This window comes from Burkholderia sp. BCC1644 (assembly GCF_902833225.1).
Taxonomy (GTDB): domain Bacteria; phylum Pseudomonadota; class Gammaproteobacteria; order Burkholderiales; family Burkholderiaceae; genus Burkholderia.
The window spans coordinates 1-56,126 of the sequence record NZ_CADFEI010000021.1 but is presented as its reverse complement, the minus strand read 5'-3'; the positions used below and the strand labels follow the sequence as shown (position 1 = coordinate 56,126).

Genomic DNA, 56,126 nt, shown 5'->3' with positions numbered 1-56,126 from the left:
GCCGAATGCGTTCGGCTGGGTGAGGAAGCGCGAGGCGAAGCGCTACGTGCGCGAGCGGCTCGCGGCGATGGGCGTCGATCTCGATCCCGATGCGAAGCTCGGGCGGCTGTCGATCGCGCAACGGCAGATGGTCGAGATCTGCAAGGCGCTGATGCGCAATGCGCGCGTGATCGCGCTCGACGAACCGACGAGCTCGCTGTCGCATCGCGAGACCGAGGTGCTGTTCAAGCTCGTCGACGACCTGCGCGCGCAGGGCCGTGCGCTGATCTACATCTCGCACCGGATGGACGAGATCTACCGGCTCTGCAATGCGTGCACGATCTTCCGCGACGGGCGCAAGATCGCGTCGCACGAATCGCTTGGCGACGTGCCGCGCGAACGGCTCGTCGCCGAGATGGTCGGGCGCGAGATTTCGGACATCTACCATTACGCGCCGCGCGCGCTCGGCGACGTGCGGTTCTCCGCCGAAGGCGTCGACGGCCATGCCCTGCGCGAACCGGCGAGCTTCTCGGTGCGCGCGGGCGAGATCGTCGGCTTCTTCGGGCTGGTCGGCGCGGGCCGCAGCGAGCTGATGCGGCTCGTGTACGGCGCGGACCGCCGGCGCGCGGGCGTGCTGACGCTCGACGGCGCGCGCATCGACGTGAAGCGCACCGGCGACGCGATCCGCCACGGCATCGTGCTGTGCCCCGAGGATCGCAAGGAAGAAGGGATCATCGCGATCGCGTCGGTCGCGGAGAACATCAACATCAGTTGCCGCCGCCATTCGCTGCGCGCGGGGCTGTTCATCAACCGCAAGGCCGAGAGCGAAACGGCCGACCGCTTCATCCAGCGGCTGAAGATCAAGACGCCGAACCGGCGCCAGAAGATCCGCTTCCTGTCGGGCGGCAACCAGCAGAAGGCGATCCTGTCGCGCTGGCTGGCGGAGCCCGACCTGAAGGTCGTGATTCTCGACGAACCGACGCGCGGGATCGACGTCGGCGCGAAGCACGAGATCTACGACGTGATCTACCGGCTCGCGGAGCGCGGCTGCGCGATCGTGATGGTGTCGTCGGAATTGCCGGAAGTGCTCGGCGTGTCCGACCGCATCGTCGTGATGCGCGAAGGCCGGATCGCCGGCGAGCTGCCGCGCGAGCAGGCGAACGAACACGCGGTGCTGAGCCTCGCGCTGCCGCAGACGAGCGCGGTCGAGGCGGCCTGACGCGATATACGACATTCGAATCGAACACGCGCGGCGCGGGTCGCGCGATGCAGGAGCAGGAGACACCATCATGCAAGTCAACGAAAACCTTGCCAGCGCCGCCGTGAAGCCCACGGCCGACGCGCTGGTTCCGCAGCAGGGCGACCGCCAGAAGTGGTGGCAGCATCTGACCGAATACAGCCTGATCGCGATCTTCGCGGTGATGTTCATCACGATGTCGCTGACCGTCGATCACTTCTTCTCGATCGACAACATGCTCGGCCTCGCGCTGTCGATCTCGCAGATCGGCATGGTCGCGTGCACGATGATGTTCTGTCTCGCGTCGCGCGACTTCGATCTGTCGATCGGCTCGACCGTCGCGTTCTCCGGCGTGTTGTGCGCGATGGTGCTGAACGCGACCGACAACACGTTCGTCGCGATCATCGCGGCGGTCGCGGCCGGCGCCGCGATCGGCTTCGTGAACGGCGCGGTGATCGCGTACCTGCGCATCAACGCGCTGATCACGACGCTCGCGACGATGGAAATCGTGCGCGGGCTCGGCTTCATCGTGTCGAAAGGGCAGGCGGTCGGCGTGTCGTCGGACACCTTCATCGCGCTCGGCGGGTTGTCGATGTTCGGCGTGTCGCTGCCGATCTGGGTCACGCTGCTGTGCTTCATCGCGTTCGGCGTGCTGTTGAACCAGACCGTGTACGGCCGCAACACGCTCGCGATCGGCGGCAATCCCGAGGCATCGCGGCTCGCGGGGATCAACGTCGAACGTACGCGCGTGTACATCTTCCTGATCCAGGGTGCGGTGACGGCGCTCGCGGGCGTGATCCTCGCATCGCGCATCACGTCGGGCCAGCCGAACGCCGCGCAGGGCTTCGAGCTGAACGTGATCTCCGCGTGCGTGCTCGGCGGCGTGTCGCTGATGGGCGGCCGCGCGACGATCTCGGGCGTCGTGATCGGCGTGCTGATCATGGGCACCGTCGAGAACGTGATGAACCTGCTGAACATCGACGCGTTCTACCAGTACCTGGTGCGCGGCGCGATCCTGCTCGCGGCCGTGCTGCTCGACCAGCTGAAGAACCGCGGCGTACGCGACTGACCCGACCTGTTTCCACGGAGACGAACCGCATGACCATCGATACTTCCGCGTCCGGCCCGCACGCAGCGAGCCTCGCGCGCTACGCACGCTACCCGAGCCTCGAGGATCGCGCGGTGCTGATCACGGGCGGCGCGACCGGCATCGGCGCGGCGTTCGTCGAACACTTCGCCGCGCAGGGCGCACGCGTCGCGTTCGTCGACCTCGACGCGGCCGCCGGCGCCGCGCTGGCGGACAGCCTCGCGCACGTGCGCCATGCGCCGCTGTTCATCCAGTGCGACCTGACCGACATCGACGCGCTGCGCCATGCGATCGACGCGATCCGTGCGCGTATCGGCGCGATCGCGGTGCTCGTGAACAATGCGGCGAACGACACGCGCCATGCGATCGGCGACGTGACGCCCGATTCGTTCGACGCGGGCATCGCGGTGAACCTGCGCCACCAGTTTTTCGCCGCGCAGGCGGTGATCGACGACATGAAGCAGCAGGGCGGCGGCGCGATCATCAATCTCGGCTCGATCAGCTGGATGCTGAAAAACGGCGGCTATCCCGTCTACGTGATGGCGAAGGCGGCCGTGCAGGGCCTGACGCGCGGCCTCGCGCGCGACCTCGGCCCGTTCGGCATCCGCGTGAATTCGCTGGTGCCGGGCTGGGTGATGACCGACAAGCAGCGCCGGTTGTGGCTCGACGACGCGGGCCGCGCGGCGATCAAGGCCGGCCAGTGCCTCGACGCCGAGCTGCTGCCGGCCGACCTCGCGCGCATGGCGCTGTTTCTCGCGGCCGACGACAGCCGGATGATCACCGCGCAGGACGTGATCGTCGACGGCGGCTGGGCCTGACCGTTCGCACTGAACTGCATCGTTTCTTCGACGAAGGAAAGGAGTTCATCATGACCGCCACCTCCTCGCGCGCATCGTCGTCCACCAGCCAGTCGCGCCGCGCGCGCCTGGCCGCCGCCGCGCAGCCGGTCAGCCCCGGCCCGCAGACGGCCGCGTTCGCGCAGGGCGTCGGTGCCGCCCATGCGGCCGCCGTCACGCTGTCGAACGCGTCGCTGCGGCTCGACGTGCTGCCGCACCTCGGCGGCGGCATCGCGCGCTTCGACTGGCGCGGCGACAACGGCGCGCTGATGCCGGTGTTCCGCCGCTGCGAGCGCCCGGAGGCGGCGACGGACCCGAACGAGCTCGCGTGCTATCCGCTGCTGCCTTACTCGAACCGGATCGGCGACGGGCGTTTCGAATGCGACGGACGCAAGGTCGCGGTGCCGCGCAATCGCCGTGACGAGCCGCTGCCGATCCACGGCGACGGCTGGCTCGCGCCGTGGCAGGTGGACGATGCGACCGACACGACGCTGCAGTTGTCGCTCGATCGCACCGGCGGTGCGCCGTATGCGTTCCGCGCGATCCAGTCGTTCGAACTCGACGAAGCGACGCTGTCGATCGCGCTGACGATCGAGAACGCGGGGCGCGCGCGGCTGCCGTTCGGGCTCGGCGTGCATCCGTTCCTCGTGCGCGACGCCGTGACCGAACTGGCCGCGGCGGCTGGCGGTCTGTGGCTGTCGGGCGCCGATTTCCTGCCGGTGCGGCACGTGAGCGTGCCGCCGGCCTGGCAATTCGGCGTCGCGTATCCGCTGCCGGCCGCGCTCGTCAATCACGCCTTCACCGGCTGGGGCGGCCATGCGACGGTGAGCTGGCCGCGCCGCGGGCTGTCGCTGACCGTCGCGGCCGACGCCGACGCGTACGTGCTCTATACGCCGCCGGGCGAGGATTTCTTCTGCTTCGAGCCGGTCGATCATCCGATCAATGCGGTGAACCTGCCGGGCGGCGCGACCGCGCACGGGATGACGCTGCTCGCGCCCGGCGAGCGGCTGACGCGGCGGTTCGCGTTCACCGTCGAGCGTGCCGATGCGCGCAGCAATGCCGCGACACGCGAGGGACGCCGGCGACGCGGGTAAAATACGCGGTCTACCAACGGTTTGCCGCGAGTACCCGCCATGTCTTCCCCGCTTACTTTCATTGAATCGCTGCGCGCCGCGTGGCAGCGCACCAACTCGCTGCTGTGCGTCGGCCTCGATCCCGAGCCGTCGCGTTTCCCCGTGCAGTTCGACGGCCAGCCCGACGCGATCTTCGAATTCTGCCGGCAGATCGTCGACGCGACCGCGCAATACGCGAGCGCGTTCAAGCCGCAGATCGCCTACTTCGCCGCGCATCGCGCGGAAGACCAGCTCGAGCGCCTGATCGCGCACATCCACCTCCAGCATCCGGGCCTGCCCGTGATCCTCGACGCGAAGCGCGGCGACATCGGCAGCACGGCCGAGCAGTACGCGCGCGAAGCGTTCGAGCGCTATCGCGCGGACGCCGTCACGGTGAACCCGTACATGGGCTACGACTCGGTCGAGCCGTACTTCGAGCACGAAGGCAAGGGCGTGATCGTACTGTGCCGCACGTCGAACCCGGGCGGCTCCGACCTGCAGTTCCTCGACACGAACGGCCGCCCGCTGTACCAAGTCGTGGCCGACCTCGCGGCGAACAAGTGGAACGCGAAGAACGGCCAGCTCGGCCTCGTGGTCGGCGCGACGTTCCCGAAGGAAATCGAGATCGTGCGCGGGATCGTCGGCGACATGCCGCTGCTGATCCCCGGCATCGGCGCGCAGGGCGGCGACGTGCAGGCGACCGTCAACGCGGGCCGCACGGCCGACGGCACCGGCATGATGGTCAACTCGTCGCGCGCGATCCTGTACGCGAGCAAGGGCGAGGATTTCGCCGAAGCCGCGGCGCTCGCCGCGCAGAAGACGCGCGACACGATCAACGCGCATCGCTGATCGCGGTTGGTGACGGCTGCCCGCGCGAGCAGCCGGTTCCGGCAGGCCCGCGTTCGCGGGCCGGTGCCGCTTTCTCCGTTTTGCTCCCGTCCGTTTCCCCGCATTCCCGGCCGCCGCACTGACGCGCACGGGCAACTTCCCGTCGTTTCCGCACTGCATGTCCGCGCACCAATCGCGCGATGCTCCCGCTTGTCATCGATCTGTAACGAAACTGTCAAGAAAGGGAGTGACGCCATGCCCAAGCTTTCCCGACGTTTTCTGAGCGCGCTTGCCGCATCGCTGTGCATGAGCTTCGCCCATGCGGCGGACCTGTCGCACTGGCCGGCCGACAGCGCGAAGGCGCTGAACGCGATGATCGCCGCGCACGCGCACCGCGGCGACTACGCGGTATTCGACGCCGACAACACGACCTACCGCTACGACCTCGAGGAGTCGCTGCTGCCGTATCTCGAGCACCGCGGCGTGCTGACGCGCGACACGCTCGACCCGTCGCTGAAGCTGATCCCGTTCAAGGATTCCGCCGACTACAAGGAATCGCTGACGAGCTATTACTACCGGCTGTGCGAGATCGACGATCTGGTCTGCTACCCGTGGATCGCGCAGGCGTTCGCCGGGCAGTCGCTCGCCGACCTGAAGCGCCACGTCGACGCGATGCTCGCCGACGGCAAGCCGATCCCGATCCGCTACTGGCAGGGCGACAAGGTGGCCGACGGCACGGTGAACCCGCCGCGGTTCTTCCGCGGGATGCAGGAGCTGTATAACGCGCTGCGCGAGAACGGCATCGACGTCTACGTGATGACGGCCGCGCACGAGGAGCTCGCGCGGCTCGTGCTGTCCGACCCGAAGTACGGCTACAACGTGAAGCCGCAGAACGTGATCGGCGTGACGACGCTGCTGCGCAACCCGGCGACCGGCGCGCTGACGACGTCGCGCCTGCAGATCAAGGCCGGCAAGTACGACGAGGCGGCGAACCGCAGCCTGGTGATCACGCCGTTCCTGATGAACCCGATGACGTGGTACGAAGGCAAGCTCGGTTCGATCGTCGGCTGGATCGACCAGTGGAAGAAGCCGGTGCTCGTCGCGGGCGACACGCCGGCGTCCGACGGCTACATGCTGCTGAATGCGACCGACGTCGCGCGCGGCGGCGTGCGCGTGTGGGTCGACAAGAAGGACAGGCAGATGGCGCAGATCCGTGCGTGGTCGGACGAATCGGCCGCGAAGCAGAAGTCGCTCGGCCTGCCGGTGACGGCGGACAAGAACTGGATCGTCGTGAAGCCCGACGCGATTCAGTAAGCGGGCAAGCGGGGCGCGCCCCGGCCCGCTCAGCCTTCGCGTTCGTCGAGCAGCTTCAGCAGCCCGCGCAGCGCATGCGCGGCTGCCTGCGTGCGGATCTGCTCGCGGTCGCCCTTGAACACGAGCGTCTCGACGTCGGTATGCAGCCGGTTGCTCCAGCCGAACGACACGGTGCCGACCGGCTTCTTCTCGCTGCCGCCGGCCGGGCCCGCGATGCCCGTGACGGACAGCGCGACCTGCGCGCGGCTGTTGCGCAACGCACCTTCGGCCATCGCGCGCGCGACGGGCTCGCTGACGGCGCCGTGCTTGTCGATCAGGTCGGGCGGCACGCCGATCATCTCGATCTTGGCCTGGTTCGAGTACGTGACGAAGCCGCGCTCGAACCACTGGCTGCTGCCGGAGATGTCGGTGATCGCCGCGGCGATGATGCCGCCGGTGCAGGATTCGGCGGTGGCGAGCGTGAGGTGCTCGTCACGCAGCTTGTTGCCTGCGCGGATCGCAAGCTGATGGACGACGGAATCGGTTGGCATGCGCGTCGGGAAACGGGAGTCGGGAAATCGGTCAGCCGACGACGGAGCGCCACAGGGCGATCACGAGCAGCGTCATGAACGCGGCGACCAGGTCGTCGACCATGATGCCGGGCCCGCCTTTCAGGCGGCGGTCGAAATAGCGGATCGGCGGCGGCTTGAGCATGTCGAAGCAGCGGAACGCGACGAACGCCCACAGCTGGCCGATGAAGGTCGCGGGCGTGACGAACAGCATCACGAGCCAGATCGCGACGATCTCGTCCCAGACCACGGCGCCCGGATCGGACGTGCCCATCTTCTTCGCGGTGAAACCGGTGATCCACGTGCCCGCCACGAAGCCGACGGCGATCAGCGCCCACCATTCGGGCACCGTCAGGTAGCGGTTGAGCACGACGAAACCGAGCCAGCCGAACAGCGAGCCGAACGTGCCGGGCATGATCGGCGCGAGCCCGCTGCCGAAGCCGAGCGACACGATGTGCGCCGGGTGCGACAGCATGAAGCGCGCGGTCGCGCGCTGCGGTGCATCGGGTGCGGCGCCGGTCTCGGCCGCGGCGTGCGCGGGCGTCGGGTCAGTCTGCATGGAAGTGGTCGAAGCCGTGCAACGTGAGAGCGAGGGGCGCGCCGGCGGCGTCGTGCCACGTGATCGCGGGTTGCGCCGACGGCGCGGACAACGCGCGTATTGTACCGATTCGCGTGACCGGCACGCCGGCCGTCGCGCCGGCCGCTTCGACCGCCGCACGGGCCGCGGCCGGCGCGGTGAAGCACAGTTCGTAGTCGTCGCCGCCCGCCAGCGTGCAGCGGCGCTGCACGTCGGGCGGCAGCGTCGCGAGCGCGGCCGAGCGCGGCACCGCGTCGGCGTCGATCTCGGCGCGCACGTTCGAGCGCGTCAGGATGTGCTGCAGGTCGCCGGCGAGACCGTCGGAAAGGTCGAGCGCCGCGTGCGCGACGCCGGCAAGCGCCAGGCCGAGTGCGATGCGCGGTTCGGGCCGCTCGAGCGCGCGCCGGAACGCGGCCGCCTCGTCCGCGCCGGCCGCCCATTCGCCGCGCGCGACGCCGAGGCCCGCGCGTGCATCGCCGAGCGTGCCGGACACCCAGACGTCGTCGCCGTCGCGCGCGGCGTCGCGCCGCAGCGCCGCGTCGGGCGCGACTTCGCCGAATACGGTCACGCACAGGTTCAGCGGGCCGCTCGTCGTGTCGCCGCCGATCAGCTCGCAACCGTAGCGCTCGGCGAGCGCGAACAGCCCGTTGCTGAAGGCCTCGAGCCACGCCGCGTCGGCGCGCGGCAGCGCGCACGCGAGCGTGAATGCGCGCGGCTCGGCGCCCATCGCCGCGAGGTCGGACAGGTTGACCGCGAGCGTCTTGTGGCCGAGCGCGTCGGGCGCGACATCGGGGAAGAAGTGGCGGCCTTCCACCAGCATGTCCGTCGAAATTGCCAGCAATTTCCCGGATCGGGGCGTGATCAGCGCGCAATCGTCGCCGATGCCGAGCGTCGACGCGCGGGCGCCCTGCGCGGCGCGGCGCGTGAAGAAGCGTTCGATCAGCGAAAACTCGGAAAGGGCGGCTGGCACGGCGGGTAATCCGAAACGATTGAAGGAACGGCATTGTACGAGGCAAGCGGCTGCGTTCCTGCGCCGTTCTGCCCATTTTTGTCGCGGCTGTTGCACCCGAATCGCCGGTCTGGCGGCAGATGATTGGCGCTACAATGCCGTCGAACAGTTATTCTAATCCGCCCGCCACGAGACACATGTCTACTCAAGCCTCCTCCAAAGCCAAGCTCCGCGAAGCCGCGCTCGACTATCACGAATTCCCGACCCCCGGGAAAATCGCGATCGCCCCGACCAAGCAGATGATCAACCAGCGCGACCTCGCGCTCGCGTATTCGCCCGGTGTGGCGTACGCGTGCGAGGAGATCGTCGAGAATCCGCTCAACGCGGCGCGCTTCACCGCGCGCAGCAACCTGGTCGGCGTCGTCACGAACGGCACGGCGGTGCTCGGTCTCGGCAACATCGGCCCGCTCGCGTCGAAGCCGGTGATGGAAGGCAAGGCCGTGCTGTTCAAGAAGTTCGCGGGCATCGACGTGTTCGACATCGAACTGAACGAGTCGGACCCGCACAAGCTCGTCGACGTGATCGCCGCGCTGGAGCCGACCTTCGGCGGGATCAACCTGGAAGACATCAAGGCGCCCGACTGCTTCATCGTCGAGCGCGAGTGCCGCAAGCGGATGAAGATCCCGGTGTTCCACGACGACCAGCACGGCACCGCGATCGTCGTGGCCGCGGCCGTCACGAACGGCCTGAAGGTCGTCAACAAGGACATCAAGAAGGTCAAGCTCGTCGCCTCCGGCGCGGGTGCTGCCGCGCTCGCGTGTCTCGACCTGCTGGTCGACATCGGCCTGCCGCTCGAGAACATCACGGTGACCGACCTGGCCGGCGTGGTCTACAAGGGCCGCACCGAGCTGATGGATCCGGACAAGGAGCGTTTCGCACGCGAAACCGACGCCCGGACGCTGGCCGAAGTAATCGACGGCGCGGACATTTTCCTCGGCCTGTCGGCTGCCGGCGTGCTGAAGCCGGAGATGGTGAAGGGCATGGCCGAGCGCCCGCTGATCCTCGCGCTCGCGAACCCGACGCCGGAAATCCTGCCGGAAGCGGCACTCGAAGTGCGCCCCGACGCGATTCTCGCGACCGGCCGCACCGATTACCCGAACCAGGTCAACAACGTCCTGTGCTTCCCGTTCATCTTCCGCGGCGCGCTCGACGTCGGCGCGACGACGATCACGCGTGAAATGGAGATCGCGGCCGTCAACGCGATCGCCGAGCTCGCGCAGCACGAGCAGAGCGACATCGTCGCGACCGCATACGGTATCCAGGACCTGTCGTTCGGGCCCGAATACCTGATCCCGAAGCCGTTCGATCCGCGCCTGATCGTGAAGATCGCGCCGGCCGTCGCGCAGGCCGCGATGGACGGCGGCGTCGCGACACGCCCGATCGAGGACATGGAGGCGTACCGCGTCCACCTGCAGCAGTTCGTGTATCACAGCGGCACGACGATGAAGCCGATCTTCCAGATCGCGCGCGCCGCGCAGGAAGAGAAGAAGCGTGTCGTGTTCGCGGAAGGCGAAGAAGAGCGCGTGTTGCGTGCCGTTCAGATCATCGTCGACGAGAAACTGGCCAAGCCGATCCTGATCGGCCGCCCGTCGGTGATCGAGCACCGTATCCAGCGCTACGGCCTGCGCCTGAATCCGGGCGTCGACTTCACGGTCGTCAACACCGAGCACGACGAGCGCTATCGCGATTTCTGGCAGACGTATTACAAGCTGATGGCGCGCAAGGGCATCAGCGAGCAGCTCGCGCGCGTCGAAATGCGCCGCCGCACGACGCTGATCGGCGCGATGCTGGTGAAGAAGGGCGAAGCGGACGGGATGATCTGCGGCACGATCAGCACCACGCACCGCCACCTGCACTTCATCGACCAGGTGATCGGCAAGCGCCCGGGCTGCAGCGTGTACGCGGCGATGAACGGCCTCGTGCTGCCGGGCCGCCAGATTTTCCTCGTCGACACGCACGTGAACGTCGATCCGACCCCGGAGCAACTGGCCGAGATCACGATCATGGCGGCGGAAGAAGTGCGCCGCTTCGGCATCGAGCCGAAGGTCGCGCTGCTGTCGCACTCGAATTTCGGCACGAGCAATGCACCTTCGGCGAAGAAGATGCGCGATACGCTCGCGATCCTGCAGGAACGCGCGCCGGAGCTGAAGGTCGACGGCGAGATGCACGGCGACGTCGCGCTCGACGCGGCGCTGCGCAAGGAAATCCTGCCGGAATCGACGCTGGAAGGCGAAGCGAACCTGCTGATCCTGCCGAACATCGACGCCGCGAACATCGCGTACAACCTGCTGAAGACGGCCGCCGGCAACAACATCGCGATCGGGCCGATCCTGCTGGGCGCCGCGCAGCCGGTGCACGTGCTGACCGAATCGGCGACCGTTCGCCGCATCGTCAACATGGCGGCGCTGCTGGTCGCCGACGTGAACGCCACGCGCTGAGCCAAAACGAACGCGCCACGCCGGTCGAACCGGCGTGGCGCGTCGGGAAAATTGTAAACAAAAGAAAAAAGAGGCGTGCCCGCAATGGGCACGCCGCGGGCAGGGCGCAAACGCGCTTCCCTCAAGGCAACAGCAGCATCTCTCCACTCCTGGTAACGAGCGCGGCAAGGAGGCAGGTCTTGCCATACGAGAGATGCCGGCTTTATTTTATCCTATGTAAGATAAATGTAGTGTGATTTCGGTAAAAAATGCGCAATTCCGGGTATCACGACGCTTTCGATTCCCAAACGGACATTGATTCGCGCGGCCAATAACGCTACGCTAACGCCTTTGTTGGTCGTCAACTACTTGATTTAACAGCGGGAACCCTGGTTCATGGCACGCAAGTGGCTCCGCAACGGCGCGCTCGCGTCCGTCTTCGCGATGTTCGCGATGGGTATCGTCGGCACGCCGACGGGCAGTCTGGTTTCCGCCGCTTACGCACGGGAGGCCGTTCCGGCCGACGTGGCCGCCAGCGGGCTCGATACGATTCCGACTGCCAGTCTTCCGCGCGAGGCCGTGACTACGCTGGGCCTGATCGGCGCGGGCGGCCCCTATCCGTACGAGAAAGACGGCGTCGTATTCGGCAACCGCGAGCGGATCCTGCCGAAGGCGAAGCGCGGCTACTACCATGAGTACACGGTGCCGACGCCGCGTGCCCGCAATCGTGGGGCGCGCCGGATCGTCTGTGGCGGGCCCTTGCGCCGGATCGACAACTGTTATTACACGGGCGACCACTACAACAGTTTTAAACGTATTGTTGAATGACTTCGGGACGAATGGCATGAGCGACTCCATCTACGCGCACGATACGGCGGCGGCGGAACTGTTCGCGGCCGGCGACGGCAATCTGTTTCAGCGCGTGATTCAACTGCACGCGGCGGCGCAGGCTGGCGGCACGCCGGAGCAACAGGAAGCCGAGTCCGGGCTTTCATCGAACGAGGAGCCTATGAGCCTTTTCACGACCGTGCGACCCAATCTCGTGCAGTCGATCCGCGCGTTCCGCGTGCAGGATCTCGCCGACGAAGCCACCCGGCTCGGCCAGCACTTCCTGTTCGCGTATTGCGGCGCCGCGCAGTCGAAGCAGGAAGTGATGGAAACGATCGCGACGTCGTTCCTGTTTCCGAAGCATTTCGGGAAGAACTACGACGCGCTGTACGACTGCCTGACCGACCTCGTCGCGAAGGCCGGCGCGCAGCCCGGTTTCGTGATCGTCCTCGAAGGGCTGCCGATCGCGCAGAAATTCGACAAGGAAGGGCGCGAGACGCTGCTCGACGTGTTCCGCGAGGCGGCCGAGTTCTGGGCCGAGCGCAAGGTCGCGTTCCGCGTGTTCTACTCGTTCGCGTAAGCACGCATCGGCCCGCGGCCGATCCGGCAAGAAGCCCGCCTCGAGCGGGCTTTTTTGCGCCTGCGCGACGCGTCCGGGCCGGTGCGCCCGTCGCTTGCCGACATCGGCCTTTCATCTGGCGCCATTTTTCGAGACAATCCCGGTCGGCCCGGCTGCGGCAGCCGCCGCATCGGGTGCGTACAACAAACATCGAGAGAGGGCTGTCTTCCCATGAATATTTCCCGTTCCGCACGCGCCGTCGTGCTGCCCCTGCTGGTCGCGGCCGGCGCCGTGCATGCCGCGCCGCTGACGCCCGAGCAGACCGTCGACCTTTACATCGGCGCGCTCGTCAACGGAGACGTGTCGAAAGCCCGCGAATTCAACGACGCGGTTCGTGCGAGCTACAGCGGCAAGGACGCGCTCGACATCGGCGTGCTGTCGACGATGGGCGAGTCGATGCGCAAGGACATGGCCGACGGGATACTGGCGCCGATGCCGCCGAAGGCGAGTGCCGCGTTGCGTCCGTCGGTCGAGAGCATGGCCGCCGCTTATCAGCGCGCGCTCAATCGGTCGGCATGCAGGACGACCGGGTCGTCGCAGCGACCGAACCCGTACGTCGACGGCGCGACGATCGCGACGGTCGAATTCGCGTGTCGCGTGGCCGATGCGGGGCCAGGCGCGAAGGCGCTGGAGGCGAAGCTGGGGCCGAATCGGCGCCTGAAGAGCGAGGCGGCACGCATTGCGTCGCTCAAGACGATCTTCTCGGGCATCGCGCAGGTGCTGGACGATGCAGCGGTGACGCACCCGGTGACGGGCAAGATCGACATTTACAGCCTCGAGGAAGGCGGCTGGACGACCGGTAGCCCGGGAGACGTGCTGACGCCGGTGGTCGACGCGTTGTCCGATTCGATGCCGCACGGCTCGTCGAGCGACAAGTAACGTGCGATAAACCGCGGCGTCAGCGTCGCGTGCGAGCGGGGAAGGGCCGCGCCGCTTCGCGGCGGCCCACCCTGCTCGTCACCACCCGCCCCAACGCGCGGCCAACGCCGCGAGCACCGCCGCACCGGCCGTCTCGGTGCGCAGTACGCGCGGCCCGAGCGACAGTGCGGTGAATCCGCGGGCGCGCGCCGCGTTTTCCTCGTCGGGCGACAGCCCGCCTTCGGGGCCGATCAGCAGCGTCACGGTGGCCGCGGGCGGCGCGTCGGGCAGCGACGCAAACGGGATGCTCGCACGCGGCGACAGCAGCAGCCGCAGCTCGCCGTCGGCCGGTGCGGCAGGCAGCGTATCGAGCCACGCGTGGAAGCCGGCGACCGGCGCAACGTCGGGTACACGGTTGCGTCCGCACTGTTCGCACGACGCACGCACGACGCCGCGCCAGTGTGCGACGCGCTTGTCCGCGCGTTCGCCGGACAGCTTCACGACGCCGCGCGCGGTCGACAGCGGCACGACCGCCGCGACGCCGAGCTCGACGGCTTTCTCGATCACCCAGTCCATCTTGTCGCCGCCGGCGATGCCTTGCGCGAGCGTCACGCGGTAGGGCGGTTCGGCTTCGGCCGGTTCGAACGTGTCGATCTGCGCGATCGCGCTGCGCTTGTCGATCTCGACGAGCCGCGCGCGGTACTGGCCGCCGGTGCCGTCGAACAGCGCGAGCACGTCGCCGGGCTGCAGGCGCAGCACCTGTGCGTGGCGTGCGACGTCGGCCGGCAATGCGAGTGTTGCGTCGGCGCGCAATGCGGCTTCGACGAAAAAGCGCGGCACGGCCGCGGTGGTGGTGGCTTCGTTCATGCGTGTTGCGGTGTCGGTCATGCGTGGAGACGGTGTCCGAGCGCCCATCGGTAGCCGTCGAGATCCTCGATCTGCGCGAAGCGGTCGCCCCAGAACTGGTCCTGCGGCGCGCTCAGCGATTTCGCGCCCGCGTCGAGCGCGCGCTGCCAGGTGGCGTCGACGTCGTCGACATACAGATAGAACGATTGCGGCGCGGTCGTGTTCGCGCTTTTCGGCGTGAGCGCGGTCGAGCCGAACGCGCCTTCGGGCGCGAACATCACGATCAGCTGGCCGCGGTAGGTCATCTCGACGTGCATGATCGCGCCGTCCTCGTCGTGCACGTCGCGCAGTTCGAAGCCGAAGGCGGTCTTGAAGAAGTCGATGGCCGCGCGCGCGTTGCGCACGGCCAGGTAGGGCGTCAACCAAGGCACGTTGGCCGGACGTGGATCGGTCATGAAAATCTCCTGTGGGACCAGGTGGGCGCGGCATCCGGGTCGCTCCGGTTCCGTGCTTCGCACGGCGAACCATGCAGGACCTCAACGGAAAAACGGAACGATGCGGCCGACCGGACGTTCAGCGGCGAACGCCCAGTGTATCGCGCAGCGCGCACGGCAGGGCAAAGAGGGACGCATGCAGCCGCGCATCGTAGTAGCGCAGGCCGTGGACGCGGCGGGCCGCGAGTCGTTCGTCGATGTCGTGTGCGAACAGCGCGGCCGCGTCGAGCGTGTCGCTCGCGATCGCCATCAGCCACTGCGAGCCGTACAGCGGCACGTGCGCGGACAACGGATCGACGACCGTGAAGCTCGCGCGCAGGTCGTCGAGCAGCGCGGCGATGCGCGACGCGTGGAACACCGGCGAACCGAGATGCATCGAGATCGCGCCGCACGGCGTGAGAATGCGCTTGAGCCGCGCGTAGAACGCACGCGTATAAAGGCCGGCCGCCGGCGAATCGGGCGGTGTGAGGTCGAACACGACGAGGTCGAAATGCTCGACGGTCGACTCGACGAAGTGCGCGGCGTCGCCGATCACGACCTCGACACGCGGGTCGTCGAGTGCGCCCTGGTGCACGTCGTCGAGATAACGCCGCGCCATCCCGACCACTTCGTCGTCGAGCTCGGCGATCACGATCCGCTCGATGCACGCGTGCTTGAGCAACTGGCGTGCCGCGCCGCCGTCGCCGCCGCCGAGCACGAGCGCCTTCTTCGGCGACGGGTGCGCGAGCGCGGCCGGGTGCGTCATGCACTCGTGATAGACGTACTCGTCGCCGACCGACGTCATCGGCCGGCCGTCCAGCGTGAACAGGCGGCCGAGCTGCGGCGTTTCCCAGACTTCGATCTGCTGGTGCGGGGACGCGACGCGCGCGAGCCGCCGGGCGTTCGGGAAGCCGTAGGCTGCGTCGGGCGTAGGGTGAAAGAGAAGTGTGGTGCTCACGGGCGGGCCGCTCAGGGCTGGCAGTTCCGACGTCTGAATTATAGGAGGCGGGCGGTTTGACGGAAAACCGTGCCGGAACACTACTCGCCGACAAGGGAAATGTCAGCCCATCTGTTAAAATGACGAGCTTTGCAGCCCCGTCCGTAGGCTCCGTCCGCTTCGCGTCCGTCAGGCGCCGCACCGCGCGCCGGGAACGATTGACGCTCGAGCTTCCGGATGCCGCCGTGCCCCCGTTTCCTCGACTCGTTCTCCGGACTCGACATGACGACTTCGTCTCCCGCCTCCACCACCCTGATGGCCAACGCGATCCGTGCGCTCGCGATGGACGCCGTCCAGCAAGCGAACTCCGGCCACCCCGGCATGCCGATGGGCATGGCCGAAATCGGCGTCGCGCTCTGGTCGCGCCATCTGAAGCACAACCCGACGAACCCGCACTGGGCCGACCGTGACCGCTTCGTGCTGTCGAACGGCCATGGCTCGATGCTGCTGTACTCGCTGCTGCACCTGACCGGCTACGACCTGCCGATCGAAGAGCTGAAGAACTTCCGCCAGCTGCACTCGAAGACGCCGGGCCACCCGGAATACGGCATCACGCCGGGTGTCGAGACGACCACCGGCCCGCTCGGCCAGGGCCTCGCGAACGCGGTCGGCATGGCGCTCGGCGAAGCGCTGATGGCCGACGAGTTCAACCGTGACGGCGCGAAGATCGTCGATCACCACACGTACGTGTTCCTCGGCGACGGCTGCCTGATGGAAGGCATCTCGCACGAAGCCTGCTCGCTCGCGGGCACGCTGAAGCTGAACAAGCTGATCGCGCTGTACGACGACAACGGCATCTCGATCGACGGCGACGTCGTGAACTGGTTCCACGACGATACCCCGAAGCGTTTTGAAGCCTACGGCTGGAACGTGATCCCGAACGTGAACGGCCATGACGTCGACGCGGTCGACGCGGCCATCGCGAAGGCGAAGCTGTCGGACAAGCCGACGATGATCTGCTGCAAGACGGTGATCGGCCAGGGCGCGGCCACGAAGGCGGGCGGCCACGACGTGCACGGCGCGGCGCTCGGCGCGGAAGAAATCGCGAAGACGCGCGAAGCGCTCGGCTGGAAGTGGGAGCCGTTCGTGATTCCGCAGGAAGTCTACGCGGCATGGGACGCGAAGGAAGCCGGCAAGCGCGCTGAAACCGAATGGGACGCGACGTTCGCTGCCTATCGCGCCAAGTTCCCGGCAGAAGCCGCCGAATTCGAGCGCCGGATGGCCAACCAGCTGCCGGCCGACTGGGCCGAGAAGGCGGCGGCGATCATCGCCGGCGCGAACGAGCGCGGCGAGACGGTGGCGACCCGCAAGGCGTCGCAGCAGGCGATCGAGGGCTTGGCTGCCGCGCTGCCCGAACTGCTCGGCGGCTCGGCCGACCTGACCGGCTCGAACCTGACCAACTGGAAGGCGTCGAAGGCCGTCCGCGCGAATCCGGAAGGCCCGGGCGTCGTGCTGGGCAACCACATCAACTACGGCGTGCGCGAATTCGGCATGAGCGCCGCGATCAACGGCCTCGCGCTGCACGGCGGCCACAAGCCGTTCGGCGGCACGTTCCTGACGTTCTCCGACTACAGCCGCAACGCGCTGCGCGTGGCCGCGCTGATGAAGGTGCCGTCGATCTTCGTGTTCACCCACGATTCGATCGGCCTCGGCGAAGACGGCCCGACGCACCAGTCGATCGAGCACGTGTCGAGCCTGCGCCTGATCCCGAACCACGACGTGTGGCGTCCGGCCGACACGGTCGAGACGGCCGTCGCGTGGACCCACGCGATCGCAGCCGACCGTCCGTCGAGCCTGATCTTCAGCCGCCAGAACCTCGCGTTCAACCCGCGTTCCGATGCGCAGATCGCGAACATCGCGAAGGGCGGCTACGTGCTGAAGGACTGGGACGAAGAGATCGTCGCGCGCAAGATCATCCTGATCGCGACGGGCTCGGAAGTCGAACTCGCGATGAAGGCCGTCGAGCCGCTCGCGCAGCAAGGCATCGCGGCACGCGTCGTGTCGATGCCGTCGACCAACGTGTTCGACCGCCAGGACGCCGAATACCGCGAACGCGTGCTGCCGCACGGCGTGCGCCGCGTCGCGATCGAAGCGGGCGTGACGGCCTTCTGGCACAAGTACGTCGGCCTCGAAGGCGGCGTCGTCGGGATCGACACGTTCGGTGAATCGGCGCCGGCCGGCGTGCTGTTCAAGTACTTCGGCTTCACCGTCGAGCACGTCGTCGAGACCGCCAAGGCCGTGCTGGCCTAAAGACATACGCGACGCGCGCCACCCCTCGCGCGCGTCGCACCGTGAAGCTGCACGAAACGAATTTTTTCAGCCATCAGGAGATAGACCATGACGATTCGCGTCGCAATCAACGGCTACGGCCGTATCGGCCGCAACACGCTGCGCGCGTTCTATGAAAACGGCAAGAAGCACGATCTCGAGATCGTCGCGATCAACGACCTGGGCGATGCGAAGACCAACGCGCACCTGACCCAGTACGACACCGCACACGGCAAGTTCCCGGGCGAAGTGTCGGTCGACGGCGACTACCTCGTCGTGAACGGCGACAAGATCCGCGTGCTGGCGAACCGCAACCCGGCAGAACTGCCGTGGGGCGAGCTGGGCGTCGACGTCGTGATGGAATGCACGGGCTTCTTCACGACGAAGGAAAAGGCGAGCGCGCACCTGAAGGGCGGCGCGAAGAAGGTGATCATCTCGGCGCCGGGCGGCAAGGACGTCGACGCGACGATCGTCTACGGCGTGAACCACAACGTGCTGAAGGCCGAGCACACGGTCATCTCGAACGCATCGTGCACGACGAACTGCCTCGCGCCGCTCGTCAAGCCGCTGAACGACAAGATCGGCCTCGAAACCGGCCTGATGACGACGATCCACGCGTACACGAACGACCAGGTGCTGACGGACGTCTATCACGAAGACCTGCGCCGCGCGCGTTCGGCCACGCACAGCCAGATCCCGACGAAGACGGGCGCCGCTTCGGCCGTCGGCCTCGTGCTGCCGGAATTGAACGGCAAGCTCGACGGTTACGCGATCCGCGTCCCGACGATCAACGTGTCGATCGTCGACCTGTCGTTCATCGCCAAGCGCGACACGACGGTCGAGGAAGTCAACGCGATCATGAAGGAAGCATCGGAAGGCGCGCTGAAGGGCATCCTCGGCTACAACGAAGCACCGCTGGTGTCGATCGACTTCAACCACAACCCGGCTTCGTCGACGTTCGACGCAACGCTGACCAAGGTGTCGGGCCGTCTCGTGAAGGTGTCGAGCTGGTACGACAACGAGTGGGGTTTCTCGAACCGCATGCTGGATACGGCTGTCGCGTTCGCGAACGCGAAGTAATCCCGCACGTTGCGCGGCCGCCGCGAGGCGGCTTGCGCAGCGAACGAGCCCGGCCGGGTTTTCCGGCCGGGCTTTTTTGTTGCCCGCCGTTATTGCATCGACGCTGCCGTCACCTGTTCGAGCGCGGCGACGAACGCCCGCTTCAGCGGGCTGTCGAGGTCGGTCCACGCGAGGCCGATGCCGGTGCGATGCCCGGCCAGATCGAGCGGGCGCGCGAGCACGTTCGGCGGCAGCGCGCTCGCGGCTTCCGCCGGGATCAGCCCGATCCCCATTCCCGCCGCGACGAGCGCGAGCATCGTCGTGAATTCCCCGAACTCCTGCGCAATCTCGAGCGTCGTGCCCGCGCGGCTCAGCGCAAGCAGCATGTCGTCGTGAAAGCCGGGCGCATAGCGGCGCGCGAGCACGAACGCCGGCTGGCCGCGCAGCGCGGCCGGTGAAATCGCGTCCTGCGTGGCCAGCGGATGGTCGAGCGGCAGCGCGACGACGAAGCCTTCCTCGAGCACCACGCGCGTGTCGATGCCCGGATAGGCGGCCGGCAGCCGGATCATCCCGAAATCGATCCGCCGGTCGCGCAGCGCGGCGATCTGGTCGGGCGTCGGCATGTCCTTCAGTTCGAGCGTGATCAGCGGATAGCGCTCGCGCATCGTGCGCAGCACGGCCGGCAGCAGCGCGGGCAGCACCGACGATACGAACGCGATCCGCAGCGTGCCGATTTCGCCGAGGCTCGACAGCCGCGCCATCTGCTCAGCGCGCGCAGCCTGCTGCAGCGTGGCGCGTGCCTCGGGCAGGAACACGCGCCCCGTGTCGCTCAGTTCGACCTTGTGCCGGTCGCGCTCGAACAGGCGCGCCCCCAATTCTTCCTCGAGCGCCTTGATCTGCATGCTCAGCGCGGGCTGCACGATGAACAGACGCTGCGCGGCGCGCCCGAAATGCAGCTCTTCCGCGAGCGTGACGAAGGCGCGCAATTGCTTGAGTTCCATGGTCGGCGGGCACCCGTGAACGGTAATCAGATTTCATGATAACCGGATCAAAAACAACCATTGGCGCGGGGCCCGGCCGCCAGCCGAAGATAGCGTCAACGCGAGACCGGCCGCGACGGGCCGCCGGCTCGACTGGCACGAGGAGACATCCATGACCAACGCGCTTGAACGGTTCCGCCTCGACGGGCGCCGCGCACTGATTACCGGTTCCGGACGCGGGATCGGGCTGACGCTCGCCCGCGGCCTCGCGGAAGCCGGCGCCGCGATCGTCATCAACGATCGTAATGAGGAGAAGGCCGCGACGCTCGCGCGCCACTTCCGCGAGGAAGGTTTTGCTGCCGACCATGCGGTGTTCGACGTCACCGAACACGCGCAGGTGCGCGCGGCGATCGACGATTTCGAGACGCGCGTCGGCGCGATCGACATCCTCGTGAACAACGCGGGCATCCAGCGCCGCGCGCCGCTCGACACATTCGAACCGGACGACTGGCAGGCATTGATGCGCGTGAATCTCGACGGCGTGTTCAACGTCGCGCAGGCGGTGGCGCGGCACATGATCGCGCGCGGCCGCGGGAAGATCATCAACATCTGCTCGGTGCAGAGTGAACTCGCGCGCCCGACGATCGCCCCGTATGCGGCGACCAAGGGCGCGGTGCGGATGCTGACGAAAGGGATGTGCGCCGACTGGGCGCGCCACGGCATCCAGGCGAACGGCCTCGCGCCCGGCTATTTCGAAACCGAACTCAACCGCGCGCTGGTCGACGACGCGGCGTTCTCGGACTGGCTGTGCAAGCGCACGCCGGCCGGCCGCTGGGGGCGCGTCGACGAGCTGTGCGGCGCGGCGATCTTCCTCGCGTCGGCCGCGTCCGATTTCGTGAACGGCCAGACGCTGTTCGTCGACGGCGGCCTGACCAGCGCCGTCTGAGCGGCGGCGCGAGCGCGCCGTTGCGCCGGCTGCGGCCGGCATCCGAATTCCCAGAAGAGCCCGCCGCACGAGCGGGCCGATGTCCCGGTCGCGCGAGTCGCGGCCGGGTTCCGGAACGGAAGGCAGGAGACAGGAGACAACGATGGATCGCATTTCCCCGCCGCCCGCGCGGCACGATGCAGGGCCCGGTACGCCCGGCGAAGCCGTCGAGCGCCGCGGCGTCGACGCGAAGCAGCTCAACCGCGCGGCATGGACCTGCTCGCTCGGCAGCGCGCTCGAATACTACGATTTCGCGTTGTACACGCTCGCGTCGGCGCTGGTGTTCGGGCCGCTGTTCTTCCCCGCGCAGACCGCCGAGATGCGGCTGATCGCGAGCTTCGGCACCTACTTCGTCGGCTTCGCGGTGCGCCCGCTCGGCGGCGTCGTGTTCGGCGTGCTCGGCGACCGGATCGGCCGCAAGTTCGTGCTGACCGCGACGGTGCTGCTGATGGGCGTCGCGAGCACGCTGATCGGCGTGCTGCCGACCTTCGCGACGGCCGGCTACTGGGCGCCCGCGCTGCTGATCCTGCTGCGCATCCTGCAGGGCCTCGGCGCCGGCGCGGAGCAGGCCGGCGCCGCGGTGCTGATGACCGAATACGCGCCGCCGGGCAAGCGCGGCTTCTATGCATCGCTGCCGTTTCTCGGCATCCAGCTCGGCACGGTGCTCGCGGCCGCCGTCTATTTCCTGCTGCTCGCGAACCTCGATCGCGTCACCGACGGCTGGGGCTGGCGCGTACCGTTCCTGTTCAGCGCGGTGATCGTCGCGGTCGGGATCTACATGCGCGTGCGGCTGCACGAGTCGCCGACTTTCGTGCGGCTCGAGAAGCGCGCGCAAGTCTCCGCGAACCCGTTGAAGAGCGCCGTGCAGCATTCGAAACGTTCGCTCCTGATCGGCATCGGCCTGCGGATGGCCGAGAACGGCGGCTCGTCGATCTACCAGGCGCTCGCGGTCAGCTATCTCGCCGGCGTGATCGGGATGAAAGGGCCGATCGGCGCGCTCGCGCTGGTGTGCGCGGCGACCGTCGGCGCGTGCACGGTGCCGCTGGCCGGCCGGCTCAGCGACCGCTTCGGCCGCGTGCGCGTGTATCGCACGTTCGCGTGGCTGCAGCTCGCGCTCGCGTTCCCGGTGTGGTGGATCTTCAGCCAGGGGAACGTGGTCGCGAGCGTGATCGCGATCTCGGTCGCGCAGGGCTTCGCGAACTGGGGGATGCTCGGCGCGCAGGCCGCGCTGCTGCCCGAACTGTTCGGCGCGCGCCATCGCTACATGGGCGTGTCGTTCTCGCGCGAAGTGTCGGCCGTGCTCGCGGGCGGGATCGCGCCGCTCGTCGGCGCAACGATCATCGCGACCGTGATCGCGCTGCACGGCGGCGACCACACGGCCGGCGTGCGCGCCTGGGTGCCGATCGCCGCGTATCTGGTGCTGCTGACGCTGATCACGCTGTTCACGACGTCGCGGATGCCCGAAACGCTGAATCGCGATCTCGACGATCCGCTCGACGCCGCACAGGCCGCACCGGCGCCGGACGCCGATGCGCTCGCGCGGCACGCATGAACGAGCCGGGCGGCCGATGCGGCCCGGCATGCTTTCGCATTCCACTTATCTCGACAGGAGCAAGCGCAGATGGCGCACGAATCGACCCAGCGGCCCGACCTGCTGATGACGGGCCCTTACCAGCCGTGGGACGACGCATGGCTGGCCGGCTATGACGTCCACCGGCTGTGGGAAGCCGCCGACCGCGCGGCGTTCCTCGCCAAACACGGCGCCGGCGTGCGCGCGATCGCGACCCGCGGCGATCTCGGTGCGAATGCCGAACTGATCGCCGCGCTGCCGAAGCTCGAGATCGTCGCGTGTTACGGCGTCGGCACCGACGCGATCGCTCTCGCCGCCGCGCGTGAGCGCGGCATCCGCGTGACGAACACGCCCGACGTGCTGACCGGCGACGTGGCCGATCTCGGCGTCGGGCTCGCGCTCGCGATGATGCGCCGGATTGGCGCCGGCGATGCGTACGTGCGCTCCGGCGCCTGGCGCGACGGCGACATGCCGCTCGTCACGCGGCTCTACGGCAAGCGCGTCGGCGTGGTCGGCTTCGGCCGGATCGGCTCGACCATCGCGCGCCGGCTGTCCGGCTTCGACGTCGAGCTCGGCTACTTCGACGTCGCGCCGCGCGCGGACAGCCCGCACCGCTTCTTCGCCGATCTCGCCGAACTGGCCGGCTGGTGCGACCTGCTGATCGTCACGCTCGCGGGCGGGCCGGCGACGCGTCATCTCGTCGACGCGGCCGTGCTCGACGCGCTCGGGCCGCAGGGCTATCTCGTGAACGTGTCGCGCGGCACGACCGTCGACGAACCGGCGCTGCTCGATGCGCTGGAGCGCAACGCGATCGCCGGCGCGGCGCTCGACGTGTTCTGGAACGAACCGCGCATCGACCCGCGTTTCCTCGCGTTGCCGAACGTGCTGTTGCAGCCGCACCATGCGAGCGGGACGATCGAGACGCGCCAGGCGATGGGCTGGCTCGTGCGCGACAACCTCGCCGCGCACTTTGCCGGCGAGCCGCTGCTCACGCCGGTCGTCTGAGGAGGCTGTCATGCGTATGCGTTGCATGTGTGTCGTGATCCACGGGCCGAACGACCTGCGGGTGGAGGAGCAGGACGCGGGCGAGATCGGCCCGGGCCAGGTGCGCGTCGATGTCGCGATGGGCGGCATCTGCGGCTCCGATCTCCATTACTTCCGGCACGGCGGCTTTGGTGCGATCCGGCTGCAGCAGCCGATGGTGCTCGGCCACGAGGTCGCCGGCACGGTTGCGGAAGTCGCGCCGGACGTGACGTCGGTGAAGGTCGGCGATCGTGTCGCGGTCAATCCGAGCCGCCCGTGCGGTGCGTGCCGCTACTGCCTCGAAGGGCTGCCGAACCAGTGTCTCGACATGCGCTTCTACGGCAGCGCGATGCGGATGCCGCACGTGCAGGGCGCGTTCCGCAACGCGCTCGTGTGCGACGCGGTGCAGTGCGTGAAGGTGGCCGATCACGTGCCGCTGTCGCTCGCGGCGCTCGCCGAGCCGTTCGCGGTCGGGTTGCATGCGGTGTCGCGCGCGGGCCCGCTGATCGGCAAGCGCGTGCTCGTGTCGGGTTGCGGGCCGATCGGTGTGCTGGCCGTCGCGGCGGCACGCGTGCACGGCGCCGCGGAGATCGTCGCGACCGACGTCGTCGAGGCGCCGCTGGAAGTGGCGAGCGCGCTCGGCGCCGACCGTACGATCAACGCGGCGGCCGATGCCGGATGGGTCGAGCGTTACAGTGCCGACAAGGGCACGTTCGACGTGATGATCGAGTGTTCGGGCAATGCACGCGCACTGCGCGACGGGCTGGACGTGATGCGGCCGCGCGGCGTTGTCGTGCAGCTCGGGCTCGGCGGCGATGTCAGCCTGCCGCAGAACGTCGTGGTCGCGAAGGAGCTGTCGATCTGCGGCTCGTTCCGCTTCCACGCGGAATTCGCGCTCGCGGTGCAATTGATCAACGCCGGGCGGGTCGACCTGCGGCCGGCCGTCACGCGCGTGTTCCCGATGCGCGACGCGAACCTCGCGTTCGAACTGGCCGGCGACCGGCAGCGTGCGATGAAGGTGCTGATCGATTTCGCGGACGCGGCTGCATGATGGTCCGGCGCTAGAGCACGACGGAATCGACGTCGTCAAAAAAGGCACGCCCGCGAATTCGCGGCGTGCCTTTTTTCGTCGCGGCGCGCAGACGGATTACCGCATTACTGCGTGACCTGCCGCGTGCCGACGCGTTGCGACGCGAGCCACAGCGCGATCAGCACGCCCGACAGCGCTGCACCGGCGATGCATACGCCGCGCCAGCCGTCGATGCCGTACGCGAAGCTCGCCGCGAACGACCCGAACGCGCCGCCGATGAAGTAGCTCGTCAGGTAGATGGTCGTTACGCGGCTGCGCGCGTTGCCGGCCAGCGCGTAGATCACGCTCTGGTTCGAGATGTGCATGCCCTGCACGCCGACGTCGAGCAGCAGGATGCCCGCGATCAGCGCCGCGAGCGAGTGCGCGCCGGTCGCGATCAGCGCGAACGACGCGAGCACGGCGGCCGCGAACAGCCCTGTCGCCGCATTGCCGTGGCCGCGATCGACGAGCCGGCCGGCCGACGTGGCCGCGAGCGCGCCCACCGCGCCGACGATGCCGAACAGGCCGATCTGGCCTTCGGAATAGTTGTACGGCGGCTGGCTCAGCAGGAACGTGAGGCCCGTCCACAGCAGGCTGAAGCACGCGAACACGAGTGCGCCATAGGTCGAGCGCAGCGCGATCAGCGGTTGTGCGCGCACCAGCGCGACGAGCGACTTCATCAATGCCGCATAGTCGAGGCGCGTGTCGCGGCGATCCTTCGGCAGCTTCACGGCGAGCACGCCGGTCAGCGCGAGCACCATCACCGCGGCGACGCCGTACACCGCGCGCCAGCCGAACCCGTCGGCGATCGCGCCGGCCGCGACGCGCGCGAGCAGGATGCCGAGCAGCAGGCCGCTCATCACGGTGCCGACCGCGCGGCCGCGCGAGCGCGCGTCGGCGAGCGATGCCGCGAACGGCACGAGCAGCTGCGTCGAGCAGGTGACGAAGCCGACCGCGACGTTCGCGACGACGAACATCGTGAAATTCGTGCTGAACGTGACCGCGACCAGCGCGACGACGTTGAGCATCAGCAGCCGCACGATCAGCGTATGGCGGTTGACCGCGTCGCCGAGCGGGACGATCAGCAGCAGGCTCGCCGCATAGCCGAGCTGCGTCAGCGTGACGAGATAGCCGAGTTCGGTCGGCGCGCGGCCGAAGCTGTGCGCGATCGCGGCGAGCAGCGGCTGCGCGTAGTAGATGTTGCCGATGACGATGCCGCACGCGCAGGCGAACAGCAGCGTCATGCCGCGGGTCAGGGGAGGGTGGTTGTCTTGATGCGGTTCCATGGTCGCGAAAAACAGCGGCGCCGGCCGGCGGCACGGGGCCGTCGGCTGCGCGGGGTGACGGAAATCGGGGCCGGCGTCAACGGATCGGCGGTGAACCGATGCGCGCCGGGCGGATCGCGGCCGGGCCCCGGTCGGGCGGGCGGCGGATCGTCGTGCGGCGGGCGGAGGCAGGGCGGGCCCGGGCGTGCCGCTCCGGTGCGGTGACCGGCGATGCGCAGGAGCGGATGTGCGTATGATGCGGGAATCGTCCCATAGCGTCCAAGACTGGATCGTTATGGTGTTCATTGGTTTAGCCAATACATCGGCCGCGATGCTACTCCGCCATATCCGCTATTTCCTGGCCGTCGCCGAGCAGCGCAGCTTCACGCGCGCGGCCGACGCGCTGCACGTGTCGCAGCCGACGCTGTCGCAGCAGGTGCGCCAGCTCGAGGAAACGCTCGGCGTGCAGCTGTTCGACCGCTCGGGCCGCACGGTGCAGCTCACCGAATTCGGCGAAGTCTATGCGCGTCACGCGCGCGCCGCGCTGCACGAGCTCGATACGGGGCAGCGCGCGCTGCACGACGTCGCCGATCTTGGCAGCGGGTCGCTGCGGCTCGCGATGATGCCGACCTTCGCGGCCTACCTGAGCGGCTCGCTGATCGACGGCTTCCATACCGATTATCCGAACGTCGCGCTGACGATCGACGCGATGCCGCAGGAGCGCATCGAGGCGCTGCTCGCCGACGACCGGCTCGACGCGGGTTTCGCGTTCATGCCGCCGCGTGCGCCGGACATCGACGCACTGCCGCTGTGGGACGAGCCGCTCGCGCTCGTGACGGGCCGCACGCACCGTCTCGCGCGGCGCCGCCGCGCGCTGACGCCGGTCGAGCTCGGCGGCGAGCCGCTGGTGCTGCTGAGCCGTGCGTTCGCGACGCGCGAGAGCATCGACCGGTACTTCATCGAGCATGGCGCGCGGCCGAAGATCGCGATCGAGACGAATACGATCAGCGCGGTGCTGGAGCTCGTGCGGTGCGGCCGGCTTGCGACGGTGCTGCCCGACGCGATCGCGCGCGAGAGCGGCGACCTGTGCGCGCTGGAGCTCGATCCGCCGCTGCCGGCCCGTACGGCCGCGCTGCTCACGCGCAAGGGCGCATACCGCAGCGTCGCGGCGCGCGCGTTCATCGAGCGCGCGCTCGCGTATCGCGATCCGTCGGGCGGGTGACCGGGACGACCGGGACGACCGGGCGGCTTGGGCGCCGGCGGCGCGTTACGCGCCCGGCGTCGGGAAGAAGATGCCCGCGCGCTGCGCGGCGTTCGCGATGTGCGTTTCGATCGCGGTGCCCGCGGCGGCCGCATCGCGGGCGATCAGCGCGTCGAGGATCGCGCGGTGCTCGTGCCACGTCGACAACAGCAGCTCGCGCCGGTAGAACGGCATGCGCTGGCTTTCCTTCATGATGTCGGCGCTGCTGCGCAGCACCGATTCGATCGCCGCGTTGCCGGCGAGATGGATGATCCGCATGTGGAAGTCGAAGTCGAGCTGCGACGCTGCGTCGATCGCGTTGTCGGTCAGCGCGACGTGCAGGTCGGCGAGATTGTCCTCGAACCACGCGATGTCGGCGTCGCTGACGACGTGCGCGGCCATCCGCGCGGCGAACCCTTCGAGCGCATAGCGCATCTGGTACGTATCGGGCGGCGACGACTGCTCGGCGAACTGCCACGGATGCGCGGCCGATGCCTGCGCGCTTTCGACGTAGACACCCTTGCCCGCACGGATGCGCAGCATCCCGAGCGCTTCGAGCGTCGACAGCGCCTCGCGCAGCGACGCGCGGCTGATCTCCAGCTCCTCGGAGAGCTGGCGCTGGGCCGGCAGCAGGCTGCCGACCGGATAAACGCCTGCCTCGATCCGGTCGCGGATCGTCGCGATGGCGGCGTCGGTCACGGTATGCGGAACGTTTTTCATGATGTGAACTTTGGCCGGTCTGACCGGCATTGTAATCCGCACGCGGGCGGTGCATGACCGCCCTACGGGAAAGCCACGATCCGCCCCTGTCCGGTGCGCCTCGAGCGGGCGGGGAGGGGCGGGAAATCCCTATTTCGTCCGTCCTTGACGCCACTATATCGGCTTCCTACTATCCACCATAACATCACTGGTCTTACCAGTATGAACAGACGAAACTGCAACCGTTGGATCGGGAGAGCGCCGTGTCGAAATTCCTTAATTCGCTGTTTGGCCGGGTAGTCGTCGCATTGATCCTGGGGGTCGCGCTGGGCGCGTTCTTCCCGCACTTCGCCGAGTCGCTGCGGCCACTCGGCGACGGCTTCCTGAAGCTCATCAAGATGGTCATCGGCCCGATCGTGTTCTGCGTCGTGGTCAGCGGGATGGCCAATGCGGGCGACCTGAAGAAGGTCGGCCGGGTCGGCCTGAAGGCCGTCGTCTATTTCGAGGTGATGACGACGCTCGCGCTCGGCATCGGGCTCGTGCTCGCGTGGCTCACGCGCCCGGGCGTCGGGATGAACATCGACCTGCGCTCGCTCGACGCGGCATCGCTCGCGACGTACGCGAAGAACGCCGAAAGCCTGAAGGACACGGCCGGCTACCTGATGAAGATCATCCCCGAGACCGCGATCGACGCGTTCGCGAAGGGCGACATCCTGCAGATCCTCGTGTTCGCGGTGCTGTTCGGGTCCGCGCTGTCGCTGCTCGGCGACAAGGCGCAGCGCGTCAACTCGCTGATCGAGGAACTGTCGCACGTGTTCTTCCGGATCATCGGCTTCATCATCAAGCTCGCGCCGCTCGGCGTGCTCGGCGCGATCGCGTTCACGACCGGCAAGTACGGCGTCGCGTCGCTCAAGCAGCTCGGCTATCTCGTCGCGGTGTTCTACCTGAGCTGCTTCGTGTTCGTCACGGTCGTGCTTGGCACGGTGATGCGGCTCGCGGGCTTCTCGGTGTTCAAGCTGATCCGCTACCTGCGCGAGGAACTGTCGATCGTGCTCGGCACGGCGTCGTCGGACGCGGTGCTGCCGCAGGTGATGAGCAAGCTCGAATACATGGGCATCAAGGATTCGACGGTCGGTCTCGTGATCCCGACCGGCTATTCGTTCAACCTCGACGGCTTCTCGATCTACCTGACGCTCGCGGTGCTGTTCATCGCGCAGGCCACCAACACGCCGCTGTCGACGCATGACCTGATCGTCGTGCTGCTCGTATCGCTCGTTACGTCGAAGGGCGCGCACGGCATCCCCGGCTCGGCGATCGTGATCCTCGCGGCGACGCTGTCGGCGATCCCCGCGATCCCGGTGCTCGGCCTCGTGCTGATCCTGCCGGTCGACTGGTTCGTCGGCATCGCCCGCGCGCTGACCAACCTGATCGGCAACTGCGTCGCGACGGTTGTCGTCGCGGTGTGGGAGAACGACATCGACCGTGCCCGTGCGAAACGCGTGCTGAACCGCGAGCTGCGTTACGTGCCGGCCGACGAGGCAGGCAGCACGGCGCCGGTTGCCGGCGACCAGGCTCACGCGCTCTGAGCGCGATCCCGCGCGAAGCGGCTTCCCGACTGTTTCGCGCGATTGAATTTCCTGCGGCCGGCCCGACGATGCGCCGGCCCCCAACAAGATAGTGGAGACGACATGGCAGCCCCCATTCTCGATCCGAACGCGCCGGTGTTTACGCGGCGTTACATGAACCTCGCCGACCCGCGCCTCGGTGCGCAGGCGCTCTTCGCCAGCGACGAATTCTTCGCGCCGAAGGAGCGCATGCTGAATCCCGAGCCGGCCGTGTTCATTCCCGGCAAGTACGACGATCACGGCAAGTGGATGGATGGCTGGGAAACGCGCCGCAAGCGTACGACCGGCCACGACTTCTGCGTGGTCCGCCTCGCTCGGCCGGGCGTGATCTACGGCGTCGACCTCGATACGAGCCACTTCACCGGCAACTTCCCGCCGGCCGCGTCGATCGAGGCGTGCGCGGTCGACGGCGACACGCCGCCCGACGACGCCGCGTGGCGCACGATCGTCCCCGCGACGACGCTGCAGGGCAATTCGCATCACTACGTGAGCGTCGACGACGCGCAGCCGGTCACGCACCTGCGCGTGAACCTGTATCCGGACGGCGGGCTCGCGCGGTTGCGCGTGTATGGCCAGCCGCAGCGCGACTGGCGCCACGTGCCGGCCGGCGAGCTCGTCGATCTCGCGGCGATCGAGAACGGCGGCTATCTGGTGGCCGCGAACAACCAGCACTTCGGGCCGGCATCGCAGATGCTGATGCCGGGGCGCGGCGCGAACATGGGCGACGGCTGGGAAACGCGGCGCCGCCGCGAGCCCGGCAACGACTGGGCGATCGTCGCGCTCGCACGGCCGGGCATCATCCGCCGCGTCGAGGTCGATACGGCGTTCTTCAAGGGCAACTTCCCCGACCGCTGCTCGCTGCAGGCCGCGCATGTCACGGGCGGCACCGACGATTCGCTCGTCACGCAGGCGATGTTCTGGGCTGAACTGCTCGGCGAACAGAAGCTGCAGATGGATCACGTGCACACGTTCGAGCAACTCGCGGCGCTCGGCCCCGTTACGCACGTGCGTTTCAACATCTTCCCGGACGGCGGCGTGTCGCGCCTGCGTCTGTGGGGCGAGCCGGCCTGAAGGAGGGCAACGTCATGACCGGATCCCGCATCCTGCGCGTCGAGCGCCTGACCCGCGAAGCGTTCGCCCCGTTCGGCGACGTGATCGCGCTGGAAGGCGCGCGGCACTTCCCGATCAACGGCGGCACGACCGAGCGCTTTCACGATCTCGCGACGATCGACGTCTGCGCGGACGGCGGCCGGCCGCTCGTCAGCGTGTTTCGCGCGCAACCGCGCGCGCTGCCGGTCGCGGTCACGCTGATGGAGCGCCATCCGCACGGCAGCCAGGCATTCATCCCGCTTGCGGCCGTGTCGCGCTATGTCGTCGTCGTCGCGCCGGCCGGCGACTTCCGGCCCGATGCGATGCGTGCGTTCCTCGCCGTTGGCTGGCAGGGCGTGAACTATGCGAAGGGCGTCTGGCACCATCCGCTGCTCGCACTCGACGCGGTCAGCGATTTCGTGATCGTCGATCGCGGCGGCCCGCAGCCGAACTGCGACGAGATCCCGCTCGAGTTCGCCTGGGCGCTGGAATTCGAGCCGGCCCTGGCGAGCGTCGAAGGGCATTCGTAAGCGTTCCGGCCCCGCGCGCCACACGACCCGAAAAGAAAAACGGCCCGGGCGGCGAGATGCCGGCCGGGCCGTGCTGCGTGCGGGACGCGCGAATCAGCGATCAGTGCTTGCGGTGCGGGCAGTTTTCGGTCGTGCACGAACCGTACATCGCGAGCGAGTGCTCCTGGAGCCGGAAGCCGCGCTCCTTCGCGATCGCCTGCTGGCGGCCTTCGATCTCGGCATCGAAGAATTCCTCGACGCGGCCGCAATCGAGGCACACGAGGTGGTCGTGGTGCGAACCTTCGTTCAGCTCGAACACGGCCTTGCCGGATTCGAAGTTGCTGCGCGTGAGCAGGCCGGCCTGCTCGAACTGCGTGAGCACGCGATAGACGGTGGCGAGCCCGATGTCGAGCTGCTCGTTGAGCAGGTTCCGGTAGACGTCTTCGGCCGTCAGGTGGCGTACCGGGCTCTGCTGGAAGATCTCGAGAATCTTGAGGCGCGGTAGGGTGGCCTTTAGCCCGATATTCTTGAGATCCGTCGGATTGGTCATGGCTAGGCATCCCTAGAGTACAATGCAGGGCTTCAATGTTACCGGCTTTTCGCCGTTCCAGAAACACGCGCGGCCTGTACGCGGGCCAGCACGGTGAAGGAAATGATCCCAGAATCGCTTTCGCACTTTCAGAGGAGTCGCATGCGGAGTGCCATCATCGCTGCCGCCGCCATCGTCGCGCTGGCGGGTTGTTCGTCGTACGACAGCGTGACGCAGCGCATTGCGCAGAGCATCACGCCCTATCGGATCACCGTCGTGCAGGGCAACTTCGTATCGCAGGAGAAAGCCGCGCAACTGCAGGTCGGCATGACGCGCGAGCAAGTCCGGGCATTGCTCGGCACACCGCTGCTGGCGGATATGTTCCACGCCGACCGCTGGGATTACCTCTTCTACTTCAAGCGCGGCTCGACGTCGATCGTCCAGCAGCGCGATCTCGTCGTGACCTTCGCGGGCGATCGCCTCGCGGGCTGGACGGGCGCCGACAACCTGCCGTCCGAGCTTGACCTGCTGGCCGACATCGACGGCGACCGCGGCGGCAAGAAGGCGAAGGCGGCCGCAGCGGCGAGGAAGGCTTCGGAAGCCGCCGCGGCGAGCGCCGCGCAGGCGCAGGCGGCGGCGAGCACGCCGGTGCCGGATGTCGTCGCCAGCCCGTCCGTCGTGCCGGCCTCCGGCGCAGCGGTCGACCAGGATGCGAACGCGCAGGCTGCCCGCGCAGCGAACCGCGCGACCAACCAGGTGTCGGGGCAGGGTTCGGCCGCACGCCGTTTCACGCCGTCCGCGCAGGCTTCGGGCGGCGCGCCGGTACCGGGCGGCCAGCCGCCGGGCGCCGCGCCGGCGATCCAGCCGCAGTTCCAGTTCCATCGTCCGCCGCAGCCGAACGTGTCGAACGAGGCGTCGCCGCCGGTCGGCCCGCAAGGCTCCGACAACCTGCAGAACCAGCCGCTCACCGCGCCGGCGCAGTAAGCCCGGCTTGCGGAACCAGGGCGGCTCGCGCCGCCCGCCTTTAGACCTGTCGTGTAGAAAGCCATGAAGATTGCGATTGCCGGCGCATCGGGCCGAATGGGCCGGATGCTGATCGAAGCCGTTCTCAACGATACCGACGCGCAGCTCGTCGGCGCGCTCGACCGCGCCGATTCGCCGTTCCTCGGCCAGGACGCCGGTGCGTTCCTCGGCAAGGAAACCGGGATCAAGCTGACCGACGACCTCGACGCCGTGTTCGCGCAGGCCGACTACCTGATCGATTTCACGCGTCCGGAAGGCACGATGGCCCACATCGCGGCCGCGCTGCGCCACGACGTGAAGCTCGTGATCGGCACCACCGGCTTCACCGCCGAGCAGAAAGCCGAGCTGCAGGCCGCCGCGGCCAGGATCGGCATCGTGTTCGCGGCGAACATGAGCGTCGGCGTGAACGTCACGCTGAAGCTGCTCGAATTCGCGGCGAAGCATTTCTCGCACGGCTACGACATCGAGATCATCGAGGCGCACCATCGCCACAAGGTCGATGCGCCGTCGGGCACCGCGCTGATGATGGGCGAAGCCGTCGCCGGCGCGCTCGGCCGCTCGCTCGACGAGTGCGCCGTGTATGGCCGCCACGGCGTGACGGGCGAGCGCGACCCGTCGTCGATCGGCTTCGCGGCCGTGCGCGGCGGCGACATCGTCGGCGATCACACCGTGCTGTTCGCCGGGATCGGCGAGCGCATCGAGATCACGCACAAGTCGTCCAGCCGCGTGTCGTACGCGCAGGGCGCGTTGCGCGCGGTCCGCTTCCTGTCGGCGCGCGGCGCCGGCCTGTTCGACATGCAGGACGTGCTCGGCCTGCGCTGACCCCACGGGGAAACTCCGATGGCGATACCCACCGGCGTTGTCCACTACCTCGAAAGCGGCGATGCGATCACGCATGCGGTCGCCTATGTGCTGCTGGCGATGTCCGTCGCCAGCTGGTGCTTCCTTTTCATGAAAGCCTGGCTCCTGGTCCGCGCGAAGCGGCAGGGGCCGCGCGCGCTCGCCGCGTTCTGGCGCGCGCCGTCGCTCGACGCGGGCATCACCGCGCTCGCCGGCGCCGATCGCGAGCGCGTGTTCGTGCCGCTCGCCGAAGCCGCGCGCGACGCGGCCGACGACCACGACCCGACCGCGCTGGCGGCGCGCGTCGAGCGCAGCGAGCGCGTGCTGCGTGCGTTGCGCCACGCGATGCTGCGTTCGCAGCGACGCCTCGAGTTCGGCCAGGTGCTGCTCGCGTCGATCGGCAGCACCGCGCCGTTCGTCGGGCTGCTCGGCACCGTCTGGGGCATCTACCACGCGCTCGGCAGCATCGCCGCGAGCGGGCAGGCGCAGATCGAGAACGTCGCGGGGCCGGTCGGCGAGGCGCTGATCATGACCGCGTTCGGGCTCGTCGTCGCGATTCCCGCGGTGCTGGCCTACAACATCCTCGGGCGGCTCGTCCGGCAGCTCGCCGAGGAACTCGACGGTTTCGCGCGCGACCTGCACGTGTTCGTGTGCGCAGAAGGCGCCTGACGCGCCGGCCCGGGAGGAGCGACCATGGCATTCGGCGGGCTTGAGCACCACAAAACGTCCGCGCCGATGGCGGAAATCAACATGACGCCGCTGATCGACGTGATGCTCGTGCTGCTCGTCATCTTCATCATTACCGCGCCGCTGATGACGCACGCGATCCGGCTCGACCTGCCGAAGGTCGCGGCCAGCGTCGCGCGCGACACGCCGCAATCCGTCACCTTGTCGATCGACGACGCCGGCAAGCTGTACTGGGACGACGCGCCCGTCGCGCTCGACGCGCTGCCCGCGCGCTTCCGGGCCGCCGCCGAGGGCGGCGCGCCGCCCGAACTGCGGCTGCGCGCCTCGCGTGCGACGCGCTACGACGTGATCGCGCAGGTGATGGGCGCCGCGCAGGCCGCGGGCCTCACGCGGATCGGTTTCGTGACCGACATGCCGCCGCAGGCGGGCGTCGTCGCGCCGGCCGCGGCCACGGCGAAACCCTGACACGCCGTTGTTGCGGGCTGCGGCCCGCGAGACCGGCCGTGCGGGCCGGCGCGGGCGGTATAATCGACGTTTTTCCCGGGCCGGAAACAGCCAGCCTGTTCCTGCGCCGGGCAAGCACGCCTTTCGATCCACTTCTGCGCGCGAGCCGTCGCGCCGCTTAAAGCCTAGCCCGAACCACACCATGCACGAAAGATACGTACCCGCCGACGTCGAAGCCGCCGCCCAGGGCGACTGGCGCGCAGCCGATGCCTACAAGACGCAGGAAGATTCGCAGAAGCCGAAGTTCTACTGCGTGTCGATGCTGCCGTACCCGTCCGGCAAGCTGCACATGGGTCACGTGCGGAACTACACGATCAACGACGTGATGTACCGCTATCTGCGGATGAACGGCTACAACACGCTGATGCCGATGGGTTGGGACGCGTTCGGGATGCCGGCCGAAAACGCCGCGATGGCGAACGGCGTGCCGCCCGCGAAGTGGACCTACGACAACATCGACTACATGAAGGGCCAGATGCAGTCGATGGGCCTCGCGATCGACTGGTCGCGCGAGATCGCGACGTGCAAGCCCGACTACTACAAGTGGAACCAGTGGCTGTTCCTGAAGATGCTCGAGAAGGGCATCGCGTACAAGAAGACGGGCACCGTGAACTGGGACCCGGTCGACCAGACCGTCCTCGCGAACGAGCAGGTGATCGACGGCCGCGGCTGGCGCTCGGGCGCGCTCGTCGAGAAGCGCGAGATCCCGATGTACTACCTGCGCATCACGCAGTACGCGGATGAGCTGCTGAACGACCTCGACGGCCTCGGCTGGCCCGAGCGCGTGAAGATCATGCAGCAGAACTGGATCGGCAAGAGCTTCGGCGTGAACTTCGGCTTCCCGTACGAACTCGACGGCGAGGAGACGCTGCTGCGCGTGTTCACGACGCGCGCCGACACGATCATGGGCGTCACGTTCTGCGCGATCGCGGCCGAGCACCCGCTCGCCACGCGTCTCGCACAGGACAAGCCCGAGCTGCTCGCGTTCATCGACGAATGCAAGCGCGGCGGCGTCGCCGAAGCCGACGTCGCGACGATGGAGAAGAAGGGCGTCGCGACGGGCTTCTCGGTCAAGCACCCGCTGACCGGCGAGCCGGTCGAGGTGTGGATCGGCAACTACGTGCTGATGAGCTATGGCGAAGGCGCGGTGATGGGCGTGCCGGGCCACGACGAGCGCGATTTCGCGTTCGCGAAGAAGTACGACCTGCCGATCAAGCAGGTGATTTCGGCCGAAGGCCAGACGTACTCGCTCGACGCATGGCAGGAGTGGTACGGCGACAAGGAAACCGCGGTCTGCGTGAACAGCGGCAAGTACGACGGCCTGCGCTATGCGGAAGCGGTCGATGCGGTGGCGGCCGACCTGAACGCCGGCGGCTTCGGCGACAAGCAGGTCACGTGGCGCCTGCGCGACTGGGGCGTATCGCGCCAGCGCTACTGGGGCACGCCGATCCCGATCATCCACTGCCCGTCGTGCGGCGACGTGCCGGTGCCGGAGCAGGACCTGCCGGTCGTGCTGCCGGAAGATCTCGTGCCGGACGGCTCGGGCAACCCGCTCGCGAAGTCGGAAGCGTTCCTGAACTGTTCGTGCCCGAAGTGCGGCGCGGCCGCGAAGCGTGAAACCGACACGATGGACACGTTCGTCGATTCGTCGTGGTACTTCTCGCGCTACACGGCGCCGGACGCCGACACCATGGTCGACGCGCGCACCGACTACTGGATGCCGATGGACCAATACATCGGCGGCATCGAGCACGCGATCCTGCACCTGCTGTATTCGCGCTTCTGGACCAAGGTGATGCGCGACCTCGGCCTCGTGAAGTTCGGCGAGCCGGCGAAGAACCTGCTCACGCAGGGGATGGTGCTGAACGAGACGTTCTACCGTGAAGACGCATCGGGCAAGAAGACCTGGTACAACCCGGCCGACGTGACGGTCACGCACGACGACAAGGGCCGCCCGGTCGGCGCGACGCTGAACACGGACGGCCAGCCGGTCGTGCTCGGCGGCATCGAGAAGATGTCGAAGTCGAAGAACAACGGCGTCGATCCGCAGGTGCTGATCGACCTGTACGGCGCCGATACCGCGCGCCTGTTCACGATGTTCGCGGCACCGCCCGAGCAGCAGCTCGAATGGTCGGGCGCGGGCGTCGAAGGCGCGAGCCGCTTCCTGCGCCGTGTGTGGAGCTTCGGCTACGGCAACCGCGAGGCGCTCGCCGCGCGCGCGGGCTTCGACGCAGCCGCACTCGGCGAAGCCGACAAGGCGCTGCGCCGCGAGATCTACAGCGTGCTGAAGCAGGCCGATTTCGACTACCAGCGCCTGCAGTACAACACGGTCGTGTCGGCCGCGATGAAGATGCTGAACGCGATCGACGGCGCGAAGGGCGCGACGCCGGGCGTGCTGCGCGAGACGTACGGCGTGCTGCTGCGCGTGCTGTACCCGGTCGTGCCGCACGTCACGTTCGAGCTGTGGAAGACGCTCGGTTATACGGACGAATTCGGCACGCTGCTCGACGCGCCGTGGCCGAAGGTCGACGAGGCTGCGCTCGAGCAGGCCGAGATCGAACTCGTGCTGCAGGTGAACGGCAAGGTGCGCGGCGCGCTGAAGGTTGCGAAGGACGCGAGCCGCGAGGCGATCGAAGCCGCGGCGGTGGCCGACGAAGCATTCGCGAAGTTCAGCGACGGCAAGCCGGCGAAGAAGATCGTCGTCGTGCCGGGCCGCCTCGTGAACATCGTCGTCTGACGGCCGCCGGCCATCGGACGTACCCAGAAGGAGCGAAGGTGATCCGCAGATCGTTTTTGATGCTCGTCGTCGGCAGCGCGGTCGCGCTGTCGGCATGCGGCTTCCAGTTGCGCGGCCAGCAGGACTACGCGTTCAAGCACCTGCTGGTGGCCGGCGCGCCGGCGCCCGTCGAGGCGCGCCTCGTGCGCCTCGTCGAGGCCGGCAGCGACACGAAGATCGTCAAGTCGGCGGACGACGCCGACGCCGTGCTGCGCATGTGGGAGTCGCGTGGCCAGAACACGCTGACGCTCAACAAGTACGGCTCGGCGCAGGAATACGCGCTGTTCTATACGCTGAACTACACGCTGACGAGCAAGGACGGCACCGTGCTGATCCCGCCGAGTGCGATCGCGCTGAACCGCGCGATGACGTACAGCGACCAGTACACGAACGCGAAGGCGCAGGAAGCTGACATCCTGTACGGCGACATGCAGAACGACGCGGTCGACCAGCTGATGCGGCGTCTCGCGATCGTCCACTCGCTGACACCGGCGCCGGAGGACGTGGTGCCGGGCGTGGCGCCGCGCGCGCCGCTGCCGCCGCCGCCGCTCTGATCGACGGCGCACGTAGCGATGCAATTGCGACTTGATGCGCTGGAGCCGCACCTCGCGAAGGGGTTGGCCGGGCTCTATACCGTCTACGGCGACGAGCCGCTGCTCGCGCAGGAAGCGTGCGACCGCATTCGTGCGGCCGCGCGCGCGGCCGGCTTCACCGAGCGTTCGGTGCATACGGTCGAGCGCGGCTTCGACTGGAGCGTGCTGCTCGGCGCGACCCAGGCGATGTCGTTGTTCGGCGAGCGCCAGCTGATCGAGCTGCGCATTCCGTCGGGCAAGCCCGGCAAGGAAGGCGCCGACGCGCTGAAGACGCTCGCGGCCACGCCCAATCCCGACGCGCTGATGCTCGTCACGTTGCCGCGTCTCGATGCGGCCACGCAGAAATCCGCATGGTTTACCGCGCTGCAGAACGGCGGCGTCGCGCTGAAGATCGATCCGGTCGACCGCGCGCAACTGCCGAACTGGATCGGCCAGCGTCTCGCGATGCAGGGCCAGCGTGCCGCGCCCGGCGACGACGGGCGGCGCGCGCTGCAGTTCATCGCGGAGCGCGTCGAGGGCAACCTGCTCGCCGCGCACCAGGAAATCCAGAAGCTCGGGCTGTTGTATCCGCAAGGCGCGCTGTCGTTCGAGCAGGTGCACGACGCGGTGCTGAACGTCGCGCGCTACGACGTCTTCAAGCTGAACGAGGCGATGCTCGCCGGCGACGCCGCGCGGCTTGCACGGATGATCGACGGACTGAAGGGCGAGGGCGAGGCGATCGTGCTCGTGATGTGGGCCGTCGTCGAGGAATTGCGCACGCTGCTGCGGATCAAGCGCGGTGCGACTGCCGGCAAGCCGCTGGCGACGCTGCTGCGCGAGAACCGCGTATGGGGGCCGCGCGAGCGGCTGATCGGCCCCGCGCTGAACCGCGTGTCGGAAGGCGTGCTCGAGAAGGCGCTCGCGTTCGCCGCGAAGCTCGACCGGCAGGTCAAGGGGCTTACGGCCGTCGTGCCGGGCCGCCGCACGCAGGACGAACCGCCGCCCGATCCGTGGGACGGGCTGTTTCAGCTCGCGATGACGGTCGCGGGAGCGCGCGGCGAGCGACCGCCGACCGCGGGTCGCGTGCGACGCTAAGTCCCGTCCGGGTCTTCAGCGCGCGCTGCGCAACCCGCTTACAATATTTCGATCGCTGGCGCGGCGCTTCGTCCGCCGCCCACGCTTCCCCCACGAATTCAAGCCGCTCCGCGCGGCGCGCTTCTCGAGTCACACGATGGATATCGATCAGTACATGACCGACCTGGGCCGCCGCGCCCGGCACGCTTCCCGCGCGATGGCGCGCGCCAGCACGGCCGCGAAGAACGCGGCGCTCGACGCGGTGGCGCGCGCGATCGAACGCGACGCGGAGGTGCTGAAGGACGCGAATGCGCGTGACGTCGCCCGTGCCCGTGAAAAGGGGCTCGATGCAGCGTTCGTCGATCGCCTGACGCTGTCGGACAAGGCGCTGACGACGATGGTCGAGGGCTTGCGCCAGGTTGCGTCGCTGGCCGATCCGATCGGCGAGATCGGCAACCTCAAGTACCGCCCGAGCGGGATCCAGGTCGGCCAGATGCGCGTGCCGCTCGGCGTGATCGGCATCATCTACGAGTCGCGCCCGAACGTGACGATCGACGCGGCCGCGCTGTGCCTGAAGTCGGGCAACGCGACGATCCTGCGCGGCGGCTCCGAAGCGCTCGAATCGAACGCAGCGCTCGCGAAGCTGATCGGCGAAGGGCTCGAGGCGGCCGGCCTGCCGCAGGACGCGGTGCAGGTCGTCGCGACGGCCGATCGCGCGGCGGTCGGCAAGCTGATCACGATGACCGAATACGTCGACGTGATCGTGCCGCGCGGCGGCAAGAGCCTGATCGAGCGCCTGATCAACGAGGCACGCGTGCCGATGATCAAGCACCTCGACGGCATCTGCCACGTGTACGTCGACGATCGCGCCGATCTCGCCAAGGCGCTGACCGTCTGCGACAACGCCAAGACGCACCGCTACGGCACCTGCAACACGATGGAGACGCTGCTCGTGTCGAGCGGCATCGCGGCGGCGCTGCTGCCGCCGCTCGGCAAGCTGTATCGCGACAAGCAGGTCGAACTGCGCGTCGATGCAGCCGCGCGCGCGGTGCTCGCCGATGCGGGCGTCGGGCCGCTCGTCGATGCGACCGAGGAAGACTGGCACACCGAATACCTCGCGCCGGTGCTCGCGATCAAGGTCGTCGACGGCCTCGATGCCGCGATCGAGCACATCAACCATTACGGCTCGCACCACACCGATGCGATCGTCACCGAGGATCACGACCGCGCGATGCGTTTCCTGCGCGAAGTCGATTCGGCGAGCGTGATGGTCAACGCATCGACGCGCTTCGCGGACGGCTTCGAATTCGGCCTCGGCGCGGAAATCGGCATCTCGAACGACAAGCTGCACGCACGCGGCCCCGTCGGCCTGGAAGGGCTGACGTCGCTGAAGTACGTCGTGCTCGGACACGGCGAAGGCCGCCAGTAACCCGCGAGGCGCACCACCAATGGCAATGCTCTGGGTCAAGACGTTCCATATCGTTCTGATCGCCGCGTGGTTCGCGGGGCTCTTCTACCTGCCGCGCATCTACGTGAACCTGGCTATGGAGACCGATCCGGCCGCGGTACGCCGCCTGCTGCTGATGGCGCGCAAGCTGTTCCGCTTCATGACGATGATCGCGGTGCCGGCGCTGGCCTGCGGGCTGTGGCTCTGGCTCGTGATCGGCATCGGGCAGGGGCAGGGCTGGATCCATGCGAAGGTGACGGTCGTGCTGCTGCTCATCATCTACCACGCGTACTGCGGGCACCTGCTGCGGGTGTTCGAGCGCGGCGAGAACAAGCGCACCGACAAGTGGTATCGCGTGTTCAACGAGCTGCCGGTGCTCGGCATGCTCGCGGCCGTCGCGCTGGTCGTGATCAAGCCGTTTTGAGCGGTGCGGCCGGCCAGGTTGCCGGCGTCGCTTGATGCGCAACGGCGCCCCGTGGGGCGCCGTTGGTCGTTTACGTGCTGCGTTGTGCGTCGAGCCGCACGCCGCGCGTCGTCAATCCTTCGTGCCGTCGTCGATCCGGCGGCGCGTGATCGCTTCCTTCGCGCGCCCGACCCGTTCCATCAGCGCGGGGCCGCGCGACAGCGCGACGCCGACCGCGAGGATGTCGCCGATCGCGAGATGCGACATCCGCGACGTCATCGGCGAGAACACGTCCGTTTCCTCGGCAACGTTCGACGCGAGGCTGACGGTTGCGAGCTTCGCGAGCGGCGAATGGCTCTGCGTGATCGCGACGACTTTCGCGCCGCACGCGAGCGCCGAGCGCGCGGCGTCGACGATGTCGCGCGTGCGGCCGGTGTTCGAGATCGCGACGACGACGTCATGGGGCCCGAGCAGCGCCGACGACATCGAGAACGTGTGCGGATCCGAGTACGCGACGCTCGGCACGCCGAGCCGGAAGAACTTGTGCTGGATGTCCTGCGCGGCGATGCCCGAGCCGCCGGCGCCGTAGAACTCGATCCGCGACGCGTTCGACAGCAGCGCGATCGCATCGGCGACGCTGCCCGCGGACAGGCTGTTGCGCACTTCGATCAGTGCGCCGATCGTGCGGTCGAACACCTTGCCGATGATGCCGGGCGCCGGTTCGTCGGGCTCGACGTCGCGGTAGACCGACGACACGCCCGGTGCGACGCTCTGCGCGAGCCGGATCTTGAATTCGCGAAAGCCGCTGCAGCCGAGCGCCTGGCAGAAGCGCGCGATCGTCGGCTGGCTGACGCCCGCGCGCGTCGACAGCTCGGTCATCGCGAGGTCGAGCACCTCGCGCGGCGCGGCGAGGATGTAGTCGGCGAGCTTGCGCTCGGACGGGCGCAGGTCGGCGCGGATCGCTTCAATGCGAGGCAGCATGGGACGGCATCTGAAAATCGGGTTCGGATGAGCGAGTGTATCGCAATCGAATTGTAGAAAATCTACATGAAAATACTAGCGCCATCGTCGTGCTTTTGAGGTGGTTGCAGCAAGTGAAATTAGGGTTTTCACTAGGTAAAGCCTTGCTGGTAGCGGGAATAAGGGTTGCGCGACGCTCGATCCGCATTGCGTGCTTGTAGTTTTTCTACTAGACTGACTTCGTTCTGTCGACGCACTCGACCGTCCCCACGATTCCAACCGCCGGTGTCGGCCGGCATACAGGAGCGCCCAGCATGACGTCGCTGCACCCCACTCTGGCGAAGGTCACCGAACGCGTGATCGCCCGCAGCCAATCGACCCGTTCCGCCTATCTGCAGCGCATCGACGGCGCGCAGGGCAAGTTCCCGGCGCGCGGCGCGCTGTCGTGCGCGAACCTCGCGCACGGCTTCGCGGGCCTCGAGGGCAACGACAAGTTCTCGATCAAGGCGATCCGCGAGCCGAACATCGGCATCGTGTCCTCGTACAACGAGATGCTGTCCGCGCATGCGCCGTACAAGGATTTCCCCGAGATCATCAAGGCGGCCGCGCGCGAGAACGGCGGTGTCGCGCAGTTCGCGGGCGGCGTGCCGGCGATGTGCGACGGCGTCACGCAGGGCAACCCGGGGATGGAGCTGTCGCTGTTCTCGCGCGAAGCGATCGCGATGGGCACGGCGATCGCGCTCACGCACAACATGTTCGACGCGGCGCTCTGCCTCGGCATCTGCGACAAGATCGTGCCGGGCCTCCTGATCGGCGCGCTGCAGTTCGGTCACCTGCCGACGATTTTCGTGCCGGCCGGCCCGATGACGAGCGGCCTGTCGAACGACGACAAGGCGAAGATCCGCCAGCAGTTCGCGACCGGCCAGGTCGGCCGCGACGCGCTGCTCGAAGCCGAATCGGCCGCGTATCACGGCCACGGCACCTGCACGTTCTACGGCACCGCGAACAGCAACCAGATGCTGATGGAGCTGATGGGGCTGCACCTGCCGGGCTCGGCATTCGTTCATCCGCACACGCCGCTGCGCACCGCGCTGACGGCCGAGGCCGCGCGCCGCGTGCTCGACCTGACCGTCGAGCGCGGCCACTACACGCCGATCGGCCATGTGATCGACGAGAAGGCGATCGTCAACGGGATCGTCGCGCTGCTCGCGACGGGCGGCTCGACCAACCACACGCTGCACCTCGTCGCGATCGCGCGCGCGGCCGGCATCCTGATCGACTGGAACGACTTCGACGAACTGTCGGCCGTCGTGCCGCTGCTCGCGAAGATCTACCCGAACGGCAAGGCCGACGTGAACCACTTCCACGCGGCCGGCGGCGTCGCGTTCCTGGTGCGCAACCTGCTCGAAGGCGGGCTGCTGCACGAGGACGTGACGACGGTCGCCGGCAAGGGCCTGTCGCACTACACGAAGGAGCCGAAGCTGATCGACGGCAAGCTGACGTGGGTCGACGGCACCGCCGAGAGCCACGACACGAAGGTGCTGCGCGGCATCCGCGACCCGTTCCAGCCGGACGGCGGCCTGCGTCTGATGCAGGGCCGGCTCGGCCGCGGCGTGATCAAGATTTCGGCGGTCGCGCCCGAGCACCGCAAGGTGACGGCGCCCGCGATCGTGTTCGATTCGCAGGAAGCCGTGCAGGAAGCGTTCGATCGCGGCGAGCTGAAGCGCGATTTCGTCGCGGTCGTGCGCTTCCAGGGCGCGCGCGCGAACGGGATGCCCGAGCTGCACCGTTTGACGCCGCTGCTCGGCGTGCTGCAGGATCAGGGCTTCCACGTCGCGCTGGTCACCGACGGCCGCATGTCGGGTGCGTCGGGCAAGGTGCCGGCCGTGATCCACGTGTCGCCGGAAGCGCTGCTGGCCGGCCCGCTCGGCAAGGTGAAGACGGGCGATACGCTCGTGATCGACGCGGAAGCCGGCGTGCTCGACATCGCGATCGACGACGCCGAGTGGCACGCACGCCCGGTCGCGCAGCCGCTGCACCAGGCCGAGAACGAGGTCGGTTTCGGGCGCGAACTGTTCGGCGTGTTCCGCGCGGCCGCCGCGCCGGCCGAGCAGGGCGCATCGGTTTTCGGGACGCTGGTCGGCGAAACGGCCGCCCACGTCGCCGCATGAATTTCAAGGAGCCAATTCAATGAAGACGATTGCTGAAATCGTGAAGCTGGGCCCGGTCATTCCGGTGCTCGCATTCGACTCGGTCGAGCAGGGCGAAAACGTGTCGCGTGCATTGCACGCGGGCGGCGTCAAGGTGCTCGAGATCACGCTGCGCACGCCGGCTGGCCTGGAGGCGATCCAGCGCGCGAGCCAGCTCGCGGACGACATCGTCGTCGGCGTCGGCACGATCACGAAGCCCGAGCACTGCGAGCAGGCGAAGCGCGCGGGCGCGAAGTTCGGCGTGTCGCCGGGCCTGACGAAGGAGCTGCACCTCGCGTCGCTCGACGCGGGCCTGCCGCTGCTGCCGGGCGTGATGACGCCGAGCGACATCATCCAGGCGCTCGAATTCGGCTACGAGATCGTGAAGTTCTTCCCCGCGCAGCAGGCGGGCGGCGTGCCGATGCTGCAGGCGTTCCACGGCCCGTTCCCGGCGCTGAAGTTCTGCCCGACCGGCGGCATCACCGTTGAAACCGCGCCGAATTTCCTGAAGCTGCCGAACGTCGTGTGCGTCGGCGGTTCGTGGCTCACGCCGAAGGCCGCGCTCGCCGCGCAGGACTGGGCCGAAGTCACGCGCCTCGCGCAAGCCGCGAGCCAGCTTCCCCGCTAATACTTGTATGAAATGAAGAATCGACCCTCGGGAGCAAGCGCTTAGTGCTTGTTTTACCGAGGGTTTTTGCTGATGGAACCGGTTCTATCCGCAGGCCGTAAAGATAAGTAAAATTCAGCGTCCTGACGGGGTGGGTACCCCCCGTGTTTCGGAGACCTGCATAGCCGGGCATACTCGCAACAACTCGCCCGGTTCGAACAATTCTAGGAGGAGTGCCACATGGGGGCTGTTCAAGGCAGCATGCTGCTCGTATTCACGCTGATCGCGATTGCCGCGCTGATCCTGATGATCGCGCGCTACAAGATCTACCCGTTCCTGGTGCTGATCATCGTTTCGCTCGGCCTCGGTCTCGTCGTCGGCATGCCGATGGACAAGATCGTCAAGTCGTTCGAGGCGGGCACCGGCGGCACACTCGGCCACATTGCGATCGTCGTCGGCCTCGGCACGATGCTCGGCAAGATGATGGCCGAATCGGGCGGCGCCGAACGGATCGCGACCACGCTGATCGACTGGTTCGGTGAAAAGAACATCCACTGGGCGATGATGTTCGTCGCGATCATCGTCGGCCTGCCGGTGTTCTTCGAAGTCGGCTTCGTGCTGCTGATCCCGATCGCGTTCAACGTCGCGAAGCGTACCGGCAAGTCGCTGCTCGTCGTCGGCCTGCCGATGGTGGCCGGCCTGTCCGTCGTGCACGGGCTGATCCCGCCGCACCCGGCCGCGCTGCTGGCCGTCCAGCAATACGGCGCCGATATCGGCAAGACGATCGCGTTCGGCCTGCTCGTCGGCGTGCCGACCGCGATCATCGCGGGCCCGCTGTTCGCGCTGACGATCTCGAAGTTCGTGAAGCTGCCGGAAAACAACCCGCTTGCCGCGCAATTCGTCGATTCGCGCACGGATGGCGGCAAGCGCGAACTGCCGAGCTTCGGCATCACGCTGTTCACGATCCTGCTGCCCGTCGTGCTGATGCTCGTCGGCAGCTGGGCCGACCTGCTGTTCACGCCGAAGTCGCTGCCGAACAACCTGCTGCGCTTCGCCGGCAACTCGGATGTCGCGCTGCTGATCGCCGTGCTCGTGAGCTTCTTCACGTTCGGCAAGCTGCAGGGCTTCAACCGCGACCAGATCCAGAAGTTCTGCAGCGAGTGCCTGGCACCGATCGCCGGGATCACGCTGATCGTCGGCGCGGGCGGCGGCTTCGGCGGCGTTCTGCGCGACAGCGGGATCTCGCAGCAGATCGTCGAGACCGCGAAGCACGCGCATCTGTCGCCGCTGCTGCTCGGCTGGTTCGTCGCGGCGCTGATGCGTCTCGCGACGGGTTCGGCGACGGTCGCGATGACGACGGCCTGCGGCATCGTCGCGCCGATCGCGGCGGCGGCCGGCACGACGGTCAGCCCGGAGCTGCTGGTGCTCGCCACGGGCTCGGGCTCGCTGATCTTCTCGCACGTGAACGACGGCGGCTTCTGGCTGATCAAGGAATACTTCGGGATGACGGTCGGTCAGACGTTCAAGACCTGGTCGTTGCTCGAAACCATCATCTCGGTGCTTGGCCTGGGCTTCACGCTGCTGCTGAGCATGGTTCTGTAACAAGGGGTAGGCAATGATTCTGATCGCAATGGGCGTGTCGGGCGCGGGCAAGTCGCTGATCGGCGAAATGCTGGCGGAACGCCTGTCGTGCAGCTATACCGACGGCGACGCGTTTCACAGCGCGGCGAACAAGGAAAAGATGCACCACGGCATTCCGCTGACCGACGACGACCGCTGGCCGTGGCTGCGCACGATCCGTGCGGCCATCGAGGAAAAGCAGCACGCCGGCGAGACGGCCGTGTTCACGTGCTCGTCGCTGAAGCGGTCGTACCGCGACGTGCTGCGCGGGTCCGACACCGACGTGCGGTTCGTGTATCTGAAGGGTTCGTTCGAGGTGTTGCACGAGCGCCTGAAGAGCCGCACCGGCCATTTCTTCGATCCGTCGCTGCTGAAAAGCCAGCTCGACACGCTCGAGGAGCCGGGCCCGGACGAAGCGATCGAGGTCAGTATCGAGCTGACGCCGGAACAGATCGTCGATCAGGTCATGCTGAAGATCGGCATCGCGCAGCAGCACTGAGCGCGGTTCGCAATCGTCATGAAAAAGGCGCCCTTCGGGGCGCCTTTTTCGTTGGTGGCCCGCGAGCCGGTCAGGCCGTGGGCGCCTGCTTCGCGATGCCGTCGAGCAGCACGTCGACCATCGTGTCGTGCACGGCCGCCGGATCGAGCTGCGCGTAGAGCGGGGCGGCCGACCTGACGAGCGGATGCTCGGTATCCGATAGCGCTTCCATTTCCGCGAGCTCGACATCGTTCGCGGGCCGCGTAAGGCCTCCGGCCTCTGCGGCGGCAAGCCCGATCACACTCGCATACCAGCCGACGCACACCGACGGCAGCGCCGCGCGCGGGATGCCGGCGTCGGCCAGCGCGCGATGCACGGCCTCGATGTGCGCGAGATCGGCCGGCCCGGTGCTCATGTGCCGCTGCAGCAGGGCGAACGCGGCAGGGTAGCGCAGCGCGAGCGTGCGGTACTGGCGCGCGAGGTCGCGCAGCCGCTCGCGCCACGGCAGTGTGGCGTCGACCGGCACGAGCGAGCGCGACAGCGCGTTCGCGATCGCGCGGCTCAGGCCTTCCTTCGACTTGAAGTGGTACAGCACGCTCATCGGGTCGCAGCCGACCGACTGCGCGAGCTTGCGTACGCTGAACGCCGCTTCGCCGACGTCTTCAAGCAGCGCGAGCGCGGCCGCGACGATGGCGTCCTTGTCGAGGCCGCGCGGGCCTTGGGCGGGTCTGTCTTTCATCGATACAGGCTGGCGTGCCGGCGCGGTACCGGCAGTAAACTTGACGAAAGCTTATTCTACACTGTAGAATTATTTCTGCGGTGTAGAAATTGGGTGTCCCGGCACCTTTCAATACGTGCTTTCGCACAGTCCGGGATTCAGGCGGCACGAGCGTGCCCGCCGTCAACACGGGCCATCGCGCCCCTTTTCTCGTTGACACCCATGTGGAACCGGCTGCCCCACCCGCGAAGCCAGAAGGCTCTTCGACAGGCGGCCCAAGACCATGCAAGTGCAATCATGACTTTCAACAATCAACCCCTGATCCAGGGCGAATCGCGTTTCGAACAAACGCAACTGAACATCGAAAAAGACAACTGGAACTGGTGCGATCCGTCCCGCTACGACGGCGAGCGCCCGGCCAACTGGTACGAAGCGTCGCTGTCCCCGCATGCGAACGGCGCGCCGCTCGCGCACGACGCCGTGTGTGACGTGCTCGTGATCGGCTCGGGGCTGCTCGGCGCATCGGCCGCGCTGCATCTCGCGGAAGCGGGCGTCGACACGATCCTTGTCGACAAGCATCACGTCGGCTCGGCCGCGTCCGGCCGCAACGGCGGGCAACTGACGCCCGGCCTCGCGCGCTGGGAAGCCGCCGACATGATCGACCACCTGTCGCATGACGACGCGAAGCGGCTGTGGCGCTTCGCATCGACCGAATCGATGGACCTGATCGACGCGATCGGCGCGCGTTACGCGCTCGATCTCGACCGCAAGCGCGGCCACGTCACGGCGGCCGTTCACCCCGGTCACATGAGCGCGTTGCTCGACGGCGCGGATGCGCGCCGCCATCTCGGCGACGCGGGCGTGACGCTCGTCGGCCGCCATCAGTTGCATGACGAATACGTGCGCTCGGGGCTGTACCACGGCGCGGCGATCGATGCGATCGGCGGGCAGATCCATCCGCTCGCGCTGGTGCGCGGCCTCGTGCACGGCTTCCGTTTGAACGGCGGCGCGCTGTTCGAGGGCACCGAGGTGCTCGAGCTCGACGAGACGTCCGCGGGCGTCGTCGCGACGACGCCGGGCGGCACGATCACCGCACGCAAGGGGGTCGTGCTCGCGCTGCACAACACGACGTTCCGGCTGCTCGACGACGGCGCGGCGACCACGGTGCCGTTCTTCACGTACGTGAGCGTGACGGCGCCGCTCGACGTCGAAGTCACGACGCTGATGCCGGCCGGCATGCCCGTGTACGACACGCAGTTCCAGATCGACTACTACCGGCCGGTGCGCGGCAACCGCCTGCTGTTCGGCGGGCAGGGCACCGGCACCTGCTGGGCGCAGCCCGACGTCAACGCGTATCTGCTGACGCGCCTGAACACGGTGTTTCCGCAGGCCGACGGCAGCTTCGCGCTCGACTACTGCTGGAGCGGCGTCAGCGATTTCACGCTGAACGGCGCCACCGACAGCCGCAAGACCGACGGCCGCGTGCCGATGTACATGGTGCAGGGCTGGAGCGGCCACGGCGTCGCGCAGACGGTGCGGATCGGCAAGGCGATCTGCGACGATTTCGTCGGCCGCAACGACGATTTCTCGATGCTCACGGGCATCGATCACCGTGCGATTCCGCTCGGCCGGCAGTTGTCGCCGATCGCGATTCCGGCCGCGAAGGCCGCGATGAGCGTGATGAGCGCACTCAACCCGGGACGGATGATTTCGTTCTGACCGGCTGCGGCCGCCAACGAAAAAGCCCGATGCGATTGCTCGCATCGGGCTTTTTTTCGTCCGGCGACGGCGGTGCTTACGCGATCCGCTTCGCGAGTTCGACGGCCTTGCCAATGTACGACGCGGGCGTCATCGCGAGCAGAAGATCCTTCGCGTCCTGCGGGATCGCGAGCGTGCCGACGAATTCCTGCAGCGCTTCGCGCGTGATGCCCTTGCCGCGCGTCAGTTCCTTCAGCTGCTCGTACGGGTTCTCGATGCCGTAGCGGCGCATCACCGTCTGCACCGGCTCGGCCAGCACTTCCCAGCAGTTGTCGAGATCTTCGTTCAGTCGCTGCGGGTTCACTTCGAGCTTGTCGAGACCGCGGATCAGCGAGTCGTACGCGAGCAGCGAGTAGCCGAGCGCGACGCCCATGTTGCGCAGCACGGTCGAGTCGGTCAGGTCGCGCTGCCAGCGCGACACCGGCAGCTTGTCGGCGAGGTGGCGCAGCGTCGCGTTCGCGAGGCCGAGGTTGCCTTCCGAGTTCTCGAAGTCGATCGGGTTGACCTTATGCGGCATCGTCGACGAGCCGATTTCGCCGGCCTTCGTCTTCTGCTTGAAGTAGCCGACCGAGATGTAGCCCCACACGTCGCGGTCGAGATCGAGCAGGATCGTGTTCGCGCGCGCCACGGCGTCGAACAGCTCGGCCATGTAGTCGTGCGGCTCGATCTGGATCGTGTACGGGTTGAACGTGAGCTTCAGGCGGGTTTCGATCACGTCGCGCGAGAACGCTTCCCAGTCGAATTCCGGATACGCGGACAGGTGCGCGTTGAAGTTGCCGACCGCGCCGTTCATCTTGCCGAGGATCTCGACCTTCTCGATGCGGGTGATCGCACGGGCGAGGCGCGCGGCGACGTTCGCGAGTTCCTTGCCGAGCGTCGTCGGGCTGGCCGGCTGGCCGTGCGTGCGCGACAGCATCGGCTGCTCGGCGTGCGCGTGCGCGAGTGCGACGAGGCGCTGGTAGACGGTGCGCAGCGCCGGCAGGATCACGTGTTCGCGCGCGCCGGCGAGCATCATCCCGTGCGACGTGTTGTTGATGTCCTCGGACGTGCACGCGAAGTGGATGAATTCGCTGGCCTTCTCGAGTTCGGCCTGGCCCTTCACCGATTCCTTCAGCCAGTATTCGACGGCCTTCACGTCATGGTTCGTCACGCGCTCGATTTCCTTGATGCGGGCGGCGTCGTGCGCGGTGAAGCGCTCGGCGAGCTGCAGCAGGAACTGCTCGGACGCATCGGAGAAGCGCGGGACTTCCGCGAAGCCGGCGCGCGACAGCGCGATCAGCCAGTGCACCTCGACGGTGACGCGGTGGCGCATGAAGGCGGCTTCGGAGAGCCAGTCGCGCAGCGCTTCGGTCTTGCTGGCGTAGCGGCCGTCGATGGGCGAGAGCGCGGTGAGGGCGAAAAGCGTATCGGGACGAGTGTCGGACATGATCGGGCGGGCCTTGGGGCCGGGTCGAGCGGGGGAGGAGAATCCGGCATTTTACCATTGGCGCGCGACGATCCCGGGTACGGGAGGCCGGCGGCGGCCGTCGCGTGCCCACGCCACGCCGGCGCGGGTTCGCAGCGGGCTTGCCGGGCCGTGCGCGACGCCGCCGGCCGGGCCCGCCCGCCGGTAGAATGCAGGCTTCTTCCCGACCGCCGCCCGCCGCGCCCGCCTGCATGGAACTGAAATGGCTCGAAGACTTCGTCTCGCTCGCGGAAACGCGCAGCTTTAGCCGGTCCGCGGAACTGCGGCATGTATCGCAACCGGCGTTCTCGCGGCGGATCCAGGCACTGGAGGCATGGCTCGCGACCGAACTGATCGATCGTTCGGTCTATCCGACGCGGCTCACGCAGGCCGGCCAGATCTTCTACGAGCAGGCGCTGACGATGCTGTCGCAGGCGCACGAGGCGCGCACGCTGCTGCGCGGCCACGTCGGCGCACCGGTGCCGACGATCGAGTTCGCGGTGCCGCACACGCTGTCGCTCACGTATTTCCCGCGCTGGCTGCAGCGGATCGAGGCGAAGATGGGCCAGGTCCACACGCGGCTGCGCGCGCTGAACGTGCACGACGCGGTGCTGTCGCTCGTCGAGGGCGGCTGCGATCTCGTGATGGGCTACCACCACCCGAGTCATCCGGTCGCGCTCGACCCGGCGCGCTACGACATGCTGATCCTCGGCAGCGAGCCGATCAGCCCGTTCTCGGCGCCCGGCCGCGCGGGCCGGCCGCGCTACACGTTGCCGGGCGCGGCCGACGCGCGCGTGCCGTACCTGTCGTATACGCCGAACGCGTATCTCGGCCGGATGACCGAAGTCATCGTCGCGAACGCGCCGACGCGGCTGTTCCTCGATCGCGTCTACGAAACCGACATGGCCGAAGGGCTGAAGGCGATGGCGCTCGCGGGCCACGGCGTCGCGTTCCTGCCGCACAGCGCGGTCGAGGATGCGGTTGCGGGCGGGCGCCTGATCCGGCTCGATCGGTCGGCGCGCGGCGGCGTGCATCCGTTCACGCTGACGATGGAAATCCGGCTGTACTGCGACAAGCTCGCGCTGCAGGGCGACGATCCGCGCCAGAAGCTCGTGCGCGCGCTGTGGGACGTCGTGCGCGACGAGCTGCGCGACACCACGAATTAACCGCCGGCGGTTAATTTTCCGCAGCCGCTCGGGCGCGGCTGGCTGACGCCACGCTTGCGCCGCCTGTCGGACGGCTGTCCGGCGGCCGGCCCGCGTGCATTCCATGCGATTTTTCACCAACGCGATGCACGGCCGATCGCGGGCGTTCTTGCGCAAATCGACCGCAGATTTGCGAAAAATCGCGATCATGCAAGAAACGCATAATCGAATAAGCAAACGGCATTGGATAAAAAAAACGGGTTTTTCGACAATGTGCGCACCTGTTGACCGTTGGAGCATCCATGTCTTCGCAATTGCAGTCCATCCCGTCCTACCTGCACGCCGACGATCTCGGCCCGTGGGGCAACTACCTTCAGCAAGTCGATCGCGTCGCGCCGTACCTCGGCTCGCTGTCGCGCTGGCTCGAGACGCTGAAGCGTCCGAAGCGCATCCTGATCGTCGACTGCCCCATCGAGCTCGACAACGGCACCGTCGCGCACTTCGAAGGCTATCGCGTGCAGCACAACGTGTCGCGCGGCCCGGGCAAGGGCGGCGTGCGCTACCACCAGGACGTGACGCTGTCGGAAGTGATGGCGCTGTCCGCATGGATGTCGGTCAAGAACGCGGCCGTGAACGTGCCGTACGGCGGCGCGAAGGGCGGTATCCGCGTCGACCCGCGCAAGCTGTCGCGTGGTGAGCTCGAGCGCGTGACGCGCCGCTACACCAGCGAAATCGGCATCATCATCGGCCCGAACACCGACATTCCGGCGCCGGACGTCAACACCAACGAACAGGTGATGGCGTGGATGATGGACACCTACTCGATGAACCAGGGCCAGACGTCGACCGGCGTCGTGACCGGCAAGCCGATCGCGCTCGGCGGTTCGCTCGGCCGCAAGGAAGCAACGGGCCGCGGCGTGTTCGTCGTCGGTTCGGAAGCGGCGAAGAAGAAGGGCCTCGAAATCGCCGGCGCGCGCATCGCGGTGCAGGGCTTCGGCAACGTCGGCGGCATCGCGGCGAAGCTGTTCCAGGAAGCGGGCGCGAAGGTGATCGCGGTGCAGGATCACACGGGCACGATCTACCAGCCGGCCGGCCTCGATTCGAACAAGCTGCTCGACCACGTCGCACGCACGGGCGGCGTCGCGGGCTTCGAAGGCTCGGAACCGATGCCGAACGACGAGTTCTGGACGGTCGAGACGGACATCCTGATCCCGGCGGCACTGGAAAACCAGATCACCGAGAAGAATGCAGCGAAGATCCGCACGAAGATCATCGTCGAAGGCGCGAACGGCCCGACGACGACGGCAGCGGACGACATCCTGAGCGCAAACGGCGTGCTCGTGATCCCCGACGTGATCGCGAACGCGGGTGGCGTGACCGTGTCGTACTTCGAGTGGGTGCAGGATTTCTCGAGCTTCTTCTGGACGGAAGACGAGATCAACCACCGTCTCGAGCGCGTGATGCGCGAAGCGTTCGCCGGCGTGTGGGCGGTCGCGGAAGAGCACAAGGTGACGGTGCGTACGGCGGCGTTCATCGTCGCGTGCAAGCGCATCCTGATGGCGCGCGAAATGCGTGGCCTCTACCCCTGATCGTTGACTATGATCAATTCATGACGCAATCCATCCGATTGCGGAAATGAACCCTCGCGGGCGGTGCCGGATCCGGCATCGCCCGCGCGCGCATTCGGGGTGCCCGAAGCCGGGAGGAAGGCGTCGTACAGGGCGATTCGTAGTGCGGTAAATAACCAGTACTTTCAAAAATATTACTTTGATACACTGGCGCGGGTTTTAGCCAAGGAGATGACCAAAATGAAATACCACAAGGCAGTCCTGATGGCCGCGGCGCTCTGCGCGTTCGCAAGCGGCGCGCATGCTCAGGAGACGGGCACGCTGAAGAAGATCAAGGACACGGGCGTGATCGCGCTGGGCCACCGCGAATCGTCGATTCCGTTCTCCTACTACGACCAGAACCAGCAGGTGGTCGGCTATTCGCGCGAATTCCAGCTGAAGGTGGTCGACGCGGTGAAGAAGAAGCTGAACCTGCCGAACCTGCAGGTGAAGAACATCCCCGTCACGTCGCAGAACCGCATCCCGCTGGTGCAGAACGGCACGGTCGACATCGAGTGCGGCTCGACGACCAACAACGCCGAGCGCCAGCAGCAGGCTGCGTTCTCCGACACGATCTTCGTGATCGGCACGCGCCTGATGACGAAGAAGGATTCGGGCGTCAAGGATTTCGCCGACCTGAAGGGCAAGACGGTCGTGACGACCGCCGGCACGACGTCGGAGCGCCTGCTGCGCAAGATGAACAACGAGAAGCAACTGGGCATGAACATCATCAGCGCGAAGGATCACGGCGATTCCTTCAACACGCTGGAATCGGGCCGCGCGGTCGCGTTCATGATGGATGACGCGCTGCTCGCGGGCGAGCGCGCGAAGGCGAAGCAGCCGGGCGAGTGGGTGATCGTCGGCACGCCGCAATCGGAAGAAGCCTACGGCTGCATGATGCGCAAGGGCGACGCCGACTTCAAGAAGGTCGTCGACGACGCGGTCTCGCAAGTCGAGAAGTCGGGCGAAGCCGCGAAGATCTACGCGAAGTGGTTCGAGAACCCGATTCCGCCGAAGGGGCTGAACCTGAACTTCCCGCTGTCCGATTCGATGAAGAAGCTGTACGCGAACCCGAACGACAAGGCGCTCGACTGACCACACGGCCGTTGATGCAGAAATGACGCTAATGAGACGGAAGAGGCCACGCCTCTTCCGTCTCTTTTTGCTGGAGTCTTGCCCATGTCTTACCACTGGAACTGGGGCATCTTCCTGAGCCCCGTGTCGACCGGCGAGCCGACGACTTATTTCGGATGGCTGATGTCCGGTTTCTGGGTGACGATCGAAGTGTCGCTCGTCGCCTGGGTCATCGCGCTGATCGTCGGATCGCTGTTCGGCGTGCTGCGAACCGTGCCGAACAAATGGCTGTCCGCGCTCGGCACCCTGTACGTGTCGATCTTCCGGAACATTCCGCTGATCGTGCAGTTCTTCGTCTGGTATCTCGTGATACCCGAGCTGCTGCCCGCATCGATCGGCACCTGGATCAAGCAGTTGCCGCCCACCACGCAGTTCTTTACCGCGTCGATCATCTGTCTCGGCCTGTTCACGGGCGCGCGCGTGTGCGAACAGGTGCGCTCGGGGATCAACGCGCTGCCGAAGGGCCAGCGCGCGGCCGGTCTCGCGATGGGCTTCACGCAATGGCAGACGTACCGCTACGTGCTGCTGCCCGTTGCGTACCGGATCATCGTGCCGCCGCTCACGTCGGAATTCCTGAACATCTTCAAGAACTCCGCCGTCGCGTCGACGATCGGCCTGCTCGACCTGTCCGCGCAGGCGCGCCAGCTTGTCGACTACACCGCGCAGACGTATGAGTCGTTCATCGCGGTCACGCTCGCGTACGTGATCATCAACCTTGTCGTGATGTCGTTCATGCGCTGGATCGAAGGCCGTACGCGGCTGCCCGGCTATATCGGAGGCAAGTGATGCATCAGTTCGACTGGAGTAGTATTCCCGGCGCGCTGCCGACGCTGTGGACGGGGGCGGTCGTCACGTTCCAGATCACGCTGATCGCGATCGTGGTCGGGATCGTCTGGGGCACGCTGCTGGCGCTGATGCGGCTGTCGGGCGTCAAGCCGCTCGCGTGGTTCGCGCAGGGCTACGTGACGGTGTTCCGCTCGATCCCGCTCGTGATGGTGCTGCTGTGGTTCTTCCTGATCGTGCCGCAGCTGCTGCAGGGCGTGCTCGGGCTGTCGCCGACGATCGACATCCGCCTCGCGTCGGCGATGGTCGCGTTCTCGCTGTTCGAAGCCGCGTATTATTCCGAGATCATCCGCGCCGGCATCCAGGCGGTGCCGCGCGGGCAGGTGAACGCCGCGTTCGCGCTCGGCATGAACTACGCGCAGGCGATGCGCCTCGTGATCCTGCCGCAGGCGTTTCGCGCGATGGTGCCGCTGCTGCTCACGCAGGCGATCGTCCTGTTCCAGGATACCTCGCTCGTGTACGTGATCAGTCTCGCGGACTTCTTCCGCACGGCGGCCAACATCGGCGATCGCGACGGCACGACCGTCGAGATGGTCCTGTTCGCCGGCGCATGCTATTTCGTGATTTGCACGTTGGCGTCTGCTCTCGTCAAGGGTCTTCAGAAAAAGGTCACAAGATGATTTCCATCAAGAACGTTTCGAAGTGGTACGGCCAGTTTCAGGTCCTCACCGACTGCACGACCGAGGTCAAGAAAGGTGAAGTGGTCGTCGTGTGCGGCCCGTCGGGCTCGGGCAAGTCGACGCTGATCAAGACCGTGAACGGCCTCGAGCCGTTTCAGCAGGGCGAGATCCTCGTGAACGACCAGTCGGTCGGCGACAAGAA

53 protein-coding genes (1 of these 53 running past the window's edge) are annotated in these 56,126 nt (G+C 67.5%); 40 read left to right on the top strand and 13 right to left on the bottom strand.

The annotated features are described in order from the left end of the window. The 6 genes from araG to HWX87_RS31610 form a co-directional block, all read left to right on the top strand. Window positions 1-1,198: the 3' portion of an L-arabinose ABC transporter ATP-binding protein AraG gene (araG, locus tag HWX87_RS31635; protein ID WP_176050897.1), read on the top strand. It extends 314 nt beyond the left edge of the window; only the last 1,198 of its 1,512 coding nucleotides appear in the window; its start codon lies off the left edge, out of view; it ends in the stop codon at window positions 1,196-1,198. Between the two features lie 70 nt (window positions 1,199-1,268). Then, a complete protein-coding gene (gene araH, locus HWX87_RS31630; RefSeq protein ID WP_176050896.1) occupies window positions 1,269-2,285 on the top strand; it encodes an L-arabinose ABC transporter permease AraH in 1,017 nt (338 codons plus the stop codon). 29 nt (window positions 2,286-2,314) lie between these two features. Further along, entirely contained in the window at window positions 2,315-3,121 is an 807-nt protein-coding gene (locus tag HWX87_RS31625; RefSeq protein WP_176050895.1) for an SDR family oxidoreductase, read from the top strand. Between the two features lie 50 nt (window positions 3,122-3,171). Then, a complete protein-coding gene (locus HWX87_RS31620; RefSeq protein WP_176050894.1) occupies window positions 3,172-4,233 on the top strand; it encodes an aldose 1-epimerase in 1,062 nt (353 codons plus the stop codon). Window positions 4,234-4,272: 39 nt separating this feature from the next. After that, on the top strand, window positions 4,273-5,100 hold the full coding sequence (gene pyrF, locus HWX87_RS31615) for an orotidine-5'-phosphate decarboxylase (RefSeq protein ID WP_176050893.1): 828 nt from the start codon (window positions 4,273-4,275) through the stop codon (window positions 5,098-5,100). Window positions 5,101-5,334: 234 nt separating this feature from the next. Beyond that, a complete protein-coding gene (locus HWX87_RS31610; RefSeq protein ID WP_176050892.1) occupies window positions 5,335-6,393 on the top strand; it encodes a haloacid dehalogenase-like hydrolase in 1,059 nt (352 codons plus the stop codon). A 29-nt stretch (window positions 6,394-6,422) separates the two neighbouring features. Here HWX87_RS31610 and HWX87_RS31605 read toward each other — a convergent pair whose 3' ends face one another. From HWX87_RS31605 to thiL, 3 genes are read right to left on the bottom strand one after another with little or no spacing between them, the layout of a single operon-like run. Beyond that, complete coding sequence (locus HWX87_RS31605; RefSeq protein ID WP_176050891.1) at window positions 6,423-6,923, bottom strand: CinA family protein; 501 nt, start codon at window positions 6,921-6,923, stop codon at window positions 6,423-6,425. A 31-nt stretch (window positions 6,924-6,954) separates the two neighbouring features. Next, on the bottom strand, window positions 6,955-7,500 hold the full coding sequence (locus HWX87_RS31600; RefSeq protein ID WP_176050890.1) for a phosphatidylglycerophosphatase A: 546 nt from the start codon (window positions 7,498-7,500) through the stop codon (window positions 6,955-6,957). Beyond that, complete coding sequence (gene thiL / locus HWX87_RS31595; RefSeq protein WP_176050889.1) at window positions 7,490-8,488, bottom strand: thiamine-phosphate kinase; 999 nt, start codon at window positions 8,486-8,488, stop codon at window positions 7,490-7,492. Before thiL ends, HWX87_RS31600 begins: the two co-directional genes overlap by 11 nt. A 134-nt stretch (window positions 8,489-8,622) precedes the next feature. Between thiL and HWX87_RS31590 the strand changes: the two genes are divergently transcribed. The 4 genes from HWX87_RS31590 to HWX87_RS31575 all read left to right on the top strand — a co-directional run bounded on the left by HWX87_RS31590 (window position 8,623) and on the right by HWX87_RS31575 (window position 13,270). Beyond that, window positions 8,623-10,965 carry an NADP-dependent malic enzyme gene (locus HWX87_RS31590; protein WP_279612985.1) on the top strand — a complete coding sequence of 781 codons (2,343 nt, stop codon included), beginning with the start codon at window positions 8,623-8,625 and terminating at the stop codon, window positions 10,963-10,965. 375 nt (window positions 10,966-11,340) lie between these two features. Next, entirely contained in the window at window positions 11,341-11,772 is a 432-nt protein-coding gene (locus tag HWX87_RS31585; RefSeq protein WP_006476946.1) for a ribonuclease, read from the top strand. Window positions 11,773-11,788: 16 nt separating this feature from the next. Then, entirely contained in the window at window positions 11,789-12,352 is a 564-nt protein-coding gene (locus HWX87_RS31580) for a barstar family protein (protein ID WP_176050887.1), read from the top strand. 210 nt (window positions 12,353-12,562) lie between these two features. Beyond that, window positions 12,563-13,270 carry a hypothetical protein gene (locus tag HWX87_RS31575; RefSeq protein ID WP_176050886.1) on the top strand — a complete coding sequence of 236 codons (708 nt, stop codon included), beginning with the start codon at window positions 12,563-12,565 and terminating at the stop codon, window positions 13,268-13,270. Window positions 13,271-13,348: 78 nt separating this feature from the next. Here HWX87_RS31575 and HWX87_RS31570 read toward each other — a convergent pair whose 3' ends face one another. The 3 genes from HWX87_RS31570 to speE form a co-directional block, all read right to left on the bottom strand. After that, window positions 13,349-14,116 (bottom strand): 16S rRNA (uracil(1498)-N(3))-methyltransferase, encoded by a 768-nt coding sequence (locus HWX87_RS31570; protein WP_176050885.1) that lies wholly within the window; start codon window positions 14,114-14,116, stop codon window positions 13,349-13,351. 17 nt (window positions 14,117-14,133) lie between these two features. Continuing rightward, on the bottom strand, window positions 14,134-14,550 hold the full coding sequence (locus HWX87_RS31565; RefSeq protein WP_129513689.1) for a VOC family protein: 417 nt from the start codon (window positions 14,548-14,550) through the stop codon (window positions 14,134-14,136). Window positions 14,551-14,668: 118 nt separating this feature from the next. Further along, window positions 14,669-15,526, bottom strand: coding sequence for a polyamine aminopropyltransferase (speE, locus tag HWX87_RS31560; protein WP_176050884.1), 858 nt, complete (start codon window positions 15,524-15,526; stop codon window positions 14,669-14,671). A gap of 216 nt (window positions 15,527-15,742) precedes the next feature. Here speE and tkt point away from each other — a divergent pair, with 216 nt between their 5' ends. Next, window positions 15,743-17,815, top strand: coding sequence for a transketolase (gene tkt, locus HWX87_RS31555; RefSeq protein ID WP_176050883.1), 2,073 nt, complete (start codon window positions 15,743-15,745; stop codon window positions 17,813-17,815). 87 nt (window positions 17,816-17,902) lie between these two features. Beyond that, window positions 17,903-18,913, top strand: a complete 1,011-nt coding sequence (gene gap / locus HWX87_RS31550) for a type I glyceraldehyde-3-phosphate dehydrogenase (protein WP_166964849.1) — start codon at window positions 17,903-17,905, stop codon at window positions 18,911-18,913. Between the two features lie 89 nt (window positions 18,914-19,002). On the opposite strand, the gene HWX87_RS31545 is transcribed toward gap, so the two are convergent. Next, window positions 19,003-19,893 (bottom strand): LysR family transcriptional regulator, encoded by an 891-nt coding sequence (locus HWX87_RS31545; protein ID WP_176050882.1) that lies wholly within the window; start codon window positions 19,891-19,893, stop codon window positions 19,003-19,005. 151 nt (window positions 19,894-20,044) lie between these two features. Between HWX87_RS31545 and HWX87_RS31540 the strand changes: the two genes are divergently transcribed. The 4 genes from HWX87_RS31540 to HWX87_RS31525 all read left to right on the top strand — a co-directional run bounded on the left by HWX87_RS31540 (window position 20,045) and on the right by HWX87_RS31525 (window position 24,501). Beyond that, on the top strand, window positions 20,045-20,818 hold the full coding sequence (locus HWX87_RS31540; protein WP_176050881.1) for an SDR family NAD(P)-dependent oxidoreductase: 774 nt from the start codon (window positions 20,045-20,047) through the stop codon (window positions 20,816-20,818). A 142-nt stretch (window positions 20,819-20,960) separates the two neighbouring features. Beyond that, window positions 20,961-22,409, top strand: a complete 1,449-nt coding sequence (locus HWX87_RS31535) for an MFS transporter (RefSeq protein ID WP_176050880.1) — start codon at window positions 20,961-20,963, stop codon at window positions 22,407-22,409. A 69-nt stretch (window positions 22,410-22,478) separates the two neighbouring features. After that, window positions 22,479-23,432: a 2-hydroxyacid dehydrogenase gene (locus HWX87_RS31530; RefSeq protein ID WP_176050879.1), complete on the top strand. Its 954-nt coding sequence runs from the start codon at window positions 22,479-22,481 to the stop codon at window positions 23,430-23,432. 10 nt (window positions 23,433-23,442) lie between these two features. Next, window positions 23,443-24,501, top strand: coding sequence for an L-idonate 5-dehydrogenase (locus HWX87_RS31525; protein WP_176050878.1), 1,059 nt, complete (start codon window positions 23,443-23,445; stop codon window positions 24,499-24,501). 104 nt (window positions 24,502-24,605) lie between these two features. Here HWX87_RS31525 and HWX87_RS31520 read toward each other — a convergent pair whose 3' ends face one another. Then, window positions 24,606-25,805, bottom strand: a complete 1,200-nt coding sequence (locus HWX87_RS31520) for an MFS transporter (protein WP_176050877.1) — start codon at window positions 25,803-25,805, stop codon at window positions 24,606-24,608. 310 nt (window positions 25,806-26,115) lie between these two features. Between HWX87_RS31520 and cynR the strand changes: the two genes are divergently transcribed. Beyond that, window positions 26,116-27,006, top strand: coding sequence for a transcriptional regulator CynR (gene cynR, locus HWX87_RS31515; RefSeq protein WP_176050876.1), 891 nt, complete (start codon window positions 26,116-26,118; stop codon window positions 27,004-27,006). A gap of 45 nt (window positions 27,007-27,051) precedes the next feature. Here cynR and HWX87_RS31510 read toward each other — a convergent pair whose 3' ends face one another. Next, window positions 27,052-27,774, bottom strand: coding sequence for an FCD domain-containing protein (locus tag HWX87_RS31510; RefSeq protein WP_176050875.1), 723 nt, complete (start codon window positions 27,772-27,774; stop codon window positions 27,052-27,054). Between the two features lie 212 nt (window positions 27,775-27,986). Here HWX87_RS31510 and HWX87_RS31505 point away from each other — a divergent pair, with 212 nt between their 5' ends. From HWX87_RS31505 to HWX87_RS31495, 3 genes are all read left to right on the top strand, one after another. After that, window positions 27,987-29,309: a C4-dicarboxylate transporter DctA gene (locus tag HWX87_RS31505; protein ID WP_176050874.1), complete on the top strand. Its 1,323-nt coding sequence runs from the start codon at window positions 27,987-27,989 to the stop codon at window positions 29,307-29,309. 102 nt (window positions 29,310-29,411) lie between these two features. After that, on the top strand, window positions 29,412-30,419 hold the full coding sequence (gene alc / locus HWX87_RS31500; protein ID WP_176050873.1) for an allantoicase: 1,008 nt from the start codon (window positions 29,412-29,414) through the stop codon (window positions 30,417-30,419). 14 nt (window positions 30,420-30,433) lie between these two features. Continuing rightward, a complete protein-coding gene (locus tag HWX87_RS31495; RefSeq protein WP_176050872.1) occupies window positions 30,434-30,967 on the top strand; it encodes an ureidoglycolate lyase in 534 nt (177 codons plus the stop codon). Window positions 30,968-31,067: 100 nt separating this feature from the next. Here HWX87_RS31495 and fur read toward each other — a convergent pair whose 3' ends face one another. After that, window positions 31,068-31,496, bottom strand: coding sequence for a ferric iron uptake transcriptional regulator (gene fur, locus HWX87_RS31490; RefSeq protein ID WP_011350926.1), 429 nt, complete (start codon window positions 31,494-31,496; stop codon window positions 31,068-31,070). Window positions 31,497-31,637: 141 nt separating this feature from the next. Here fur and bamE point away from each other — a divergent pair, with 141 nt between their 5' ends. The 9 genes from bamE (at window position 31,638) to HWX87_RS31445 (ending at window position 40,822) form a co-directional block, all read left to right on the top strand. After that, complete coding sequence (gene bamE, locus HWX87_RS31485) at window positions 31,638-32,459, top strand: outer membrane protein assembly factor BamE (protein WP_176050871.1); 822 nt, start codon at window positions 31,638-31,640, stop codon at window positions 32,457-32,459. Between the two features lie 63 nt (window positions 32,460-32,522). Beyond that, the gene (gene dapB, locus HWX87_RS31480; protein WP_176050870.1) at window positions 32,523-33,320 is read left to right on the top strand and encodes a 4-hydroxy-tetrahydrodipicolinate reductase; all 798 of its coding nucleotides are present in this window, start codon (window positions 32,523-32,525) and stop codon (window positions 33,318-33,320) included. A gap of 18 nt (window positions 33,321-33,338) precedes the next feature. Next, complete coding sequence (locus HWX87_RS31475; RefSeq protein ID WP_176050869.1) at window positions 33,339-34,007, top strand: MotA/TolQ/ExbB proton channel family protein; 669 nt, start codon at window positions 33,339-33,341, stop codon at window positions 34,005-34,007. 24 nt (window positions 34,008-34,031) lie between these two features. Continuing rightward, a complete protein-coding gene (locus HWX87_RS31470) occupies window positions 34,032-34,490 on the top strand; it encodes a biopolymer transporter ExbD (protein WP_176050868.1) in 459 nt (152 codons plus the stop codon). Window positions 34,491-34,671: 181 nt separating this feature from the next. Next, window positions 34,672-37,266 (top strand): leucine--tRNA ligase, encoded by a 2,595-nt coding sequence (gene leuS, locus HWX87_RS31465; RefSeq protein WP_176050867.1) that lies wholly within the window; start codon window positions 34,672-34,674, stop codon window positions 37,264-37,266. A 38-nt stretch (window positions 37,267-37,304) separates the two neighbouring features. Further along, window positions 37,305-37,859 (top strand): LPS assembly lipoprotein LptE, encoded by a 555-nt coding sequence (lptE, locus tag HWX87_RS31460; protein ID WP_176050866.1) that lies wholly within the window; start codon window positions 37,305-37,307, stop codon window positions 37,857-37,859. A gap of 18 nt (window positions 37,860-37,877) precedes the next feature. Continuing rightward, window positions 37,878-38,972 carry a DNA polymerase III subunit delta gene (gene holA / locus HWX87_RS31455; protein WP_176050865.1) on the top strand — a complete coding sequence of 365 codons (1,095 nt, stop codon included), beginning with the start codon at window positions 37,878-37,880 and terminating at the stop codon, window positions 38,970-38,972. 136 nt (window positions 38,973-39,108) lie between these two features. Beyond that, window positions 39,109-40,380, top strand: a complete 1,272-nt coding sequence (locus tag HWX87_RS31450) for a glutamate-5-semialdehyde dehydrogenase (RefSeq protein ID WP_176050864.1) — start codon at window positions 39,109-39,111, stop codon at window positions 40,378-40,380. A gap of 19 nt (window positions 40,381-40,399) precedes the next feature. After that, a complete protein-coding gene (locus HWX87_RS31445; protein WP_156429839.1) occupies window positions 40,400-40,822 on the top strand; it encodes a CopD family protein in 423 nt (140 codons plus the stop codon). Window positions 40,823-40,933: 111 nt separating this feature from the next. On the opposite strand, the gene HWX87_RS31440 is transcribed toward HWX87_RS31445, so the two are convergent. Beyond that, window positions 40,934-41,782, bottom strand: a complete 849-nt coding sequence (locus tag HWX87_RS31440) for a MurR/RpiR family transcriptional regulator (protein WP_059236154.1) — start codon at window positions 41,780-41,782, stop codon at window positions 40,934-40,936. Window positions 41,783-42,075: 293 nt separating this feature from the next. Between HWX87_RS31440 and edd the strand changes: the two genes are divergently transcribed. The 4 genes from edd to HWX87_RS31420 all read left to right on the top strand — a co-directional run bounded on the left by edd (window position 42,076) and on the right by HWX87_RS31420 (window position 46,676). Then, complete coding sequence (gene edd / locus HWX87_RS31435; protein WP_176050863.1) at window positions 42,076-43,932, top strand: phosphogluconate dehydratase; 1,857 nt, start codon at window positions 42,076-42,078, stop codon at window positions 43,930-43,932. 19 nt (window positions 43,933-43,951) lie between these two features. Next, complete coding sequence (gene eda, locus HWX87_RS31430) at window positions 43,952-44,578, top strand: bifunctional 4-hydroxy-2-oxoglutarate aldolase/2-dehydro-3-deoxy-phosphogluconate aldolase (protein ID WP_046544929.1); 627 nt, start codon at window positions 43,952-43,954, stop codon at window positions 44,576-44,578. 219 nt (window positions 44,579-44,797) lie between these two features. Then, complete coding sequence (locus HWX87_RS31425; RefSeq protein ID WP_176050862.1) at window positions 44,798-46,159, top strand: GntP family permease; 1,362 nt, start codon at window positions 44,798-44,800, stop codon at window positions 46,157-46,159. A 13-nt stretch (window positions 46,160-46,172) separates the two neighbouring features. Further along, window positions 46,173-46,676, top strand: a complete 504-nt coding sequence (locus HWX87_RS31420) for a gluconokinase (protein ID WP_176050861.1) — start codon at window positions 46,173-46,175, stop codon at window positions 46,674-46,676. Window positions 46,677-46,746: 70 nt separating this feature from the next. Here HWX87_RS31420 and HWX87_RS31415 read toward each other — a convergent pair whose 3' ends face one another. After that, on the bottom strand, window positions 46,747-47,394 hold the full coding sequence (locus HWX87_RS31415) for a TetR/AcrR family transcriptional regulator C-terminal domain-containing protein (protein WP_176050860.1): 648 nt from the start codon (window positions 47,392-47,394) through the stop codon (window positions 46,747-46,749). Window positions 47,395-47,670: 276 nt separating this feature from the next. On the opposite strand from HWX87_RS31415, the gene HWX87_RS31410 reads away from it, so the two are divergent. Continuing rightward, window positions 47,671-49,092: an FAD-dependent oxidoreductase gene (locus HWX87_RS31410; protein ID WP_176050859.1), complete on the top strand. Its 1,422-nt coding sequence runs from the start codon at window positions 47,671-47,673 to the stop codon at window positions 49,090-49,092. Window positions 49,093-49,168: 76 nt separating this feature from the next. Here the strand turns inward: HWX87_RS31410 and purB are convergent, their stop codons facing one another. Continuing rightward, window positions 49,169-50,557: an adenylosuccinate lyase gene (purB, locus tag HWX87_RS31405; RefSeq protein ID WP_176050858.1), complete on the bottom strand. Its 1,389-nt coding sequence runs from the start codon at window positions 50,555-50,557 to the stop codon at window positions 49,169-49,171. 230 nt (window positions 50,558-50,787) lie between these two features. On the opposite strand from purB, the gene HWX87_RS31400 reads away from it, so the two are divergent. The 6 genes from HWX87_RS31400 to HWX87_RS31375 all read left to right on the top strand — a co-directional run. Beyond that, entirely contained in the window at window positions 50,788-51,741 is a 954-nt protein-coding gene (locus HWX87_RS31400; protein WP_176050857.1) for a LysR substrate-binding domain-containing protein, read from the top strand. 281 nt (window positions 51,742-52,022) lie between these two features. Then, window positions 52,023-53,309, top strand: a complete 1,287-nt coding sequence (locus tag HWX87_RS31395) for a Glu/Leu/Phe/Val dehydrogenase (RefSeq protein WP_176050856.1) — start codon at window positions 52,023-52,025, stop codon at window positions 53,307-53,309. 219 nt (window positions 53,310-53,528) lie between these two features. Continuing rightward, on the top strand, window positions 53,529-54,422 hold the full coding sequence (locus HWX87_RS31390) for a glutamate/aspartate ABC transporter substrate-binding protein (protein WP_176050855.1): 894 nt from the start codon (window positions 53,529-53,531) through the stop codon (window positions 54,420-54,422). Window positions 54,423-54,506: 84 nt separating this feature from the next. Continuing rightward, window positions 54,507-55,247, top strand: a complete 741-nt coding sequence (locus tag HWX87_RS31385; RefSeq protein WP_059236131.1) for an amino acid ABC transporter permease — start codon at window positions 54,507-54,509, stop codon at window positions 55,245-55,247. After that, window positions 55,247-55,924 carry a glutamate/aspartate ABC transporter permease GltK gene (gene gltK, locus HWX87_RS31380; RefSeq protein WP_176050854.1) on the top strand — a complete coding sequence of 226 codons (678 nt, stop codon included), beginning with the start codon at window positions 55,247-55,249 and terminating at the stop codon, window positions 55,922-55,924. The genes HWX87_RS31385 and gltK overlap by 1 nt, the downstream gene beginning before the upstream one ends. Beyond that, on the top strand, window positions 55,921-56,126 hold a 206-nt coding region (locus HWX87_RS31375), incomplete at its 3' end, for an ATP-binding cassette domain-containing protein (protein WP_176050853.1). The genes gltK and HWX87_RS31375, both read left to right, overlap by 4 nt.

What these genes read in the sequence shown, in the direction of transcription:
- fur (WP_011350926.1), bottom strand. Translation starts at nt 31,496, where the DNA reads ATGACCAATCCGACGGATCTCAAGAATATCGGGCTAAAGGCCACCCTA.
- purB (WP_176050858.1), bottom strand. Translation starts at nt 50,557, where the DNA reads ATGTCCGACACTCGTCCCGATACGCTTTTCGCCCTCACCGCGCTCTCG.
- bamE (WP_176050871.1), top strand. Translation starts at nt 31,638, where the DNA reads ATGCGGAGTGCCATCATCGCTGCCGCCGCCATCGTCGCGCTGGCGGGT.
- HWX87_RS31625 (WP_176050895.1), top strand. Translation starts at nt 2,315, where the DNA reads ATGACCATCGATACTTCCGCGTCCGGCCCGCACGCAGCGAGCCTCGCG.
- HWX87_RS31580 (WP_176050887.1), top strand. Translation starts at nt 11,789, where the DNA reads ATGAGCGACTCCATCTACGCGCACGATACGGCGGCGGCGGAACTGTTC.
- HWX87_RS31540 (WP_176050881.1), top strand. Translation starts at nt 20,045, where the DNA reads ATGACCAACGCGCTTGAACGGTTCCGCCTCGACGGGCGCCGCGCACTG.
- HWX87_RS31565 (WP_129513689.1), bottom strand. Translation starts at nt 14,550, where the DNA reads ATGACCGATCCACGTCCGGCCAACGTGCCTTGGTTGACGCCCTACCTG.
- HWX87_RS31510 (WP_176050875.1), bottom strand. Translation starts at nt 27,774, where the DNA reads ATGCCGGTCAGACCGGCCAAAGTTCACATCATGAAAAACGTTCCGCAT.
- HWX87_RS31535 (WP_176050880.1), top strand. Translation starts at nt 20,961, where the DNA reads ATGGATCGCATTTCCCCGCCGCCCGCGCGGCACGATGCAGGGCCCGGT.
- HWX87_RS31440 (WP_059236154.1), bottom strand. Translation starts at nt 41,782, where the DNA reads ATGCTGCCTCGCATTGAAGCGATCCGCGCCGACCTGCGCCCGTCCGAG.
- HWX87_RS31530 (WP_176050879.1), top strand. Translation starts at nt 22,479, where the DNA reads ATGGCGCACGAATCGACCCAGCGGCCCGACCTGCTGATGACGGGCCCT.
- HWX87_RS31585 (WP_006476946.1), top strand. Translation starts at nt 11,341, where the DNA reads ATGGCACGCAAGTGGCTCCGCAACGGCGCGCTCGCGTCCGTCTTCGCG.
- HWX87_RS31390 (WP_176050855.1), top strand. Translation starts at nt 53,529, where the DNA reads ATGAAATACCACAAGGCAGTCCTGATGGCCGCGGCGCTCTGCGCGTTC.
- HWX87_RS31610 (WP_176050892.1), top strand. Translation starts at nt 5,335, where the DNA reads ATGCCCAAGCTTTCCCGACGTTTTCTGAGCGCGCTTGCCGCATCGCTG.
- HWX87_RS31425 (WP_176050862.1), top strand. Translation starts at nt 44,798, where the DNA reads ATGGGGGCTGTTCAAGGCAGCATGCTGCTCGTATTCACGCTGATCGCG.
- HWX87_RS31605 (WP_176050891.1), bottom strand. Translation starts at nt 6,923, where the DNA reads ATGCCAACCGATTCCGTCGTCCATCAGCTTGCGATCCGCGCAGGCAAC.
- HWX87_RS31415 (WP_176050860.1), bottom strand. Translation starts at nt 47,394, where the DNA reads ATGAAAGACAGACCCGCCCAAGGCCCGCGCGGCCTCGACAAGGACGCC.
- cynR (WP_176050876.1), top strand. Translation starts at nt 26,116, where the DNA reads ATGCTACTCCGCCATATCCGCTATTTCCTGGCCGTCGCCGAGCAGCGC.
- holA (WP_176050865.1), top strand. Translation starts at nt 37,878, where the DNA reads ATGCAATTGCGACTTGATGCGCTGGAGCCGCACCTCGCGAAGGGGTTG.
- HWX87_RS31570 (WP_176050885.1), bottom strand. Translation starts at nt 14,116, where the DNA reads ATGAACGAAGCCACCACCACCGCGGCCGTGCCGCGCTTTTTCGTCGAA.
- gltK (WP_176050854.1), top strand. Translation starts at nt 55,247, where the DNA reads ATGCATCAGTTCGACTGGAGTAGTATTCCCGGCGCGCTGCCGACGCTG.
- HWX87_RS31520 (WP_176050877.1), bottom strand. Translation starts at nt 25,805, where the DNA reads ATGGAACCGCATCAAGACAACCACCCTCCCCTGACCCGCGGCATGACG.
- HWX87_RS31400 (WP_176050857.1), top strand. Translation starts at nt 50,788, where the DNA reads ATGGAACTGAAATGGCTCGAAGACTTCGTCTCGCTCGCGGAAACGCGC.
- edd (WP_176050863.1), top strand. Translation starts at nt 42,076, where the DNA reads ATGACGTCGCTGCACCCCACTCTGGCGAAGGTCACCGAACGCGTGATC.
- alc (WP_176050873.1), top strand. Translation starts at nt 29,412, where the DNA reads ATGGCAGCCCCCATTCTCGATCCGAACGCGCCGGTGTTTACGCGGCGT.
- araH (WP_176050896.1), top strand. Translation starts at nt 1,269, where the DNA reads ATGCAAGTCAACGAAAACCTTGCCAGCGCCGCCGTGAAGCCCACGGCC.
- HWX87_RS31395 (WP_176050856.1), top strand. Translation starts at nt 52,023, where the DNA reads ATGTCTTCGCAATTGCAGTCCATCCCGTCCTACCTGCACGCCGACGAT.
- pyrF (WP_176050893.1), top strand. Translation starts at nt 4,273, where the DNA reads ATGTCTTCCCCGCTTACTTTCATTGAATCGCTGCGCGCCGCGTGGCAG.
- HWX87_RS31450 (WP_176050864.1), top strand. Translation starts at nt 39,109, where the DNA reads ATGGATATCGATCAGTACATGACCGACCTGGGCCGCCGCGCCCGGCAC.
- dapB (WP_176050870.1), top strand. Translation starts at nt 32,523, where the DNA reads ATGAAGATTGCGATTGCCGGCGCATCGGGCCGAATGGGCCGGATGCTG.
- HWX87_RS31620 (WP_176050894.1), top strand. Translation starts at nt 3,172, where the DNA reads ATGACCGCCACCTCCTCGCGCGCATCGTCGTCCACCAGCCAGTCGCGC.
- HWX87_RS31495 (WP_176050872.1), top strand. Translation starts at nt 30,434, where the DNA reads ATGACCGGATCCCGCATCCTGCGCGTCGAGCGCCTGACCCGCGAAGCG.
- HWX87_RS31470 (WP_176050868.1), top strand. Translation starts at nt 34,032, where the DNA reads ATGGCATTCGGCGGGCTTGAGCACCACAAAACGTCCGCGCCGATGGCG.
- gap (WP_166964849.1), top strand. Translation starts at nt 17,903, where the DNA reads ATGACGATTCGCGTCGCAATCAACGGCTACGGCCGTATCGGCCGCAAC.
- tkt (WP_176050883.1), top strand. Translation starts at nt 15,743, where the DNA reads ATGCCGCCGTGCCCCCGTTTCCTCGACTCGTTCTCCGGACTCGACATG.
- HWX87_RS31525 (WP_176050878.1), top strand. Translation starts at nt 23,443, where the DNA reads ATGCGTATGCGTTGCATGTGTGTCGTGATCCACGGGCCGAACGACCTG.
- HWX87_RS31410 (WP_176050859.1), top strand. Translation starts at nt 47,671, where the DNA reads ATGACTTTCAACAATCAACCCCTGATCCAGGGCGAATCGCGTTTCGAA.
- HWX87_RS31600 (WP_176050890.1), bottom strand. Translation starts at nt 7,500, where the DNA reads ATGCAGACTGACCCGACGCCCGCGCACGCCGCGGCCGAGACCGGCGCC.
- HWX87_RS31590 (WP_279612985.1), top strand. Translation starts at nt 8,623, where the DNA reads ATGCCGTCGAACAGTTATTCTAATCCGCCCGCCACGAGACACATGTCT.
- HWX87_RS31475 (WP_176050869.1), top strand. Translation starts at nt 33,339, where the DNA reads ATGGCGATACCCACCGGCGTTGTCCACTACCTCGAAAGCGGCGATGCG.
- eda (WP_046544929.1), top strand. Translation starts at nt 43,952, where the DNA reads ATGAAGACGATTGCTGAAATCGTGAAGCTGGGCCCGGTCATTCCGGTG.
- HWX87_RS31385 (WP_059236131.1), top strand. Translation starts at nt 54,507, where the DNA reads ATGTCTTACCACTGGAACTGGGGCATCTTCCTGAGCCCCGTGTCGACC.
- HWX87_RS31420 (WP_176050861.1), top strand. Translation starts at nt 46,173, where the DNA reads ATGATTCTGATCGCAATGGGCGTGTCGGGCGCGGGCAAGTCGCTGATC.
- HWX87_RS31575 (WP_176050886.1), top strand. Translation starts at nt 12,563, where the DNA reads ATGAATATTTCCCGTTCCGCACGCGCCGTCGTGCTGCCCCTGCTGGTC.
- HWX87_RS31445 (WP_156429839.1), top strand. Translation starts at nt 40,400, where the DNA reads ATGGCAATGCTCTGGGTCAAGACGTTCCATATCGTTCTGATCGCCGCG.
- leuS (WP_176050867.1), top strand. Translation starts at nt 34,672, where the DNA reads ATGCACGAAAGATACGTACCCGCCGACGTCGAAGCCGCCGCCCAGGGC.
- HWX87_RS31545 (WP_176050882.1), bottom strand. Translation starts at nt 19,893, where the DNA reads ATGGAACTCAAGCAATTGCGCGCCTTCGTCACGCTCGCGGAAGAGCTG.